Below are 57,671 nucleotides of genomic sequence, written 5' to 3'. Positions count from 1 at the left end.
CACGGGGCAGCAATTCGCCGATGTGCCGCTGGCCGAAGGGCTGGCGTTCTTCGCGGCCGTGATGGCGCTGAACCTTGCGCCCAAGGCGATGGGACTGGCGCAGGTGCTGGTCAGCCGTGCCGAAGCGGCGCGCTATGGCGGCCGGGGCCGGGTCGTTCTGGGTGCGGCGGCAGAAACCGTGTTCTCGATGCTGATCGCACCCGCGGTGGCCTTTGCCATCACGCTTGGCGTGGTACGGCTGGCCATGGGGCGGCGCATGGCGTGGGACGCACAGTCGCGCGACCGCGACCGGCTGCGCTGGTCCGAGGCTGCGCGTTCGCTCTGGCCGCAGACCGTTGCCGGGGTGTCGCTGACCGTTTGGCTGGTCGCCACCGCGCCATGGGCGATGTGGTTCGCCCTGCCCGTCCTGGCAGCGCTGGTGCTGGCGGTGCCGGTCGCGGTGCTGACAACATGGCCGCGGGCCGGGGCATGGACGGCACAGACCGGACTGTTCGCCATCCCGGAGGAACGCGACAGCCGGGACGGCGGTACCCGGCCGCGCACGGGGCGGCAATTGCGCCGCGCCGCATGAAACACTGACAGGAGGAAACACCATGACGTTCAAGACGACCCTCGGGCGGCCCCGGAACGCCGCCGCGCTCGTGCTGGTGCTGGGTGCGGCACCCATGGCCGCGCAGGCCGAGATGACGCGCTATGAACTGGACCCCCAACACACCGTGGTCGCGTTCATGGTCGACCATGTCGGCTATGCCAAGGTGCTGGGCCAGTTCACCGAGGTGAGCGGACATTTCATGTACGATGCCGAAACGCAGGAGCTAGGCGAGGTTCGTGTCAGCGTGCCCATCGCCAGCGTGGAAACCTTCATCGATGCGCGCGACCAGCACATCATGAGTGAGGATTTCCTTTGGGCCGACGAGCAGCCCGAGATGGTGTTCACCGCCGAGGGCGGCGAGCCGGAGACCGACACGACCGGCACGGTAACCGGCACATTGGGGCTGCGCGGGGCCGAGGCGCCGCTGACCCTAGACGTCACGTTGAACAAGGTCGCCGAATACCCGTTCGGGCATGGCAAGGAGACCGTGGGCATCTCGGCGCGCGGCAGCGTACTGCGCAGCGATTTCGGCAGCACCTATGCGTTGGGGGGCGGTATCGTCGGCGACCAGGTCGACATCATCATCGAGGCGGAGGCGCTCGCCGCCGAATGACCGTCCGCGCCCGCGCCGCCGCGTTCACGGCATCGGCGCGGGCGCCTGCCCCTGCACGGACGGCGCGGCCCCGTCCGTGACGCGGGCCAGCAGGTCGACGCCCTGCCCTGCCCAGAAATGCAGCAGGTCGATGAAGACCCAGTTTTCGGCCAGCCTGTCGCCATTGCGGCGATAGATGTCGATGACCCGGAATTCCCCGGACCGCCCCGTGCCGGGCATGCCCATGAAGCCGCCCGTGGGCCGCGCGGTGAAGTTGGGCCAGCCGAAGAAGCCACCGAAAAGGCCCTCCGCCACGCGCGCGACATGGGACGTGGACGAGCGGTCGGCAAAGCTCGACCGGAACGGGCGGGCATGCTGTGCCGCGTAACGCGCGATCGTGTAGGTCGCGCCGATGCCTTCGGGCCCCCACCACAGCATGTCGGGCGCCCAGGTGCGGGCCAGTTCGTCCTCCAGCGGCAGGCCGGACCGCCACTGCCCCAGATCGGCGATCATCCGGGCTATGAGGTCCATGGTCGCGTCGCCCTCTGCCGGCGGTTGGGGGTCCAGCAACCGCCCGTCATGGCCCGCCGGACCCGGCTGCACCAGGTGCGCGCCCGTCTGCGCCGCGAATGCGGGCTGGCCCGCCTGCGCCATCATATGCGGCAGATCGAAGAACATGGCGGTGTCCGTCACGATGCCGTCCGCGACGCGGTCGAAACTCGCGTAGCGCAGGAAGGTCAGCTTTCCCGTCGGGCGTAGCCCCAGCCATGGTGCGTCGAACAGGCCCATCAGGTGGCCCATCGACACGACCCAGACCCCGTCGTCGCCCGCGAGTCGATTCGTGCCCGCGAAGAAGATGTCCTCGCGCCGCCGCATGTGCCGCAGGGCGTCGTGCAGCGGCAGCCAGAACCGCGCGGCGACGGTTTCTGCCCCATGCAACTCGCCGAACGGATGGTAGCCGCGCCAGAGATATGCGGGGCCGGTGCGCGCCGCGAGTTCCCGAGCGAGATCAATGCCCCGGCATGTGTCCAGCGCTTCGTGAAGAGCGCGCACGATCTGCTTGGCATATTGAAGGTCGGTCATGGGCCGCGAAACCTTTTTGCATGCGTATGCAAAAATAGCTTGCCCCGTGCCGCGAACCGCGTCTAGCGTCTTTTTCATCCCGGGGTTGCGGGTGTCGCGAGGCGGAAAGGAATGGCCCATGGCCGAGATCCAGTTGCGCAATGTCTCCAAGCGCTGGGGCGGTTTCGTGGGCGTCCAGAAATTCGACCTGACCATTCCAGACCGCGAATTCCTTGTGCTGCTTGGGCCGTCGGGCTGCGGCAAGACGACGACGATGCGGATGATCGCCGGGCTGGAAGACCCGACCGAAGGCGAGATCTCCATCGGCGGGCGCGTGGTCAACGATCTGGAACCCAAGGACCGGGATGTCGCCATGGTGTTCCAGAGCTACGCACTTTACCCCAACATGAACGTCTATGAAAACATCCGCTTCCCGCTACGGGTGCGCGGGATCGACCCGTCGGGCCATGACGAAAAGGTGCGCCGCGCCTCCGCCATGGTGGAACTGGACGATTTCCTGCACCGCAAGCCTGCGGAGCTGTCGGGCGGGCAGCGGCAACGGGTGGCGCTGGCCCGCGCCATCGTGCGCGAACCCAACGTGTTCCTGATGGACGAACCGCTGTCGAACCTCGACGCCAAGCTGCGCGTGTCCACCCGCGCGCAGATCAAGAACCTCAGCCACGAGTTATCGGTCACGACGATCTACGTCACCCATGACCAGATCGAGGCGATGACGCTGGCCGACAGGGTCGTGGTCATGAACAAGGGCGTCGTGCAACAGGTCGGCACGCCCACCGACATCTACGACCGCCCCGCCAACGCCTTCGTCGCCAGCTTCATCGGCAACCCGGCCATGAACCTGATCGAAGGGCAGATGGCGGGCGGCGTGTTCACCGCGCAGAACACCCGGATCGCCGGGCTGTCCGGGCCGGACGGGCCGGTGACGCTGGGCTTCCGGGCCGAGGACGCCACGGTCGGCGCGGGCGGCGACGGCGATGGCGCTGGCGGCGCGATCACCGGGCCGATCTACACGCTGGAACTGCTGGGCGATGCCACCATGGTCGCCCTGCGCATCGGCGGCGCGCTCGTGAGCGCCAAGACCGACAAGACCTATCGCGCCGAGATCGGCGACCCGGTGTCGATCCGCATCACGCCCGATCACTGCCACCTGTTCGACACCGCCACCGGGGCGCGGGTCGGCGACTGACGCAACAACCGAAAGACCGGGCCACGCCCGCTGGGCTGCCCAGACAGATAACAGGGAGAGACCGACATGAAGCTGGGACCGATCCTTCTCGCCGCGGGGTTCGCGGCCACCGCCCAGGGTGCCGCCGCTTGCGAGATCACCGCGCGCGTCAGCATCATCGGCAACGAGTTTCCCGCGATCCAGACCGTGGGCGCGGGTGCGCAGGCCTGCACCGGGGCGGAGGTGCGCACGAACCTGACCGCTGATCACCAGCAGATCAACCTGCCCGGCATGCAGGGCAACCCGGCCGAATACACATCGGCCGTGATCGCCAACTCGTCCATCGTGGCGCTGATGAACGCGGACGTGATCCGCCCGCTCGACGATCTGGTGGAAAAGCACGGCGCGGGACTCCTGCGTAACCAGCTTATCACCATCGACGGGCAGGTCATGGCCGTGGCCTTCATGGCCAACGCCCAGCACCTTGTCTATCGCGCGGATGTGCTCGAACATGTCGGTCTGGAACCGCCGTCAAGCTATGAAGAGATGCTCGAAGCGGCGGAGGCGATCCGTTCCGCCGGTATCATGGACCACCCGATCGGCGGCGCCTATGCCGCGGGCTGGAACCTCGCACAGGAATTCGTCAACATGCATCTCGGCTTTGGCGGGCAGTTCTTCGTGCCCGGCAGCGCCGAGCCGTCGGTGAATTCCGAGGCGGGCGTGAACGCGCTGGAGATGATGAAGGCGCTGTCGGAATACATGAACCCCGATTTCCTGACCCATGACAGCAACGCCACCAACGCGGAATTCCGCGCGGGCAACGTGGCGCTGATGAACATGTGGGGCTCGCGCGCCGCCACCCTGCCCACGGCCGAGGGCGTGCCCCCCGAGGTCGCCGCCGGGTTCGCCATCGGCGGCCCCCTGACCGTGGGCGGCGGGGACATTCCAGCTTCGACGCTGTGGTGGGATGGCTGGACCGTGGCGAAGAACATCCCGGACGCAGAGGCCGAGTCGACATTCATCGCGCTGATGCACGGCATCCGCCCCGAGATCCTCGACGATCAGGAGGTCGCCACGCAGGCTGTCTGGCTGATCGAAGGATATGAACCCACCCCCGCCGCCGAAGGCGTTTTTGATGCCGCGCAAGCGGGCACCGCGCCCTACCCGATGCTGCCCTACATGGGACTGATGCACACGGCACTGGGGGCGGAGCTGGACGATTTCATGCAGGGCCGCGAAAGCGCCGAACAGGCGCTGGCGGACGTGGAGGCGGCCTATCGCGCCGCAGCCCGCGAAGCAGGCTACCTGCAGTAGATCCCGCTGCGGGGCGCCCTGCGCCCCGTCCGTCCCGCCCGATGGCGGCCCAGGCCGCCGGACCGCCCGCCCCGGAGCGCGCCATGAAACACCGCACGTTCTTCTGGTTCTTCCTGCCCACCGGTTTGGCGATGCTGCTGTTCATCGCCGCCCCGATCGTGTCCGTGGTGCTGCAATCGGTGCACACCCCGCACGAGGCCGTGCTGATCGAGGTTGAAAACTGCGGGCCCTTCGGGTGCACCACGGAAACCATCATCGACCAGGAAGCCACGGCGGAGATCCGGGCCGAGCGTCCGCTGGGCCGCTTCGTGGGCTGGGACATCTATCTCGACCGCGGGCATCTCGCGGTGGCCGAAGTGGGCGCGCTCTGGTCGGAAACCGACAGCATCAGCGCGTTCGTCTCGGGGCTGGGCAACCTGCCCTTCTACCGGGCGATGGCCTTCACGCTGACCTACACCTTCGCCTGCACGCCGCTTCTGATCGCGCTGGGGCTGGTGATCGCGCTGGCGGTCAACGCGCTCAATCGGCGGCTCAAGGGGCTGGTGATCTTCTTCTCGCTCCTGCCGATGATCGTCACGCCGCTGGTCGGCTCGCTCATCCTGTTCTGGATGGTGGACAGCCGCGGCATCATCGGCAACTTCCTGCAATGGCTGGCGAACGATCCCGACCTGTCGCTCAAGGCGTCCACGCCGCTGACATGGGTCATGCTGATCGTCTATGGCGTGTGGCATTCGGCGCCCTTCGCCTTCGTCGTGTTTTACGCCGGGCTGCAGACCCTGCCGAAGGACCAGATCGAGGCCGCGCAGATCGACGGTGCCTCGCGCTGGGATCAGGTGCGGTTTGTCGTGATCCCGCATCTCATGCCGCTCGTGACCTTCGTGGCGTTGATCCAGCTGATGGACAATTTCCGGATGTTCGAACCCATCGTCGGGTTCAACGCCGCGGCGCACGCCACGTCGCTGTCCTGGATCATCTTCAACGATCTTGGCGGCGAAACGCGGCAACTCTCGGCCGCCGCCGCCACCTCGGTCATCACCATCGTGGGTGTGGCGATCCTGCTGTCGCCGGTGCTCGTGCGCACGTGGCGCGATTTCCGGAGCAAGACCTGATGGCATCCAAGGCACAGACCCCGCCCCTTGCGCTGCGCGCCGCGACCTACGGCTTCGTGGCGGTGTGGCTGACGCTCGCGGCGTTTCCCTTCCTCTGGACGCTTTGGGGGTCGTTCAAGGTCGAGCTGGATTTCTTCTCGATCACCAACTGGACCGACGCGCTGACCGGCCCGCGCACGCAGGAGACCCATGGCAGCGCCTTCACCGGCGCGGGATACGAAGGCGCATGGGTGCAGGAGGAATTCTGGCGCGCGGCCATCAACACCTTCATCGTGTGTTTCTTCGTGGTGTGCACGTCTTTGACCATCGGCACGCTAGGCGGCTACGCGCTGTCGCGGTCGGGCTTTCGCTACACATTCTGGCTGCTGATCACGGCACTGATCTTTCGCGCGATGCCCCCGATCACGCTGGTCGCGGGCTACATGCTGCCCTTCTTCGAATGGAACGTCTGGGGCATATTGCCCACGACCATCATCGTGCTGGTCGCGATCAACCAGCCCTTCACGCTGTGGATGCTGCACAGTTTCTTCCAGAACATCCCCAAGGAACTGGACGAAAGCGCCAAGGTGGACGGCTGCACCCAGTTCCAGGCGTTCCGGCACGTGATCGTGCCGGTGATGTGGCCGGGGGTCATCACCACGGGGCTGTTCAGCTTCCTGCTGGCCTATAACGACTTCGCGGTGACCTCGATGCTGCTGTCGGAAAGCAACCGCACGATGGTGCCGGAAATCGCGGCGTTTCTCGGGACGACCTACACGGAGGGCAACGTGATGTTCGCCGTCGCCGCGGTGGTGTCGGCCACGGCACCGCTGTTCGTGCTCGTGATGGTGTTCCAGCGCCAGATCGTCAGCGGCCTGACCGCGGGCGCGGTCAAAGGCTGATCGCAGACGACATCTTCAGACTCAAGGGGCCGGGATCATGGCAATCGAACATCTCAAGCGCGGCAAACCCGATGCGGAGCGGGCGGAGGATGATGCGAAGGTCCGCGCGACGGTCGAGGCCACGCTGGCGGATATCGAGGCGCGCGGCGACGCTGCCGTGCGGGATCTCAGCGCGAAGTTCGACGGCTACACCCCCGAACGGTTCCGCCTGAGCCCGTCCGAGATCGAGGCCGCGATGCAGAAGGTGTCGGCCCGCGACATGGCCGATATCCGCTTCGCGCAGGACCAGATCCGCCGCTTCGCGCAGGCGCAGCGCGCCTCCATGACCGATATCGAGGTCGAAACGCTTCCCGGCGTCATCCTCGGGCATCGCAACATCCCCGTGCAATCCGTGGGCTGCTACGTGCCGGGCGGCAAGTTTCCCATGGTCGCCTCGGCGCATATGTCGGTGCTGACGGCGTCGGTGGCGGGGGTGCCGCGGATCGTCGCCTCGGCCCCGCCGGTGAAGGGCGAACCGCATCCGGCCATCGTCGCCGCCATGCACATGGGCGGCGCGCATGAAATCCTGTGTCTCGGCGGTATACAGGCGGTGGGGGCCATGGCCATCGGGACGGAAACCATCGACCCGGTGCACATGCTCGTGGGCCCCGGCAACGCCTTCGTGGCCGAGGCCAAGCGCCAGTTGTTCGGGCGTGTCGGGATCGACCTGTTCGCCGGGCCGACCGAAACCATGGTGATCGCGGACGACACCGTGGATGCGGAAATCTGCGCCACCGACCTCTTGGGTCAGGCCGAGCATGGCTACAACTCCCCCGCGTGTCTCATCACCAACTCGCGCAAACTGGCCGAGGGCACGCTGGCCGAGATCGACCGGCTGCTCGCCATCCTGCCCACAGCCGACACGGCGTCGGTGTCCTGGCGCGATTATGGCGACGTGATCCTGTGCGACAGCCACGACGAGATGCTGCGTGTCGCCAACGACATGGCCTATGAACACGTGCAGGTCATGACGGACCGGGACGACTGGTATCTCGACCACATGCACAGCTACGGCGCGCTGTTCCTCGGGCCGCGCACCAACGTGGCCAACGGCGACAAGGTGATCGGCACGAACCACACGCTGCCCACGAAAAAGGCCGGGCGCTACACCGGCGGGCTGTGGGTGGGCAAGTTCCTCAAGACCCATTCCTATCAGAAGGTGCTGACCGATGCGGCGGCGGCGGAGATCGGTGCCTATGGCTCGCGGCTCTGCATGCTCGAAGGGTTCGTCGGCCATGCCGAGCAGTGTAATGTCCGCGTGCGCCGCTATGGCGGCCGAAACGTGGCCTATGGTGCGGCGGCGCAGCCGGTGGAGGCCGCGGAGTGACCATCGACGCGGCCATCGCCCCGGCGGACCTGAAACGCAGCCTCGTTCCGTTCCGCGCAGCCCTTGCTTCGGGGCAGCCCGCCGCCGCGCGTGACGCGGTGATCGCGGCCGTCGCCCCCGATGCGGTGCTGCACCTGTGCCACCCGTTCGGCCACGTGACCGGGGGCGCGGGGTTCTGGGACGCGGCTCTCGGGCCGCTCGCGGACGCCATGCCCGACCTGGAACGGCGCGACATGATCGTTATGGCGGGGCGCACGCCCGAAGGCGCCGACTGGGTCGGGTGTATGGGCAATTACATGGGCACCTTCGCCGGGCCGTTCCTCGGCATCCCGCCGACGGGGCACCTCGCACATATGCGCTACCACGAGTTCTACCGGATCGAGGACGACCGCATCGCCGAGGCGCAGATCATCTGGGACATTCCCGAACTGATGATGCAGGCGGGCGCATGGCCCATGGTGCCGCAACTGGGCGCGTTCCTGTGCACGCCCGCGCCGATGTCGGGCGACGGGCTGGCCGTTTCGGGCGACGGGGCGGCGGCGCTGGCCCACGTGCAGGCGATGCTGACCGACCTCTGCCGCCATCCCGCCGACCCGGACCCCGCCGTGATGCGGCTCGACCGCTACTGGCACCCGGCCTGCCTGTGGTATGGACCCGCCGGCATCGGCACCGCGCGGGGCATCGCGGGCTTCCGCAACTGGCACCAGATCCCCTTCCTGCGCGCCATGCCCGACCGGCGGCTCGACAGCGGTGCTGATCTTGGGTCGCATTGGGTGGCCGCGGGGGATTACGTCTGCGAAACCGGCTGGCCCAACATGCGGCTCACGCTCAGCCATGACGGCTGGCTCGGCATCGCCCCGGCCGGGCGGGAGATCACGCTCCGCAGCCTCGATTTCTGGCGGCTGGAGGGCGGGCTGATTCGCGAAAACTGGGTTCTGGTGGACCTGCTGGACGCGCATCGGCAGACGGGCGTCGACGTGCTGGCGCGGATGCGCGAGATGACCAAGGCGCGGGTGCCCGTTCGCGCGCCTTTCCCCGTGGGAGAGCGCTGACATGACGACCGACACCCTGCCCAGCACCCCGTCCTTCCGGCTGGATGGCAAGCGCGCGCTGGTGGCGGGCGCGTCGTCAGGCATCGGGCTCGCGTGCGCCACGGCACTGGCCGAAGCGGGGGCGGCGGTGACCCTGTCCGCCCGGCGGGCCGAGGCGCTGACGGAACTGGCGGACCAGATGACCGCGCGGGGCTGGGACGCGAACGCGCTGCCGCTCGACATCGCGGATGCGGACGCGACGGCGGCGGCAGTGGCCGATGCCGGGCCGTTCGACATCCTCCTGAACGCCGCGGGGCTTGCGCGGCATGGCCCGGCGCGGGAAACGACTCCGGCGGATTTCGACGCCGTCATGGGCATCAACCTGCGCGGCGCGTATTTCCTGGCACAAGCCGTGGCGCGCGGTCTGTTGGCGGCGGGACGGCCCGGGTCGCTCATCACCATCTCGTCGCAGATGGGCCATGTAGGCGGCGTCGACCGGGCCACATATTGCGCGTCGAAGCACGCCGTCGAGGGCATGACCAAGGCCATGGCGATCGAATGGGGCCCTTCGCAGATCCGCGTGAACACGATCTGCCCGACCTTCGTGCTGACCGATCTGACGCGCCCCACTTTCGACGACCCGGACAAGCGCAAATGGATCGAAAGCAAGATCAAGCTCGGACGCGCGGGCGAGGTCGAGGACATCATGGGTGCCGCGGTCTGGCTCGCTTCGGACGCGGCGGCTCTGGTGACGGGCACGGCGCTGATGATCGACGGGGGCTGGACGGCGGGCTGATGGGCGGGGTCAAGGTCACATCGGCCGAGGTCGCGGCCCGCGCAGGCGTCAGCCAGTCGGCGGTCAGCCGTGTCTTCACGCCCGGCGCATCGGCATCGCGCAAGACCATCGAAAAGGTGCGCCGCGCGGCGGAGGAGCTGGGCTACCGCCCCAACGTGCTCGCGCGCGCCATGGTATCGGGGCGCAGCCGGATCATCGGGCTGGTGGTCGCCTATCTCGAGAACCAGTTCTACCCGGTGGCCCTGGAACGGCTGTCGCTGGCGCTGCAGGATCGTGGTTACCGGATCCTCATCTTCACCACGCCAAACTCCACCGACGGCGTGGATGCGGTGATGGAGGACCTGATGGATTACCAGGTGGACGGGATCGTCGCGGCGTCCGTGTCGCTCGGCTCGGACCTCGCGGCGCGGGCGCAGGCGGCGGGCGTGCCCGTGGTGCTGTTCAACCGCGGGCAGGATCTGCCGTCCTGTTCTGCCGTCACCTCGGCCAACCGCGCCGGGGGGCGCAAGGTCGCCGAGTTCCTGATTGCGGGCGGACACCGGCGCATCGCCCATATCGCGGGCTGGCAGGGCAGCTCCACCGGCCAGGACCGGCAAGCCGGGTTCCTGGATGCGATGGATGCGGCAGGGCTTGCGCCGCTCGCGGTGATGGACGGCATGTACAGCCGCGAGGCGGCGATGGGCTGTGCCCGCGAGCTTCTGGATGCAAATGTTTGTCCTGACGCGATTTTCGTCGGAAACGACCATATGGCCTTCGCCGTGATCGACGCGCTGCGCGCTGCCGGGCTGGTGCCGGGGCGGGACATATCCGTTGTCGGTTACGACGATGTGCCGCTGGCAGCGTGGGGCGCCTATGACCTGACCACCCTGCGCCAGCCGCTAAACCGGATGATCGCCGCGACGGTCGACACGCTTCTGGACCAGATCGACGACCCCGACCGCGCGCCGCAGCGGATCGAGATCGACGGCCCGCTGATCCTGCGCGGCTCCGCCCGCGTGCCTGAAGGATGGACATCATGAAAGGTTTCGACCCGAAATTCGCCGATTTCTCCGACTACATCCTGCGCGTGACCCGCGAGATCTGGGAGGATCGGGGGATCGCCACCCTGCACGATTACTATGCGCCCGACATCGTCGTGCGGACGCCCGGCGGGATCACCCATGGCAATGGCGGGGTGATCGCGGCGACCATGGCGACGCTGGCCGAGTTTCCCGACCGGACGCTGCTGGGGGAGGACGTGATCTGGTCGGGCACGCCCGAGGACGGGATGCTGTCGTCGCACCGCATCCTGTCCACCGCGACCCATACCGGCGAAGGCGTTTACGGTCCCGCGACGGGGCGGCGGCTGACCTATCGCATCCTCGCGGACTGTCACGCGAAGGACAACCGCATCGACGACGAATGGCTGATCCGCGACCAGGGCGCCATCGTGCGCCAGATGGGATGGACGCCGCAGGACTACGCCCGTGACCTGATCACACGCGAGGGCGGACCCGGCGCCTGCACGCCGACCTTCGCCCCGGCCATCGACCAGCCCGGCCCATATGCCGGCGGCGGCAACGACAACGCATGGGGCGGGCGGCTGGCGGATCTTCTGACACGCATCATGAGGGCCGACATGGCCGCGATCCCGACAGTCTACGACCGCGCGGCGCATCTGGAATATCCCGGCGGGGTCACCGGGCACGGGCACGATGCGGCGGACCGGTTCTGGATGGGGCTGCGCGCCGCCTTCCCGTCGGCGGCGTTCGCGATCCATCACCGTATCGGGCGCGACGACCCCTACATGCCGCCGCGCGCCGCCATCCGCTGGAGCCTGACCGGCACCCATGACGGCTGGGGCCGTTTCGGTGCGCCCACGGGCGCGCCGGTGCACGTGATGGGCATCACGCATGGGGAATTCGGGCGGCTGGGGAGCGGCCCAGTCCTTCTACGGCGCGAATGGACGTTGTTCGATGAAACAGCGATCTGGAAGCAGATCCTCATGCATACGGGCGCCGTGTGATGGCCCGCCGTCTGACGCACAGCGAAGTCGCGCGGCGGTTCCACGCCCACCGCGCGAGCCTGCGTGCGCAGCGGCTGAACCTGCGACCGCCAGGGGCGGCGCTGGCCTCAGCTTCGCCCTTCAACTGCATGACAATAATGGTAATCCAATGACATCCCACGATCTGACAGATCGCATCGTCCGCTACGGTGAGCTGCGGCCCTGCAAGACCGCGTTCATCGACGCCCACACGCCCGGCAGCGACAAGAAGGAGAATTTCACCATCATCGGCGGCGGCGTCTCAGAAAGCCCCGACCAGCATGTCCACATCGCGATCCCCCATGGGTTCAACATCGGCGCGGCGGGCCAGCCGCCCCATTGCCGCAACAGCCTGCACAGCCACCGCACGGCCGAGGTATTCTTCGTGCTGTCCGGCCGCTGGCGGTTCTTCTGGGGCCGCTGGGGCGATGCCGGGTCGGTCGTGCTGGAGGAAGGCGACATCTTCAACATCCCGACCGGCATCTTTCGTGGGTTCGAGAATATCGGCACCGACTACGGGATGATCATGGCGATCCTCGGCGGCGACGACGCGGGCGGCGGCGTGATCTGGGCGCCGCAGGTGATCGAGGACGCGCGCGACCATGGTCTCGTGCTGTCCGAACAGGGGCGGCTTTATGACACGAAGAAGGGCCAGCAACTCCCTGACGGTGTTGGCCCCATGCCGGTCCCGAGCGATGCCGAACTGGCCGCGTTCCCCGAACCCGTGGCGGCGGAGGTGATCCCGAACCATGTCGCGCGCTACTGGGACATGGCGGCAATGGCCGACCCCGACCCGGTGAAGGTCATCGGCGCCGACGGGCTGCTGCCGGACCGCCCCGGCTTCGAGGTGCATCTGGTCACGCGGGCGTCCGCCAGCGATGCACCGCACCGCCACGACCGGCCTTCGGTCCTGATGCCGGTGCGCGGGCATTGGCGCGTGACGTGGGATGGCGGCACGACGATCCTCGCGCCCGGCGACACGATGAGCGTGCCCGAGGGGGTCGAACACGCGGCCGTTCCGTCGATGTCGGGCGAGGCGGCACTTTACCATGTGGTTGGCACCGCCGATCCTGCCGGACCCACGTGGCGCGGCTGATCCCAGCGACGAAGGAGAAGACATGCCCGTTCTGACGACCCATGTGGGCAGCCTGCCCCGCAGCCAGCCGGTGGTCGATTTCCTTTTCGCGCGCGAGCGCGGAGAGGATTACGACCCCGCCGCCTTCGCCGCATGCATGGCCGAGGCCGTGTCCGATACCGTCGCCCGACAGAAGGCGGCGGGCATCCATATCGTGTCGGACGGCGAGACGTCCAAGATAAGCTATGCCACCTATGTCAAGGATCGGTATGAAGGATTCGGCGGCGACAGCCCGCGCAACGCGCCCGCCGACCTGAAGCTTTTTCCCGGTTTCCTCAAGCGGCTGGCAGAAAGCGGCGGAACCCCGAAATACGCCCGTCCACAATGCGTGGGCGACGTGCGCCCCAAGGGCGGCGGCGAGCTGGAGGCGGATATCGCCAACCTGAAGGTCGCCATGCAAGACCATGGAATCCCGCACGGTTTCATGAACGCGGCCTCGCCCGGCGTGATCGCGCTTTTTCTGCCCAACGCCCATTACAAGACCCGGGAGGCGTATCTCGCGGCGCTCGCCAACGCGATGAAGGCGGAATACGCGGCCATCGTTGCGGCGGGGCTGGATCTGCAACTCGACTGCCCGGATCTGGCGCTGTCGCGGCACATGCTGTTCTCGGATCTGTCAGATGCCGAATTCGTCCGCATCGCCGCGTCCCATGTGGAGGCACTGAACCACGCGCTGGAGGGCATCCCTGCGGAGCGCGTGCGCATCCATATCTGCTGGGGCAACTACGAAGGTCCGCATGTCTGCGACATTCCGATGGCGACCATGTTCGACACGCTTATGCAGGCGCGGGCGCGGTATGTGCTGTTCGAGACCTCGAACCCCCGGCACGGCCACGAATGGGCCGTGTTCCGCGACCGAAAAGCCGACATTCCCGACGATAAGGTGCTGGTGCCCGGCGTCGTGGACACCACGACGAATTTCGTGGAGCATCCGGATCTCGTGGCGCAGCGCTTGCAGCGTTTCGTCGATATCGTCGGCGCGGATCGGGTGATCGCGGGCAGCGATTGCGGCTTCGGCACCTTCGCGGGCTTCGGCGCAGTCGACCCGGACATCGCCTACGCCAAGCTTGCCGCCATGGCCGAGGGCGCGGCGCGGGTGGGATGACCCTGCCGCTTGTCCTTCTGCCGGGCATGATGTGCGATGCGCGCCTGTTCACGCCGCAACTTGCGGTGCTGTCACGCAACCGCGCCGTGATCGTGGCGCCGGTGACAGGGTCCGACACCATGGCCGCGCTGGCGCGGGACGTGCTGGCAATGGCGCCCCCGCGTTTCGCCATGGCGGGCCTGTCCATGGGCGGGATCGTGGCGATGGAGGTCGCGCGACAGGCGCCGGAACGGGTTGCCGGACTGGCGCTGATGGACACCAACCCACAGGCCGAGGCCCCGGAGGTCCGCGCACGTCGCGGGCCGCAGATCGACCGGGTGCGCGCTGGCGGGCTGGAAACGGTCATGCGCGACGAGATGAAACCGAACTACCTCGCGGACGGCCCCGGGCGGGCGGCGATTCTCGATCTGTGCATGGACATGGCGCTGGGTTTGGGGCCGGAGGTGTTCGTGCGCCAGTCCGTTGCCCTGCGCGACCGGCCCGACCAGACCGGCACGCTGCGCGGGCTGGACATCCCGGCGCTCGTGCTGTGCGGGCGCGACGACGCGCTCTGCCCTTTGGCGCGCCACGAACTGATGCACGACCTCATGCCGCGGTCCCGGCTCGTGGTGATCGACGACGCGGGACACCTGCCCACATTAGAACAACCCGACGCGACCGGCGCAGCCCTCGCGCGCTGGCTGGAGGAGACCGACCATGGCACCGCTTGACGACGACCTGCTCGCGCTCTTGCGAAAGGTGGACACGCCGACCGTGTGCAACGCCATCGAGGTGGTGGAGGGCAAGCGCGGTTTCGACGCCTTCACCCGCGGCACCGTGCTGTGCAGCGATCCGGCGGCAGGGGCCATCGTCGGCTTCGCGCGCACCGCCCGCATAGCCGCCGCCGCGCCGCCAACCGAACCGCCCGAAGTGATCCGCGCGCGGCGCATGGACTATTACCGCCACATGGCGACCGGCCCGCGGCCCGCCCTTGCCGTGGTCGAGGACGTGGACGGCACGGCGGCCATCGGGGCCTTCTGGGGCGAGATCAACACGACCGTGCACAAGGGCTTGGGCCTGTTGGGCGCGCTGACCAACGGGGTGATGCGCGACCTGGGCGACCTGCCCGACGGGTTCCCGGTCATCGCCGGATCGATCGGCCCCAGCCACGGATTCGTGCATGTGCGTGACGTGGGCGCTGGCGCGACGGTCTTCGGGCTCTCGGTGGCCGACGGCGATCTGGTCCACGCCGACCGGCACGGGGCGCTGGTGATACCGCTCGCCTGCCTGGATCGATTGGCAGACGCGATCCACAAGCTGCTGGCGACGGAACGGCTGATCCTCGACCCGGCCCGTGCGCCCGGTTTCGATTTCGCACGCTTCGAAGCGGCATGGAACGCGTTCGAGGCCGCCCGCACCTGAACGCACGGCAACAGTGCGCCCATGTCGGCTTTGCGATGGGTCGCATCGATGCTACGGTCTTCTTTTCAAGGAGAGGTTGAAGATGCCGCAGCTCGGGACACGCACCACATCGGGGCGCGCGCTTGCGCCGACCTGCCTCGTGTCCATGCCGCTGTTCGCGGGGGTCGACCCGGACACGCTGAGCCGGATCGCCGCGGACTGTACCGAACAGTCCTTCGACGAAGGGCGGATCGTGGTCGAACAGGGCGAAAGCTCCCGCGATGTCTACATGATGCTGTCGGGCCGTGCGATCGGCATGATGCTGACCGAGGCCGGACGCCAGGTGTCCTTCATGGAATTCGGGCCGCTTGCCTATTTCGGAGAGCTTGCCGCGCTGGACGGCAGCCCCCGGTCGATCACCGTGTCGGTCACGGAACCGAGCCGTGTGGCCCGCCTGCCCCACGCGGCCTTCACGAGCTGGATGGACCGCGAACCGCAGATCCTCCGCAACATCGCCATCGAACTTTCGGCTCGCAATCGCGCGTTGAACGAACGGGTCGTCGGGCTGATCGTGCATGATGTGGAAACCCGCGTGCGGATGCTGCTGATGCGGCTGGCGCAGGAACGCGAACAGCTCAAGCCTGGCGGCGAAATTCAGCCCGCCCCGACGCACGAAGCGATGGCCGCCTTCGTCGGCGCCAACAGGGAAGCCGTCAGCCGCGTCATCGCGCGCCTCGGCAAGAGCGGCGTGATCAGCGCTCGCCGCCAGAAGGTCACCATAGAAAACGTGGCGGGGCTTCTGGAAGGAATCTGACCGCCCGGTGCGGCAGCGCCACCGAGGTGCCACGCCCGTTTCGACGGCATGCACCGCCCGGGCGTCATCAAGACACTGATTTGTGCTTTCATACTGACGCGTTTGCTCTATCTGCCCTGACAGTTTACGCGGAGGCATCGGCTTGCGACATCTCATTCTTTCCGCCGTATTTCTGTACGCCGCGACTGCGATCGGCGCGCACGCGCAGGATGGCCCGGCGGCCGTGACCATCGATACCGTCGAACGGCGATCCGTATCCGAAACCGTGTCGATCTTCGGACAGGTCGTCGCGACACACGAAAGCGACGTTGCAATGCGCGTGGCCGGGGTCGTGTCCGAGATCGGCGTCTATGTCGGCACGCAGCTTGACGAAGGCGACATGCTGGCGGTGCTCGACCGCGAGTTGCTTGAACTGGAACTGCGCAGCAAGCGCGCGGCACTGGCCGAGGCGGAAGCGGGGGTCGAGGTCGCGCAGGCCGGACTGACCCTTGCAGAGCGCGGTTTTGCGCGGGTCGAAGGGTTGCGCGGCACCTCCGCATTTTCCCAGGGCCAGTACGACGACCGCGAAAGCGCCGTGGCGCAGGCCCGCGGCAGTCTCGCCCAGGCGCAGGCGCGGCTGATGAACGCGCAGGTGGCCGCCGACCGCGCGGCCTATGACCTGGAACGTTCCGTGCTGCGCGCGCCGTTTTCCGGCACTGTGCTGCAGGTCATGGTGGACCCGGGCGAATACGTGCAGGTCGGCGCACCCGTGGCCCGCGTGGTGAACATAGACGATCTGGAGATCGAAGCGAACGTTCCCGCCGAATACATCCAGGCACTGGCACCGGGGATGGAACTGCGCGGCGTGCGCGCCGATGGCGCCCCCCTGCCGCTGACCGTGCGCGCCGTGCTGCCGACCGAGTTCAGCGCAACCCGGACCCGGCCCGTGCGCCTGACCGGCGACATGGGCGCGCTCGACGGGCGGGTGGCGGTGGGCCAGACCCTGACGCTGGAAGTGCCCCGCGACGTGCCGCGCGACGTGCTGCTGGTGCCGAAGGACGCAGTGATGCAGGCCCGCGGCGCGTGGTCGGTCTTCGTCCACGAAGACGGCAAGGCCGTCCCGCGGGAGATCACGCTCGGCGACAGTTTCGGCGACCGGTTCGAGGTGCTGTCGGGCCTTGCCGCGGGCGACGAGGTCGTGGTGCGTGGCAACGAACGGCTGCGCCCGATGCAGGAGATTGCCCCGCAGCCCATCAGCGCCAACGGCGGCCCGCAGGACACCCCGGACGCGCAGGAACGGCTGGGGACCAACTGACCCGTCGGCCGACACAACCAGCCTCACCCCGGAGCGCATCATGAACCCGATCCGCCTGTCCATCGAACGCCCCGTCGCCATCATGGCGGTCGTGGTCATGGCCGTGATGTTCGGCGCGCTCGCATTGAGCCGCATTCCGGTGCAGCTTGCGCCCGACGTGCGCAAACCGGTGGTCGTGGTCAAGACCGCATGGCCCGGCGCCGCGCCCATCGAGGTGGAGCGCGAAATCGTCAACCCGCAGGAAGAGGCGCTGCGCGGGATCGGCGGGCTCGACATCATGACGTCGCGCGCGCAGACGGGCGAGGCGGAGGTCACGCTTGAATTCGCGGTCGGCACGGACATGACCGAAACGCTGCTGCTGGTCTCCAACCGGCTCGATCGCGTGGGCGGCTATCCCGAGGAAGCGGGCGAACCGACGCTGGAAACCTCGGGCGCGGATGACAGCGCCATCGCGTGGATTACCGTGACCCGCGAACCGGGTGTGACCACGCCGATGCCGCAATTCGGCGATTTCATGGAGGACGTGGTCAAGGAACGGCTGGAGCGGGTGCCCGGCGTGTCCGCCGTCAACGTGTTCGGCGGCGTCAGCCGCGAATTGCAGATCGTGGTGCGGCCCGACGACATGGCGCGCTATGGCCTGACCATCCCCGAAATCGTCAGCCTGTTGCGCAGCGAGAACATCACCCTGTCGGCGGGCGATGTGGACGAGGGCAAGCGTCGCTACGTCGTGCGCGCGGAAGGCAGTCTGAACACTGTCGACGCGGTGCGTAACGTGGTGCTGCGCTCCGAGGGCGGCGAGACCCTGACCGGCCCGCGCGGACGGCTGCGGCTGGGCGACGTGGCCGATGTGCGCTTCGGCTACAAGGAACCCTCGGCGCGCATCCGGTTCAAGGGCGAGCCCGCCATGGCGGTGAACGTCGTTCGCGAAACCGGCGCCAACGTGATCGAAACCATGGCCGAGATCCGCGTCGTGCTGGCGGAGCTTGCCGATGGGCCCGTCGCGGCCGAGGGCTTGCGCATGCAGCAGGTCTATGACGAAACGGTCTATATCGAAGGCGCCATTGACCTCGTGGTGCAGAACATCTGGATCGGCGGGCTGCTCGCGGCCTGTGTTCTGCTGCTGTTCCTGCGCAGCCCGGCGGCGACGCTCGTGGTCAGCCTGGCGATCCCGGTGTCCATCGTGGCGACCTTCGTGGCCATGGCCGCGACGGGGCGCACGCTGAACGTGATCTCGCTGGCGGGCATCGCCTTTGCCGTGGGCATGATCGTGGACGCGGCCATCGTCGTGCTGGAAAACATCTACCGCCTGCGCGAGACCGGCATGAACCGCCGCGAGGCCGCGTATCACGGCGCGCGGCAGGTCTGGGGCGCGATCCTCGTGTCCGCACTGACCACGGTGATGGTATTCATCCCGATCCTCGTGATGGAGCTTGAGGCCGGGCAGTTGTTCCGCGACATCGCCGTGGCGATTTCCGTGTCGGTGCTGTTGTCGCTGGCGGTGGCGGTAACGGTGATCCCCGCGCTCGCCTCGCGGCTGCTGCGCGGGGGCGAGGCGGGGCAGAAACCCCTGCGCCTGCCGGTGATCGACCACTTCGGCGCCGCGTTCAAGGCGGCCGTGATGGCCTATACGCGCATGACGGTGCGGTACCGCGCCGTGGGTCTTGCGATGGTGGCGGTCATCGCGGGCGGGGCAGGCACGGCAGCCTGGATGGCCCTGCCCAAGCTGGAATACCTGCCCGAGGGCAACCGAAACCTCGTGTTCGGGCTGATGATCCCGCCGCCGGGTTACAATCTCGACACGACGGAAACCATCGCGCAACGGATCGAGGACACGGCCCGCCCCTTGTGGGAAGCCGCGCCCGAACCGGCCACGGCGGATGGCCAACCCAGCATCGACAGCTTCTTCTTCGTGGCCCTGCCCGGCAACAGTTTCGTCGGCGCCGCGGCGGTGGATGGCGAGCGGGTGGGAGAGCTGATCCCGCTCCTGTCCCGGCCGATCTTCGCCGAGCCGGGCACCTTCGGCTTCATGACACAGCCGTCGCTGTTCGGGCGCGGCGTCGGCGGGGGGCGCACGATCGAACTGAACGTGTCAGGACAGAACCTTGACGAGATCCTTGGCGTGGCCGGCCAGGCCGCGGGCATGATCGCGGGGCTGATGCCCCGGTCCGAGGGTCACCAGTTCCGCCCCATTCCGGGACTGGAACTGGGTGCGCCGGAGGTGCGGGTCATCCCGGACCGGGTGCGGCTGTCCGATGCCGGTGTCGGCACGGCGGATATCGCCGCGACGGTGGACGCGTTCAACGACGGGCTGCGCGTGGCGGAAATCACCATCGGCGCGCAACGGCGGGACCTGACGCTGATGGGCGCGGACCAGCCGGGACGGCGCACGCAGGACGTGGCGAGCTTTCCCATCGTCACGCCATCGGGCCAGATCGTGCCTCTGGGCGCGCTGGCCGAGGTACGTGTGACCGCGGGTCCGACCGAGATCCGCCACCGCGACCGGCTGCGCACGATCACGCTGGAGGTGCGGCCCTCGCCCGCCCTGCCGCTGGAATCGGCGGTCGAACTGCTTCAGGCCGAGGTGATCTCGCCGCTGGAGGCGCAGGGCCTGCCCAACGGCGTGCGCCTGACGGTATCGGGCACCGCCGACCAGCTCAGCCAGACTTGGGACGCGATCCAGATCAACCTCGCGGTGGCGATGGTGATCGTCTTCCTCGTCATGGCGGTGCTGTTCGAGTCGTTCATCCTTCCGCTGGTCATCATGATCTCGGTGCCCGTGGCGGCGGCGGGCGGCGTGGGGGGGCTTGCGCTGCTGAACACATTCCAGACCCAGCCGCTGGACATGCTGACGCTTCTGGGCTTCGTGATCCTCGTGGGGATCGTGGTCAACAATGCGATCCTGATCGTGCACCAGTCGCTCTATCACCTGCGCGAAGACGGCATGACCCCCGTGGACGCGATCGAGGAGGCGACGCGCAACCGCATTCGCCCGATCTTCATGTCGACGCTCACCAGCGTCTGCGGAATGCTGCCGCTGGTGGTGTTCCCCGGCGCGGGGTCGGAGCTGTACCGCGGGTTGGGGGCTGTCGTCGTGGGCGGTCTGTCCATGTCGGCCTTCCTGACCCTGCTGACCGTCCCCCCGCTGCTGCGTCTGTGCCTCGTCGCGCCGGTGACGGAGGACGCGGCACAGGGCGCCGGAACGGTGGCGGCGCCAGCGGAATAGGCGCGCCCACCCTCTGAAACCGCCGGGTGCGATCCGGTTGGAGAGCGGATCGGGGCGATCAGGGCAGCCCGCGCTTCACGGGCGACCGGGGCGAATGGGTCCCGTGACCCCGGTAAGCCAGTCGCATCGGCCCGCGGCCTGCGGATCCGGTTGGCGCGTTCTTACATGCCCGGACCTAGTCGGCACGATGCACGGCCAGCCCGTCGATCCGCGCATCGATGTCCCCCAGCATGGCGGCATAGGCCGGGCTGTCCACCCCGCCGAACTGCGCGCGGAACTGCGCTTCGGTCAGGCCCGACGGCAGTCCATGGATCGGCGGCGCGATCGCCGACTCGTCCGTGATCCGCCCGGCCAGCGCCGCAAGCCCCTCTGGCGCGACTGCCACCGCCCGGTCGAACAGCCTTATCCCCGCCCGGTCGAAGGCAAGATCATCGAAGGAGTAACCGCTTCCGCCGTCGCGTCCGGCATCCAGCAGCTCTTTCGCCTCGCCGATGCCGAAGGAAACGCCGCCACTGCCCAGTGCGGCAAGCGCGGCCGACAGCGTGAAATGCTGCCGCAGATCGCGGCGCCCGTCGAGGGTCGTGCCGGTGCAGGCGGAGCCCCCGCCGCCGTCGCTGATCGGGCCGGTGATGGCTTCCACGATCCGCAGGTCCCCGCAATGGGCACCCAGTGCCACGAAGGCCGCGCGAAGATCGGTGGCGGCATCCTGCGGCGTGGCATGGTCCGCGGCCGCGACCTGCGCCACGACGAAACGCACCCATGGCAGTGCCGATCCTTCGGCGGGCAGCGTCCCGGCGGCGGCGGCCGCGCGCAGGGCCGCGAAATGCCGCCGCGTGGCTTCCATGTCGCCCGTGCCGACCATGCCCCGCACGGCGCCGCTCAACCGTTCCAGCATGGAGGGGCCGCCGCCGGGTCCGGCAGCGAGGATCAGTTCCGCCCGCCCCGGCGCGGTGTCGAGACCGGCAATGGCATCAAGCATCATGCTGCCGATGCTGTCGCCGCTCATCACGTCCAGAAACCTCCGCACCGCCGACACGGCCAGCCCCGGCGGCAGATCCATCCGTCCCAGCCGAAGGGCGACGATGTCGAGCCCGGACGCGGACGGCGCCGCATGGGCCGTCACGTTGATCCAGCCCAGGTCCGGCAGGCCCGGAACCTGCCCGGACACGGCGACCTTCACCCCCGTCGCGTCGATCCGGGTCTGCCCGCGGAGCGGGCGCGCGACATGGGCCACGGCGGCGAGGGCGCTGTTCAATTCCGCCTCGGTCGCCGCAAAGCGCAGCTTGCCATCCGCACCGGCCGGACCGGCGAGCGTGGCGCGCGCCCGCGATGCAAGCCCCTTGGCCTGCGCCGCCATCCGGGGATCGAGCGTGGCGGTCGCGGGCAACACGGGCGCGCGTTCCAGTGCAGCGGCGGCGAAAAGAACGGGTGCTGCGATCAGCAACAGGATCACGACACGAAAGAGAATGCGGCGCATCACGGGGTCCCCAAGGCTCTTGCCGCTCAAATCAACTGCGCGGCGCCAAGGCAAGGCCGAAAGGTCTGCTTTACCCTGCCACGAGAATACGCGCGGCAAGGCGGGGCGCCTGCGGTATACCCGCTTGGCGTGCATGTCCGGGCAAGGGCGGCAAGCGGTTCGCGTCACCAGTGGGAACGGAGTATTTCCGATGCAGGGTCTTGTCAGGAATGCGGTGCTGTACGTGGCATTGGTACTGGGCAGCGGTGCCGCGACGGCGGCGACCATGCCCGCCGTGACGGCCAGCGCGTATGACCGCCCAGCGTTCGACGCGCATGTGAGCGGGCTGCACAATGCCGTGGTCGAGGATTTCGAATCCTTCGCCATGGGCGAAGTGTTCGGCGGGCTGGCCACCGCCGTCGGGGTCTTCGACACGCTGGGGGCCACGGGCAGCGGCGGCACGGTCAAGGGCACCGCCGGGAACACGGGCAACGGTGTGTTCCTGCGCGACCGCAATGTCTATGGCCGTTCCAACACCACGGCGGGCGGCGACAGCTACCTGGACAGCAACGACACCTACGGGTTGAGCTGGACGATCGCGGGCCTTGGCATGTTCGACCGTCTGTTCTTCACCGTCTCGGACATCGCCGACAGCGGCGCGAGCTTCACGATCCTGGCCGATGGGCAGCAGGTCGGGTCCACGATCAGCAGGCAGCGCAATGGCGCCGTGGACATGGTGATGCTCAGTTTCGGGACGGCCGTGGACACGCTGACGCTGCACTTGCGCCACAGCAAGCTCAATGACGGGTTTTCCATCGACGATGCCGGGATCGGGCTGAGCAGGGGTGCGGCACAGACACCGTCGTCAGTGCCGCTGCCACCCGCCGTGGCGCTGCTTGCGGGTGGTATCGCAGCACTGGCGCTGTTCCGGCGGCGCCGCGCCTGACGGCGCAGCGCGGAGGGCGAGGCGCCGGGTCAGGCCCGGCGCGTCGAGGAGTGGAATGTTCTGTGGCGCCGCGTGACCGGCACTCTTTCGGGTGCCAATCCCGCAGCCCGGCACTTCCACGGACGCGTTGGAACGCGTCAGTCCCGCCGGGGCGCGCGGACGGCCTGTCCGATCTCGGTTCGCGGGGTAAGGGCCTGCTCGGCCAGAACATCCTCGTCCGGCTGGCGGGTGAAACCTTCCAGCGGGCCGATGGCCGCGCTGTCGCGGGGGATCTCGACCTCGGACAGCCCATAGCAGGTCAGCAGTTCCGCCAGCGACCGCAGCGCGTGCATGTGGATGCGTTCATAGCCGTGGCTCGCATCCACCCCGAAGGTCGCCAGCGCCGTGCGCACATCCGCCCCCGCCTCTACCGCCGACGCGCTGTCGGATCGATAATACCGGAAAACGTCCTTCTGCACGCGAATATCGTTCTCGCGGCACAGCTGCACGAGCTTTCGGGTCAGGTGATAATCGAAAGGACCGGTCTGGTCGGCCATGGCCACGGTGACGCCGAATTCGGCCGAGTTCTGGCCGGGAGCCGAGGTGCCGTTGTCCACCGCCACCATCGACGCGATGTCGGGCAACACGACGGACGCGGCCCCGTGACCCACCTCCTCGGCGATGGTGAAGAGCCAGAAGATGTCCACGGGCGGTTCGGATGCGGCCTTCATCGCCTTCAGCGCGGCCAGCATCACCGCCACGCCCGCCTTGTTGTCGAGATGCCGGGACACGATGAACCCGTTGTCGAGGAATTCGGGCTGCGGATCGACGGCGACGATATCGCCAACCTCGATTCCCAGCCGGTCGGTCATCGCGGCGTGGGTCGTGTATGCGTCCACCCGCAGCTCCACATGGTCCCAACCCACCGGCAGGTCATCCACCCCGTCGCCATAGGTATGGCCCGACGCGCGCATCGGCAGGATCGTGCCGCGATAGGTGCCACGGTCGGTGAAGATCGTCGTGCGCGCACCTTCGGCGAAGCGCGCGGACCATGTGCCCACGGGCACCAGTTCCAGCCGCCCGTTGGACTTGACCGATTTCACCTGCGCGCCGAGCGTGTCCACATGGCTCACGATGGCCCGCGCCCCGGCCTTCTGCGTCCCGGGCAGCAGCGCGCGGATCGCCCCGCGCCGGGTCAGGTCGTAGTCGAGGCCCAGATGGTCCAGTTCGGCGCAGACATGGCGCACGATCGTGTCAGTGAAGCCCGTGGGGCTGGGAATGGCGAGCAGCGCGCGCAACTGGTCCAGCAGGTAGTCGATATCGATATCAAGGCGGTTCATCGCGGTCCTTTTGCGGGGCTGCGGGATTGGGCCTTGCGCACGGCGGCGGGCAGGCTGAGCGGAAACAGCAGATCGACGAAGCGTTCCGCCGTCGGCTGCGGTTCGTGATTGGCGAGGCCGGGGCGTTCGTTCGCTTCGATGAAGATGTAATCCGGCTCGCGCGGCGTTTTAACCATCAGGTCGATGCCGGTCACCGGGATCTCGATGGCCTTCGCGGCGGCGATGGCGGCATCGATCAGCACCGGGTGAGTTTCGCCGGTCACGTCGTGGATCGTGCCGCCCGTGTGCAGGTTCGCGGTCTTGCGCACCGGGATCAGCGCGCCTTCGGGGGCGATGTCGTCCAGCCCGTACCCCTGCGCGGACAGGCAGCGTTCGGTTTCCGCGTCCATGGGGATGCGGCTTTCCCCCCCGGTCGCCGCTGCGCGCCGGCGGCTCTGGGCGGCAATGAGGTCGCGGATGGGCGTCTGCCCGTCGCCGATGATGCTGGCCGGGCGGCGCAGGGCGGCGGCGACCACGATATAGTCGATCACGACCAGCCGCAGATCCTCACCCTCGAAATACGTCTCCAGCAGCACATCGTTGCACACCGCGCGGGCGGCGGTCACCGCGGTCTCCACGTCCTCGGGCGTGCGCAGGTCCACGGCGATGCCCTGCCCCTGTTCGCCGCGCGCGGGCTTGACCACGACGCTGCCCTGCTCGGACAGGAACGCGGCGCGCTCCTCCGCCGTGCCATTGGTCATCTGCGCCGGCACCTTGACGCCGGCCTGTTCGACAATGCGCCGGGTCAGCCGCTTGTCGTCGCAGATCGACATTGCGACGGCAGAGGTGAATTCCGACAGGCTTTCCCGACAGACCACCGACCGGCCGCCATAGGTCAGCCGGAACAGCCCGGCTTCGGCATCGGTCACGTCCACGGCGATGCCGCGGCGGCGCGCCTCGTCCACGATGATCTTCGCATAGGGATTCAGCTGCGCGTCGTCGCCCCGCCCGCCGGTGAAGAGCGGTTCGTTGATCGGGTTCTTGCGCTTGACCGAGAACACGGGCACGCGGCGGAAGCCCAGCTTTTCATACAGCCGGATCGCCTGATCGTTGTCGTGCATCACCGACAGGTCCATGTAGGCCAGCCCGCGGCCCTTGAACTGCTCCGCCAGACGGCGCACCAGCGATTGCCCCACGCCGGGCTGCACCGCGTCGGGCGCCACCGCCAGCGCCCAGAGCGACGAGCCCTTCTCCTGGTCATCGAAGATCAGCGCGTGGTCGAGCCCCATGACGGATCCGAGGATCTTGCCGGTCTCCGAGCATTCCGCGACATAGACGGTCAGCTTGCGCGCATCGCGGGAGGACCAGAAGAATTCGGGCGGCACCGGTACCATGTGGCGCGCCGCATAGATCGTGTTCACCGCCTCGGCATCGGCGCGATTGGTCAGGCGCCGTATGAAGAACGACTTGCGCCGCGACGCCGCCGGGCGATAAGTCGCGAGGTCAAGCCGATAGGTGTTGGACGGATCGAGGAACAACTCCTGCGGGGCAGTCGCCAGCACAAGATGAGGGTCGCGCACGTAGAAGGCCACATCGCGCCGGTCGGGACCTTCGGCGCGGATCGCATCGGCCAGCGCCGCGGGGCTGTCGAAGGTCTGGCCGAAAAGCACCCGGCCCCAGCCGCAATCCGCCACGGCCTCGGACCCGGACGCTGCGTCATGGCCGGGCGCGCCTTGCACGCTGCCCTCGCGCAGCTTCTTCAGGCGGTATTCGTTGGCCCCGCGCGGGCGGCGTTCCGACATGGCTCAGCCCCCTTCGATGCCATGTGCCTGCAACCACATCTCCAGCACCGCAATCTGCCAGAGTTCGGACCCGCGCAGGGGGGTGATGTGGTCCGCCGGGCGCGCGAACAGCGTGTCGAGATAGTCCTGCCGGAAGAGCCCCCGGTCGCGGGCCGCGTCGTTGGTCAGCGCGTCCTTCACCATCTCCAGGTACGGGCCGTCGATGTATTTCAGCGCGGGCACCGGGAAGTAGCCTTTCTTGCGGTCGATGACCTCGTGCGGGATGACCTTGCGCGCGGCGTCCTTCAGCACGCCCTTGCCGCCCTGCGCCAACTTGTGTTCGGCGGGGATGCGCCCGGCGAGTTCCACAAGTTCGTGGTCGAGGAACGGCACCCGCGCCTCAAGGCCCCAGGCCATGGTCATGTTGTCCACCCGCTTGACCGGGTCGTCCACCAGCATGACATTGGTGTCGAGCCGCAGCGCCTTGTCCACAGGATCGCTTGCCCCGGGCAGGTCGAAATGGGCACGCACGAAATCGAGGCTCTCGTCCCGGTCGGCGTGATACGCCGGGTTCAGGTGGTCGGCCAGCCGCGCATGGGTGCGGTCGAAGAAGCCGGCGGCATAGTCGGACACGGGGTCGTTGCTGGCCTGCATCTTGGGATACCAGTGATAGCCGCCGAAGACCTCGTCCGCACCCTGCCCCGACTGCACGACCTTGATCGTCTTGGAGACCTCGCGCGACAGCAGGAAGAACCCGATATTGTCATAGCTGACCATGGGTTCGGATTGCGCCGCGATGGCGTGCGGCAGGTTCGTGCGCATCTCGTCGCTGGGAATGAAGATCTTGTGGTGCTTCGTGCCGTAGTGATCCGCGATCATGTCGGAAAAGCTGAACTCGTCCCCCGACTCGCCATTCGCGGCCTCGAAGCCGATGGAATAGGTGGCAAGGTCCTTCTGCCCCTCCTCCGCCAGCAGCCCGACGATGAGCGAACTGTCCACCCCGCCCGACAGCAGCACGCCCACCGGCACGTCGGCGACCATGCGGCGGCGCACGGACACGCGCAAGCTTTCCAGCACCATGTCGGCCCAGTCGGCGGCGGAGCGGTTCGCATCCTCGGGCGAGCGGGTGAAATCGGGCTGCCAATAGGTCGTGTCGTGGTGGCGCCCGTCGGGCTCGATCATGCGGATCGTGGCGGCGGGCAGCTTGCGCACACCATTCAGGATCGTGCGCGGTGCGGGCACCACGGCGTGCCACGTCATGTAATGGTGCAGCGCCACCCGGTCGATGGACGTGTCCACGCCGCCCGCCTTCAGCAGCGCGGGCAAGCTGGACGCGAAGGCGAGCCGCCCCGGCGTTTCGGTCAGGTAGAGTGGCTTGATCCCGAACCGGTCGCGGACCAGCGCCACGCGCCCCGTGTCGCGGTCGTGAATGGCAAAAGCGAACATGCCGTGCAGTTTCGGCACGGCGTCCGGCCCCCATTCCTTCCACGCCTTGAGGATCACCTCAGTATCGCCGGTAGAGGCGAAGCTATGGCCCTTTTCCTCGAGGACCTTGCGCAGTTCCGGATAGTTGTAGATGCAGCCGTTGAACGCGATGGTCAGCCCCAGCGCGGTATCGGTGAAGGGCTGGGCCGCGGCGTCGCTGAGGTCGATGATCTTGAGCCGGCGGTGGCCCATGCCCACGCGCCCGCGCAGGATCAGCCCGGCGCCGTCCGGGCCGCGCGGGGCCATGCAATCGGCCATCGCCTCGATCCGGGCGGCGCGCGCCGGGCTGCCGTCAAAGGTGATCTCTCCGCAAATGCCGCACATGCGCCGGGCGCTCCTGTTTTCGAACGTATTAGGCGCAGCCTAGACCCGTGCCATCCGTGCCACAACCGGATAGCCGGGCACGGCGCCTGTGGCCGTGATGCGGCAGGCCCGGTAGTGGCATCGCGCCGCTCTCGACAAACCTCTGCGCAGGTGGGAAACACGCGGCCATGACAGACGAGGTCCAGACCAATCCTACGTCGCCGGGCAAGCCGGAGAAGCCGAGGCGGATTCCGTTCTTCAGCGACGTCGATCTCGCCAACATCCGGTGGTTCTGGAACAACTACCTGATGAAGCGCACGCCGTGGTTGCTGGCGGTGCTGGGCCTGATCCTCGTGCAGGGTTTCGCTTACCAGCAGTTCCTGTCCCTCACGGAAAGCGGGCTGCGGGTGATCTTCGACGAAGGGCAGGTCGCCGACCTCGTCCGGGTCTGCGCGCTGGTCTTCGGGCTTTTCGCCATTCGCGGGCTGACGTCGTATATCGTGCCGCGCCTGTCCACGTGGCTGGCAGCAAGCGCGGTGATGGAACTGCGCCGTGACCTGATCCGGCGGATCATGACCTTCGATCTGGCCTATTTCGATCGCACCAGCCCGGGCGAGACTATCCTGCGACTGGTCAGCCAGGCCGAGGGCCTCAGCCAGTTCGTCGGGCAGGCCACGGTGAACGCCGTACGGGATTTCACGACCGTGGTGATCGTGTCGGGCTACCTGATCTACAAGGCGCCGGTGCTGTTCGCCGCCGCCATCGTCGTGGCGCCGGTCATTATCCTGATCCTCCAGTACGTGTCCCACAATATCAAGATGGTGCAGCGGCAGGCGGAAAACGTTCTTGCCGCGTACATGAATTCGCTCGAAGAGACCGTGAACGGCATGCGTACGGTCAAGATCTCCAACCAGGAACGGTTCGAGGAAAAGCGGCTCCTGGAAACCACGCGCGGCATCCGTGAATTGCAGATCAAGCTGCAGGCCGCACAGGCCACCGTCATGCCCGCCATCGACATCGCGTCCGCCTTTGCCTATGCGCTCGTGATCGGGTTCGGCGGCTACATGGCGATCAGTCCCGCCTATGACATCGACGGCGCGGCGATCATCACTTTCCTGATCGGGCTGGTAATGGTGTTCGACCCGATGCGGAACCTCGCCAAGTTCTTTACCCAGTTGCAGGCCAGCCTGATCCTGCTGGACGGGGTCAACAGCCTCAACCGTATCGACCCGCAGATCCGTAACCGCGAAGGCGCCACCGATACCTTCGACACGGGGGGCGAGATCGCCCTGCGCGACGTGACCTTCTCCTATGCGCCCGACTCCCCGCTGTTCGACGGGCTGGACATGTTGTTTCAGGCGCAGAAACGCACGGCCATCGTGGGCGCCACGGGATCGGGCAAGACCACGATCCTCAGCCTCATCAGCCGCCTTTACGAAATCCAGGGCGGCGCCATCACGATCAGCGGGACCGATATTCGCGATATCCGCATCGAAAGCCTGCGCGCTGCGTTCTCGGTCGTGGCGCAGGACATCGTGATCTTCAACGCATCCCTGTGGGAAAACATCCGCTATGTCCGCCCCGAAGCGACGGAGGCCGAGATCTGGCAGGCCGCCGAGGATGCCGAGATCGCGGATCTGATCCGCGCGCGGGGCGATACGCCGCTCGGTCCCAAGGGCGCGCAACTGTCGGGCGGGCAGAAGCAGCGGATCGCCATCGCGCGCGCCTTCCTGCGCAACGCACCGATCCTGCTGCTGGACGAGGCGACATCGGCGCTCGACCAGCGGACGGAGGAAAAGGTCAAGCGCGCCCTCGCCCGGCTGTCCGAGGGCAAGACCACGATCATCGTTGCGCACCGGCTGTCCGCCATTTCCGACGCCGACCGGATCTATGTGCTCGACCAGGGCAAGGTGGTGGAAACCGGCACCCACGCGGAACTCGTGGCGCTCGGCGGTCTGTACCACGGGATGTACACGACCCAGAAGGGCGCCTACGTCTAGCGCGACAGGTCGCGCAGCCACACCTGCATCGGTTTGTCCGTCTCCTCCGTGTCGCCGACGTCGCGCCATGCGAAGCGGGCCTCGGCCCCCGGCAGGGGCGCATAGCCGCGCTTGCGCCAGAACGGGTCAAGCGGACGGTAGTCGGCGGGGCGCATCGGGTGATCGTCGGGCCGCATGACCCCGCAGAAACAGGCATGACGCCGTCCCAGCTTGCGTGCATTCGCCTCCCGCGCGTCAAAGAACGCGTGACCGATCCCCTGCCCCCGATACTCTGCCAGCAGTACGGACTCGCCGAAGTAATAAACGTCGCGCGGGGCGATCCCCGCCGCCTTGAGCGGTGCCGCGAAGGCGTCCGCGTGGTCCTCCATCGGCGTGGCCGTGGCCGCGCCCACCAGCCGGTCCCCGTCCCACGCGCCGACGACCAGCGCCGCCGCGCTGTCGGCATATGGCGCGAGGTAGCGTTCCTCGTATTCCGTCGATCCTTCGTAGAGATACGGCCAGTCGCGGAACACGGTGATCCGCAGCACGGCAAGGTCTTGGAGATGCTTGCGTATCTGGGCGCGATCGAGCGGGGCAACGGTCACGGTCATCGGGCGGCTCCCTTCGGTTGACCGTCCGCATGTGCCATTGTGCAGGGCCGGAACTCAAGCCGCGCACCATGGAAATGAACCGTTCGGTTCAGACAAGCGTTGACCGGGCGCTGCACCGCCGCATATCAAGCGCTAACATGTAATTGCACCCCCGAGGCCCGAATGACATTTCCCAAGCTCCGCCGCGCTGCCGGCCGCCCCCTCCCGCGTGCCATCGCGATTCTCTCCGTGGCGGGCGGCATGGCCGCCGCGGCGCTGGTCGCACAGGAACCCGCACCTGATGGCAGCGCCGGCAGTGCGCTGCGCCCGGTGCGACTGATGACCGTCACGGAACCCGACACGGCGGTGACGCGTCAGTTCTACGGGCAGATCGTGGCGCGGCAGACGGTTGACCTGGCTTTCCAGGTCGGCGGGCAACTGGCAGAGCTTCCGGTGCGCAACGGGCAGTCGGTGGCCGAGGGCGATCTGCTGGCAAGGCTTGATCCCGTGCCGTTCGCGCGCGCGGTCGAGCGGGCAGAGCTGAACCTGCAACAGGCACAGCGCGAATTCGACCGGGTGCAGCGGCTGGCCGAATCCAACGTGGCGTCCGAAGCGCGCTTCGACGAGGCGCAGACGGCGCTCGATCTCGCCAAGGTGTCGCTTCGAGAGGCCCGCGACGCGCAGGACGACGCCACCCTGACCGCCGCCTTCGACGGGCTCGTGGCGCAGCGGCTGGTGGCGAATTTCACGACCGTGGCACAGGGTACGCCGGTTCTGCGGCTGCACGACATGTCGGAGCCGCGGGTGGAAATCGACGTGCCGGAACGGTTGTTCCAGCGCGGACAGGACGCGGACGGCCTGCATATCACAGCCGATTTCGGCCCGGAAAACCCGGAAGTGCCGCTGCGGCTGGCCGAGTTCACCGCCGAAACTCAGGGCGTTGCGCAAAGCTATACCGTCGATCTCGCGCTGCCGGCCGATGCGGGCTTCACGCCCCTTCCAGGCCGCACCACGACCGTCACCGTGAACCTGCCGTCGGGCGCGGACGCCACGCTGCGCGTGCCGATGACGGCACTGATTCACGATGCGGACCGGCGCACGCAGGTCATGGTGTTCGAACCCACCGGCGCCGATGACGGCACCGTCCGCCCGTTGACCGTGGAGATCGTCAGCCGCGAAGGGTCCGAGGTGGGCATCGCCCCCGGCGGCGATCTCGAACCGGGCATGGAAATCGTCGCTACCGGCGCGCATCTTCTGACCGAAGGGCAGCAGGTCCGCCGCTTCACCGGCTTCCGCGAGGTGCGTTGACATGGGCCGCATCGCCAGTTTTTCCATCGCAAGACCCATCTATACGTGGCTTCTGATCCTGTTCTGCATCCTCGGCGGGCTTTGGGGGTTCAATTCCGTGGGGCGGCTCGAAGACCCGGCCTTCACGATCAAGACGGCACTTGTGGTCACCGCCTATCCCGGCGCCACCGCCGACACCGTCGCCACGGAAATCAGCGAACCGCTGGAATCCGCGATACAGCAGATGGGCCAGATCGACACCATCTCGTCGCGCAACCGCGCGGGCGTGTCGGAAATCACTGTCGAGATCAAGACGACCTATGACGGCGATCAGTTGCCCCAGATCTGGGACGAGTTGCGCAACCGCGTGAACGACGCGGCGGGCGATCTGCCGAACGGCGCGCAGCCACCGATCGTGAACGACGATTTTGGCGACGTCTACGGGATCATCTATGCCGTGGCGGCCCCCGGCTTCAGCGACGCCGAGCGCCACGACATCGCCACTTTCCTGCGGCGCGAATTGCTCACCGTGCCCGGGGTCGCCGCCGTCCAGGTGGCGGGTCTGCCGGAAGAGGCGATTTTCGTCGAACCGCTGCGGCGGCAACTTCAGAATTCCGGCATCCCGCCCGGCGCGATCCTAGAAGCGATCCAGAACACGGACAGCCTGTCGAACGCGGGCACCGTGCGGGTGGGACCCCGCGCGGCGCAGATCGAGGCGCCACAGGGCTATGACACGGTGGACCGCATTGCCGGCCTGACCATCGGCGTGGGCGGCGAGATCCTCAACCTGTCCGATTTCGCCAGCGTCCGGCGGGCACGGGTCGAAGACCCCGGCCAGATCCTGCGTCACGACGGCGAGGAGGCCTTCACGCTGGGTATATCGGGCCTGAGTTCCGAGAACATCGTCGATGTGGGCCGGCGCGTCGATACCAAGCTGGCCGAGCTTGAAGACCAGATCCCGCTCGGGGTCACGCTGTCGCCCATCTATGAACAGCATGTCGTCGTGGACGAGGCGTCGAACGATTTTCTCGTTTCGCTCGCCATGTCGGTGGGCATCGTGATCGCGGTGCTGGCTCTTGCCATGGGCTGGCGCGCGTCCATCGTGGTGGGCGTGACGCTGCTGCTGACCGTGATCGCCACGTTCTTCTTCATGGCCGTCTTCGGGATCGAGATGGAGCGGATCAGCCTTGGCGCGCTCATCATCGCCATGGGGATGCTGGTGGACAATGCCATCGTGGTCGCCGAAGGCATGCAGGTGGAAATGCAGGGCGGCCAGAGCGCCACGGACGCCGCCGACGATGTGGCGGGCAAGACGCAGGTGCCGCTGCTGGGGGCGACGATCATCGGGATCATGGCCTTCGCGGGGATCGGGCTGTCGCCGGACGCGACGGGGGAATTCCTGTTCTCTCTCTTTGCCGTGATCGGGCTGTCGCTGCTGCTGTCGTGGCTGCTGGCGGTCACGGTCACGCCGCTGCTGGCTAGTTACCTGTTCCGGGTGGGCAGCGGCACGGACGGGCACGATGCCTATGGCGGCATCCTGTTCCGCGCCTATGCGGGCACCCTGCGCGCGGCGCTGCGGCTGCGCTGGCTGGTGGTGATCGGCCTGATCGGGATCACCGTCGCCTGCTTCGCGGCCTTCGGCAACGTCAAGCAGCAATTTTTCCCGAACTCGAACACGCCGATCTTCTATCTCGAATACCGCGCGGCACAGGGCACGACCATCGCGGCGACCGCCGAAGGGATGACCCCGATCGAGGACTGGCTTCTGGCGCGCGACGACGTGGCGGCGGTGACGACCACGGTTGGTCAAGGCATTTCGCGCTACATGCTGCCCTACAACCCCGAACAGCCGAACCCGGCCTACGGGCAGTTCATCATCCGTACCGACACCCGAGAGGCGATCCCGCCCCTGCGCGCCGATCTCGAACGGTTTCTCGCAGATAGCGTGACGGATGCCGAGGTGCGGGTGTCGCGCATCGTGTTCGGCCCCGGCGGCGGCGCGGATGTGGAGGCACGGTTCAACGGGCGCGACGCCGACGTTCTGCGCGCGCTGGCGGACGAGGCGGCGGCGATCTTCCGCACGGAACTCGACGCGCTCACCCATGTGCGCACCAACTGGCGCGAGCGGGAAATCACCGTGCAGCCGCGCTATGCCAGCGACCGGGCGCAGGCGCTTGGCGTCGCGCGCGAGGACCTGGCCGCAAGCCTGCTGCTGGCGACCGACGGGCTGCGGGCGGGCACCTACCAGGAGGGCGAGCGGCAGTTGCCGATCTTCATCCGCGCGCCCGAGATCGAACGCCGCCAGCCCGGCGCGCTTCTGGACCAGATCGTCTGGTCCGAGGCGGCGGGCGCTTATGTCCCCGTCAGCCAGGTGATCGACGGATTCGACGTGGCCGTGCGCGACACGCTGGTGCACCGCCGCGACCGGGCGCCGACCATCACCGTGCAGGCCAACGCCGCGAACGGCGTGACGCCCGCCGATGCGCTGGCCACGGTGCGGGCGCGGATCGAGGCGATGGACCTGCCCGTGGGCTACAGTCTTGAATGGGGCGGCGAGTACGAGAACTCCACCGAGGCACAGGCGAGCCTTGGCCAGCAATTGCCGCTGTCGCTGATCGTAATGGTGGTGATCTCGGTGCTGCTGTTCGGCAAGGTCCGCCAGCCGCTGGTGATCTGGCTGCTGGTGCCGATGTCGGTCAACGGCGTGGCACTGGGGCTTCTGGGCACCGGTCTGCCGTTTTCCTTTACGGCACTGCTCGGGCTTCTCAGCCTGTCGGGGATGCTCATCAAGAACGGCATCGTTCTGGTAGAGGAAATCGACCTGCGCCGCGCGGAAGGGGGCGATCCGGATGCGGCCATCGTCACCGCGTCGGTATCGCGCCTGCGGCCCGTGGTGCTGGCGGCGGCCACGACGATCCTTGGCATGATCCCGCTGCTGGGGGATGCGTTCTTCGCGTCCATGGCGGTGACGATCATGGGTGGCCTTGCCTTCGCCTCGGTGCTGACGCTGATCGCGGCGCCCGTGTTCTACCGGATATTCATTCCGGGCAAGGCACGGGCGCCGGCTGGTGCAATGACAGCCACGGCGCAGGCTGCCGCATGAGGGCATCCGCGAGACCATCTTGGGGCCTTTGCGGTAGATCAAGGCGGGGCGCGGCGGCCAGTCGATAGGCTGGCCGCGATCCGCTATATTGCAGCCGAAGGAGGCATCATGACCCGCACCGCCCTGACCACCGCGATCCTGACCACGCTAATGGCCGGACCGGCGCTTGCACAAGCCGATCTGCGCGAGGACGCGCTGTTCTACTTCAAGCCGCTCCCCTCGACCGTGCCGGCGGTCAGCGACAACCCGATCACGCCGGAAAAGATCGACCTGGGCCGCGCGCTGTTCTTCGATCCGCGTATGTCCGCGTCGGGCGTGTTCTCGTGCAATTCCTGCCACAACCTTGCCACCGGCGGCGACGACAACATGCCGACCTCGGTCGGGCATGGCTGGCAGACCGGCCCGCGCAATTCCCCCACGGTGCTGAATGCCGTGTTCAACAGCGCGCAGTTCTGGGACGGCCGCGCCGAGGATCTTGCCGAACAGGCCAAGGGCCCGGTGCAGGCCGGGGTCGAGATGGCCAACACGCCCGACAACGTGATCGCCACGCTCAATTCCATGCCCCAGTATCAGGAATGGTTCCGGGCGTCCTTTCCGGATGCGGCCGATCCCGTCACATTCGACAACTTCGCCAAGGCGATCGAGGCGTTCGAGGCGACGCTGATCACGCCGGCCCCGTTCGACGCGTGGCTCAACGGAAACGACACCGCGCTCACCGACCTTCAGAAGACGGGGCTGACGGCGTTCATCGACCAAGGCTGCGTGGCCTGTCATGCGGGCGTCAACCTTGGCGGCGAGGGGTATTTCCCCTTCGGCCTCGTGGAACGCCCGGGCGCGGACATCCTGCCGCCCGACGACAAGGGCCGGTTCATGGTCACGGAAACGGCGGACGATTCCTACGTGTTCCGCGCCGCCCCGCTGCGCAACGTGGAAATCACGGCGCCCTATTTCCATTCGGGCGTGGTCTGGTCACTGGAACAGGCGGTGGCGATCATGGGGGTGTCGCAGCTTGGTGCGGATCTGTCCGATGACGACGTGGTGGCCATCGCGGCCTTCCTGCGGTCGCTGACCGGCACAGTGCCCGAAGTCAGCTATCCGATCCTGCCGCCGGAAACCGCCACGACCCCGCGCCCGACCAGCGAGATCATGCGCCGCGACGGCTAATCCGCGCAACAGACCGCCGGGAAAACGGCCACCCGGGCCGCGCCAAGCAACAGGCGCGGCCCTTTTTCATCCCTGCCCTTGGAGATCACGCATTTTTTTGCCGACTTCCGCGAACGGGTGCTACTTTGTCGCGTGCGGTAACAGGAACGGATTTTCATCCATGATGCGTGTCTGGCAGAATTCATGAACGTTTTGCGGCAACTGGTGCTTGGTCTTCTGGCGCTTGGCGGCGCGATCGTGATCTGGGCGATCTACGTGCCATCCGCCGCGCCGCTGCTGGAGCGGGCCGGCGTCTATGCCGTGCTCGGGATCGATCCACCGGCGGAAGACGCGGGCGTATCCACGCGGCGCGGCGGCGGCGGTGCGACCCGTGTCGTCGCGGAAGAGACCGTGACCGGGCGCATCAATTCTCAGGTCGAAGCCATCGGGGATGCCCGCGCGATCCGGTCCGTGACCGTGCGCCCCGAAGAGACGGGGACGATCCGCACGCTCGCGGTGGCATCCGGAAGCTACGTGACCGAGGGCGCGCTGATCGCGCAACTCGATGACGAGGCGGAACGGATCGCGCTGGAGCGTGCGCAACTGATGGTGGACGAAGCCACGTCAGACCTGGCCCGCCTGCGGCAGCTCGAAGCTTCGGGCGCGGTGACGGCGGTGCAGTTGCGCGAGACCGAACTGGAGCGCCGCGCCGCAGCACTCGCGCTGCGGCAGGCGGAACTGGACGTGGAGCGCCGCCGCGTAACCGCCCCCATCGACGGCTGGGTTGGGCTGATCTCGGTGGAACAGGGCGACCGGATCACAGCGCAGGACGCCATCGCGGTCATCACCGACCGCGCCCAGATCCAGATCGAATTCCGGGTGCCCGAACGCCATGTCGCCCAGCTGGAGATCGGCACGCCGATCGACGTGGCGCCGCTGGCCGACCGCGACCGGGTGCTGCGCGGCGAGATCGTGGCGCTGGACAACCAGATCGACCGCGCCAGCCGCACCCTGCGCGTACAGGGCCGGATCGACAATTCCGAAGACCGGCTGCGGGACGGGCAAGCCTTCGCCGTCACGCTGACCTTTGAGGGCGACACGCTGCCGGGCGTGAACCCGCTGTCGGTGCAATGGTCGAGCGAGGGATCCTTCGTCTGGGCTGTGCGCGACGATGCCGCCGTCCGGGTTCCGGTCACAATCCGCCAGCGCAGCCGCGATCTCGTGCTGGTGGAGGGCGATCTGGCTGCGGGCGACCTCGTGGTGACCGAAGGCGTGCAGGCACTGCGCGACGGCGCGACCGTCGACGTGGTCCCCGACGCTGGCGACGAAACAGACACGACCGCCGCCGCCGATCACGGCCGCGCCATCTGACAGCCGCAAGGAGCCGGGCGATGAAACATGCCACCGCGGAACAGGTCGGCCAGAGCGGCGTGGCGCTGTTCGTGCGCCGTCCGATCCTCGCCTTCGTGCTCAGTGCGCTGATCGTGATCGCTGGGCTGGCCAGCCTGTCTGGCGTGGAGATCCGCGAACTGCCGAACGTGGATCGTCCGGTCATCACCGTGAACACGGACTTTCCCGGCGCCTCGCCGGAAACCGTGGACCAGGAAGTGACCGCCCGGATCGAGGGCGCGGTGGGCCGCGTCGCCGGCATCCAGACGATTTCGTCGACATCGCGCTTCGGCCGCAGCCGGGTGACGCTCGGATTTTCCGAGAGCGCGGATATCGACGTGGCCGCCACCGACACGCGCGACGCGGTGGCGCGCATCTCCAACAACCTGCCTGACGACGCGGAACAGCCGCGCATCGTCAAGGCGGATGCCGATGCGCAGGCGATCCTGCGCATCGCCGTGACCTCGCCAAGCCGCAGCCCGCAGGATCTGACGCAACTGGTGGAGGACCGCATATCGGACCGGCTGATTTCCATCGAAGGCGTGGCCGACCTGCAGATCTACGGCGACCGGCTGCCGATCTTCCGCGTCGATATCGACCTGATGGAACTGGCGAGCCGCGGGCTGACGCTCGCCGACCTGCGCACCGCCCTGCGCGACGTGGCGTTCGACGCGCCCGCAGGCGATCTCGAAGGCCAGCAATCCGCGATCAACGTCCGGACCACCGCCGCCGTCCGGACCCCCGCCGCGATCGAGGACCTGGTGGTGCGCGACAACGTGCGGCTGGGCGATGTGGCATCCGTCACGCTGGGGCCCGCGCCGAACGAAACGCTGTTGCGCGCCGACGGGGATACCGGTCTCGGGCTCGGGATCATCCGGCAAGCCACCAGCAACACGCTGGCGATCTCCACCGGTGTACGCGCCGCGGTGGAGGAACTGCGCGAAACCCTGCCCGCAGACGTGAACATCTTCGTCACGTCCGACGACGCGGTGTTCATCCGCGGCTCCATCGCCGAGGTGCTCAAGACACTCGGGCTGGCGGTCGCGATCGTGGTCGCGGTGATCTACGTCTTCCTGCGCGACGTGCGCGCCACGCTGATCCCCGCGCTGACCATGCCCGTGGCGCTGATCGGGACGCTGGCGGCGATCTACCTTGTCGGGTTCTCGGTCAACATCCTGACCCTGCTGGCGCTGGTGCTTGCCACAGGCATGGTCGTGGACGACGCAATCGTCGTACTGGAAAACATCGTGCGCCGCCGTTCGGAGGGCATGGGACCGCGCGCCGCCGCCGTGTTGGGCGCGCAGCAGGTGTTCTTCGCAGTCGTCACCACCACGGCGACCCTCGCCGCGGTCTTCGTGCCGCTGTCCTTCCTGCCCGGACAGGCGGGCGGGCTGTTCCGGGAATTCGGGTTCACGTTGGCGATGGCCGTCGCGCTGTCTTCGGTCGTCGCACTCACGCTCTGCCCGGTGCTGGCCGCAAAGATGCTGACCGCCGAAGGCACGGCGGACAAGGGCGGGCTGCTGGGCTGGATCGGTGCGCGGCTTGCGGCGCTCTACGCCGCCACCCTGCGCGTCGCCCTGAACAATGCCGCCGTGGTCGTGCTGGTCGCGGTGCTGTTCGCGGCCACGGCGGTCTTCATGGCCGGTGGGCTGCGCCAGGAACTGACCCCGCCTGAAGACCGCGCCATCGCGCTCATGCGCATCTCGGCCCCGGCGGGGGTCACGCTGGACCACACCGCCGCGAAGATGCGCGAGATCGAAACCGGCCTTCAGCCCCTGCGCGACAGCGGCGAGATCACGAGCCTGTTTTCCATCGCGGGCACCGGCGGATCGAATTCCAGCGGCTTCATGGTGATGCGGCTCGCCGACTGGGAAGACCGCGACCGCAGCCAGCAGGAGATCGTGGCCGATATCAACGCCGTCGCGCGCAGCACGGTCGGCGTGCGGGCCTTTGCCATCCAGCCCAATTCGCTGGGTATCCGCGGCGCGGGCCGCGGTCTGAGCTTCGCGATCACCGGCAACGACTACGGACAGCTTGCCGAGGTCGCCGAACAGATGGTCGCGCGGATGGAGGACAATCCCGGCTTCGGGCAGGTCCGGCTGGACTATGAAACCACCCAGCCGCAATTGTTCATCGAGATCGACCGCACCCGCGCGTCGGATCTCGGGATCGACATCACCGGCCTGTCCGACGCCCTGCGCGCGGTGCTGGACGGGCGGTCGGTGGGCACGCTGTTCATCGACGACACGAGCTATGACATCCAGATGCTGTCGACCACGAACCCGGTCAACGATCCCGGCGACCTCGAAAGCGTGTTCGTGCAGGCCAGCGACGGGCAGATGGTGCCGCTGTCCAGCTTCGTGCGGCTGGAGGAACGCGCCGTCGCCGCCGAACTGTCCCGCGAGGGGCAGAACCGCGCGGTAGAGATCACCGCCGGGCTGACGCCCGAGATGTCGCTGGGCGCTGCCCTGTCCGAGGCACGCGCGCTGGCCGATGACGTTCTGGCGCCCGAGAACCGCATCGTCCCGCTGGCCGAGGCCGCGACGCTGGACGAAACGGCATCGGGGCTGCTCCTGACCTTCGGTTTCGCCCTTCTGGTCGTGTTCCTCGTGCTGTCGGCGCAGTTCGAAAGCTTCATCTCGGCCATCGTGGTGATGGCGACCGTGCCGCTCGGGGTGGCCTGCGCGATCTTCGCGCTGGTGCTGACGGGGCTCAGCCTCAACATCTACAGCCAGATCGGGCTGGTGATGCTGATCGGGATCATGGCCAAGAACGGCATCCTGATCGTTGAATTCGCCAACCAGTTGCGCGACCGCGGCGCACCTGTCCGCGAGGCGATCGAGACTGCCAGCACCGTGCGCCTGCGCCCGGTGATGATGACCATGGTGTCCACCGTGCTGGGGGGCGTGCCGCTGATCCTGTCCTCGGGCGCGGGGGCCGAGGCGCGGGAGGCGCTGGGATGGGTCGTTGTGGGCGGCCTTGGCCTTGCGACGCTTTCCACGCTCTACCTGACGCCCGTGGCCTATCTTGCGCTCGCCGGCCTGTCCGCGCCCCGCGCCGCCGAGGAGGAGCGGCTTCGCCACGAACTGGACGCCGCCATCGGTGCAGGCAATGCGTGACGGTACGCGACCCGGTACGGCCGGGGCGCGCAGCGCTTGACCGGCGCACGCCCTTGGGGAACGCTGGTCGGCATGCGCGTCCTGCTTCCCCCCCTTCTTGCGCTCGTCACGGGTGCCGCGCTGCCCGCGCAGGCCAGTTGCCGGCTCGCGCTGGTTCTGGCGCTCGACGTATCGTCCTCGGTCGATCCCTACGAGGACCGGCTGCAACGCCGCGGTCTGGCCGCCGCCCTGATGGCAGAAGACGTGCAGGCTGCAATCCTCGCCGATCCGGATTTTCACGTGGCTTTGCATGTGTTCGAATGGTCGGGGCGCTACCAGCAGACCACGCTGCTCGAGTGGCGGCTTCTGCGCGGGCCTGCGGATATCGCCGACGCGGCGGCGGCGCTGGCCGAAAGCAACCGCGGCTACGCGAATTTTCCCACGGCACTGGGCTACGCGCTGGGGCATGCCGCGACCCAGCTTGACCGCGCACCCGCCTGCGAACGCCAGACCGTGGACGTGTCGGGCGATGGACGCAACAACGCGGGCTTCGGGCCGCAGACCGCCTATCGCCATTTCGATTTCGCCGATGTCACCGTGAACGGACTTGCCATCGGCGGGTCCGAGGATCACCTGCCCCATTACTACCAGACCGAGGTGATCCGGGGCCCCGGCGCCTTCGTCGAGATCGCTGCCGATTTCTTGGGGTTCCAGCGCGCGATGGAACGCAAGCTGATCCGCGAAACCTCCAGCCCACAGATCGGCGCACGCGACATCGCACCGACCCGGCGGGGCGGCTGATCCGGTCAGACCTGCAGCGGCTCGGCGCCGTAATCGTCCAGCCGGTCACGCAGGAAGGAATAGGTCTTCCGCGCCTCGACCAGTGTCGCGTGGTCGAGCGTCAGCAGCCGAAATTCCTCGGCGTGGGCGTCGAACACCGTGGGGTGCGTGTCGGCATCCACCCAAGGCGGGCAGAAGATGGAGTTGCCGTATTCCGCGCCCGCCCGGTTGAGCGAGACGACGAAGCACTGGTTTTCCAGCGCGCGGGTGAGGACGAACGGATGCCATGTGTGAAAGCTCGGGTCGCGGAAATAGGCCCCGCAATGGAGGATCACGTCAGCCCCGCGACCCAGCACCAGCCTGCGCGCCAGTTCCGGGATCCGGATATCGTAGCAGATGATCGGGGCCAGCCGGAATCCTGCCACGTCGAAGGTCAGCAGGTGATCGCCCCGGTGGAAATATTCCTTTTCCATCGACGCGCCATATTGCGCTAGATGCACCTTGTCATAGTGGCCCAGCAGCCCGCCATCGGGGCCGATCACCGCTTGGCAGATGCGCGGGCCGTCCGGCGCGGCGCGCGGAAAGCCGTGCACCACGTGGACCCCGTGCGTGCGGGCCAGCGCCGACCATGTGGCATGGGACGGGCCGTCCAGCGGTTCGGCCAGCGCGCCAAGCCGGTCGAAACTGGCGCGGCTGTAATCGATGCTCGACAGTTCGGGCAGCACGACGATATCCGCCCCGCCCGCGGCGCGCAGCGCGCGGTCCACCCGTGCCGCAGCGTCCGCCAGATGGGCGTCCCGTTCGACCACGGTCGTCATGGGCGGCACGGCGATCTGGCAGGCCAGCAGCCGCAACGCGGCGGTCATGTGTCCGTGCCCACCGGGATCGCCGCGGCCAGCACATCGGCCCCGAAGCGCACCGGGTCGGTGACCGGCAGGCCCGTCTCCACCGCCGCCACGTCGATGGCCGCGCGCGCGTCGGCATCGGACAGCCGCGCGGTGTTGAGCGCAATGCCCACCACGCGCGCCGGCGTCAGCGCGCCTGCGGCCACCGCCACGGCCTCGTTCAGCGCGATCACGTCGCGCAGGGGCGGCACGCGCACATGGTCGAGCGTGTCGAGCGTTCCCATCCCCGCGCGGTGGCACAGCACCATCGCATTGCAGCAGCTGCCGCGCATCAGCGGCAGGGTCGCCGTGCTGCCCGGATGCAGGAGCGACCCCTGCCCTTCGATCACCGCGACCGGGTGCGCCGCGGCCTCCAGCACCATGCGTTCGACGTAGCCCGCCGCGTGGTCCACCCGTATAGCATCCAGCGGGATACCGTCCCCGGTGATGGCGATGCCGGTCTGCCCGGTGGCGAGGAACGCGGCATCCACGCCACGCGCGCGGAGGCTGCGGTGCAGTTCCAGTCCCGCGGTCATCTTGCCCACCGCCATGTCCGTGCCGACCATCAGCACGCGCGTGTTGGGCAGCGCAGCGGCGCGGGCCATGGCGATGGGCGGGGCATCGGCCTGGGGCACGCGGATGTCCCAGACAAACTGCCCCGGCGCCAGAGCACCGCCAAGGACCGGTTCCAGCCGATCATGCATCCCGTTCACGACGCTCAGCCCCGCCGCGATGGCCGCGCGCAGCATGTCCATCCATTCGGGCGGCACACGCCCGCCCGATGGCGCGGTGCCCAGCACCAAGACCTGCGCCCCGCGCGCGATGGCATCGTCGAGACCGCCAAGGATCGGCACGTCGCTGTCAAGCGGGCAAAGATCGCGCACCGTCTTCCCGGATTGCGTGCTGTCGATGACGCCCACAACGGGGTTGCGCCCGTACCGCAGGATACCCTCGGCCATCTTGGCGTTGATCAGGCCCATGGTCGCTTCGGCATAAAGGGCGATGGGCAGGGTTGGGTCAAGCATCGTTGAGCACGCCTCCGTGGCCGGGCAGGTCGGCGGGCAGGGTCACGCCATCCGCGAAGGGGGCGCCCGTCGCGGGGTCCGGGTCGAGATTGAGATGGCTGTCAAGGTCGATGTAATCGAAGAGCGCGCCCAGCGACGCGCCAGCCGCGATGGACACCGAACTTTCGCCCATGCAGCCGATCATGGTCTTCAGCCCGTGGGCGCGGGCGGTGGCCACGATCCGCAGCGCCTCGGTCACGCCGCCGCATTTCATCAGCTTCAGGTTCACGCCATCGACGCAAGTTGCAAGTCGCGGCACATCCGCCGCCATCCGGCAGCTTTCATCGGCGAAGATCGGCAGGGCCCGGTCGCGGAACAGCCCGGGCAGCTGGTCCTCGGCCCCCATCACCAGCGGCTGTTCGATGTATTCGACACTGCGCGCGGCGAGCCAGCCCATCATGTGGCGCGCGTCCGCAAGCGACCAGCCGCCATTGGCATCGACCCGCAGGACCGCGCCGGATCCTGTCGCCGCCTCCAGCACCGCGGCGAACATCGCCTTGTCGGCCTCGATGCCGTCCGTGCTGCCCAGCTTGATCTTGAGCGCCCGCGCGCCGCGCGCCAGAAGCAACAGCACCCGGTCGCGCACCACGTCCGGCGGGTTGATCCCCACGGTCACCGAACTGACCACCCCGCGCCGGGCAAGGCCCAGGAGCCGGTAGAGCGGCATGCCCGCCTTCTTCGCCGTCAGGTCCCACAGCGCCATGTCGAGCGCCGCCAGCGCGCAAGGCGCCACGTCTGCCGCGCGCGCCCGCGCCCAGATGTCGTGGATAGACCCGGTCAGGGCGTCGCCACAGAAACCCGCCAGCATCGCCTGCCCTTCGGCCACCGTGGCAGCCCCTTCGGTGGCACCCGGTGCCATCTCGCCCCAGCCGGTCGTGCCGTCCTCGGTCACCGACACGAACAGGTTGTCGCCGCCCGCGATCTCACCGCGCGAGATGCGCAGGGGGAAGCGTTTCTTCAGATAGATCGTGCGAAAATCGACCTTCATGCCGCGCCCTCCTCCACACCCGACAGGAACGCGGTCAGGTTGTCCCCCAGCGCGTCGGAGACATACCCGCCCTCCTGCACCATCAGAAGCGGGCGGCCCAGCCCCGCGATGGCGGCGGCCATGGAGCGAAAGCCGTCGGTGGTGACCGCCAGCCCCTGGAACGGGTCGTCCACATGGGCGTCGAGCCCGAGCGCTACTACGACCACATCCGCCCCGAAGGCGTCGATCCGGTCGAGCGCCACCGAAAGCGCCGCCATGAACCTCGCGTCGTCCGTGCCGCGCGCCAGCGGCAGGTTCAGGTTCGCCCCCAGCCCCGGGCCTTCGCCCCGTTCCTGCGCGTGCCCCCAGAAAAACGGGTAGAAGCGCGCGGGATCGGCATGGATCGACACGGTGAGCACGTCGGCGCGGGCGTAGAATATCCCCTGCGTGCCGTTGCCGTGGTGCACGTCGACGTCGAGGATCGCGGGGCGCAGACCGCGGGCGCGCAGCGCCTCCGCCGCGATGGCGGAATTGTTCAGAAAACAGAACCCCCCCGCCAGATCGGCGAAGGCATGGTGCCCCGGCGGGCGGCACAGCGCATAGACCGCGCGCGCCCCATCCGCCACATCCGCCGCGCCCGACAGCGCCGTCTGCGCGGACCAGTAGGCCGACCCCCACGTTTGCGCACCGATGGGGCACGCCGTGTCCGCCTGGTGCCAGCCCGCCTGCCCCACCGCGGATTTCGGGTAGCCGTCGGTGCGGCGCGCGGGGTGCACGTTCGGGATCACCTCTTCCCCCGCGCCGTCCATCCGCTGCCAGCGGGCGTGGATACTGCGCAGGAAGGCGATGTATTCCGCCGTGTGGATCGCCGCGACGGGGCCGAGCCCATGGTCGCGCGGGTCGGCGAAGGTTACCCCCGCGGCCTTTGCCCCCGCGCGCAGGATACCGATGCGGGCGGGCACCTCCCGGTTGGGGATCTGCGCGCCGTTGGCCATGGCGTAGTGCGGGTCGTGCGCGCCCTGCCGGGCGTCGAGATAGGCTTTCATCATGTCTCCGTCATCAGCGCCATGAAGGACGCGGCATCGAGTGTGGCGGCGGGTTCGCCCGGATGCAGGTCGAACCCCAGCGCGCGATAGAATTCCTGCGCGGCGGCATTGTCGGCATAGACCGTCAGCCGCAGCATCCGTGCGCCCCAGGCCTCCATCCCGTCGCGGGCGGCGCGTTCCAGCAAACTCCGGCCCAGCCCCTGCCCGCGCGCGCCGCGCGACACCCACAGGTCGGACACATGGGTGACGGCCCCGCCCATCACCGTGCTGAATTGCGGGTTGGCCATCACGATGCCCAGCGGCGCGCCATCGGCGGCGCTGGCCAGATGCGCCCGCGCAAACCGGGCCGGGCCGAACAGCGCCGCCGCCAGCGTGCCCGGCGTGGCGCGGAACGGATCGCCCAGATCCGCCGCCAGTGCCCGCAGCGCGGCCAGCACCGCAGCACCATCGGTCGCCTGCGCGCGGCGGATCGTGACGTCAGAACCCGACATGCGCCGCCCCCTTCAGGCCGAGCATGCGCCGCACCTCTGCGGGCGTGGCGATGGGACGCCCCAGCCCTTCGACGATCTCGCGGATGCGGGCGACCTGTTCAGCGTTGGACCGCGACAGCACTCCGCGCGCGGCGTACAGGTTGTCCTCCAGCCCCACGCGGACATGGCCGCCCATCGCCGCCGCCATCGTCGCCATGGGGATCTGGTGCCGCCCCGCCGCCAGGACCGAAAACCTGTAGTCATCGCCGAAATAGCGATCCGCCAGCCGCACCATGTGCGTGAGGTTCTCGGGCAGCGCGGCCATCCCGCCCAGCACACCGAACACGAACTGGATGAAGAGCGGCGCCGCCACCAGCCCACGGTCCATGAGATGCCGCAGCATGGTCAGATGCCCCGAGTCGTAACATTCGAACTCGAAGCGCGCGCCGCGTTGTGACCCCATCCGGTCCAGCACGGCGGCGATATCTCGGGGGGTATTCTTGAACACCAGATCGTCGGAGTTTTCGAGAAACGGCTTTTCCCAGTCGAACCGCCATGGCCCGTCGCGCGCAGCCATGGGATAGAGCGCGAAATTCATCGTGCCGAGGTTCAGGGAACACATTTCCGGCGATGCGGCCTCCGGCCCCTCCAGCCGCTGGTCGAGGGTCATGACCGCACTGCCCCCGGTGGACAGGTTCACCACCGCGTCGCAGCCCGCCCGGATCTGCGGCAGGAAGCCCATGAAATCCGCCGCGCGCGCCGATGGCCGCCCGTCATCGGGATTTCGCGCGTGCAGGTGCAGGATCGCCGCCCCGGCCTGCGCCGCATCGATCGCCTGTGCCGCGATGTCGGCGGGCCGCCACGGCAGCGCGTCGGACATGGACGGCGTGTGGATCGACCCGGTGATCGCGCAGGTGATGATGACCGGGTCGCTCATAACCCGGCCTCGGCAACGAAAGCGTCGAGCGCGCCGGTCAGCTTCTCCATGATCTCGTCGATCTGCGCTTCGGTCACGATCATCGGTGGCGCGACGAGGAAATGATCCCCCGCATGCCCGCCCCGCGACCGGCGTGCATAGATGATCAGCCCCGCGTCATAGGCGATCTCCACCAGCCGGTCGTAGGCATTGAGACCCGGGGGCAGCGGCGCGCGGGTGGCGCGGTCCGACACCAGCTCGAACGCCTGCAACAGCCCCATGCCGCGCACGTCGCCGATGATGGGGTGGCGCTGCATCAGCCCGCGCAGGCCTGCGGCCAGCCGGTCGCCCATGGCCACGGCATTTTCCATCATCCCCTGCCGCTCGATCTCGTCCAGCACGGCCAGCCCCGCGGCGCAGGCCAGCGGGTTGCCGGCATAGGTGAAACCGTGCAGGTAGCTGCCGTGGTCCAGCACCGTGTCCACGATGGCGTCAGAGGCGATCAGCGCGCCGAGCGGCATGTAGCCCGACCCGAACCCCTTGGAGATCGTGACCATGTCAGGCACCACGCCCCAGTGATCGGCGGCGAGGAACCGCCCCGTGCGCCCGCCGCCGGAGATAACCTCATCATGGATCAGCAGAACCCCGTAGCGGTCGCAGATCTCGCGGATGCGCGGCATGTAGCCCGCGGGCGGCACCAGCGCGCCGGTGGACGCCCCGCCGACGGGTTCGACGATGAAGGCGAGCACCGTTTCCGGCCCTTCCTCGAGGATCTTCGCCTCCAGCCTGTCGGCATAGTGGTGGCCCGTGGCGGGATCGTCCGGGTCCAGCCCGTCGAGCCACGCGCGCGGCGCGGGCACCTTCGGCATCTGCGCCATCATCGGCGCGTAGGGCGCGGTCATGGTTGCATAGCCCGTCACCGACAGCGCGCCCAGCGTGCAGCCGTGATAGGCCGGGAAGCGGGAAATCACCTTCCACCGCTGCGCCTGCCCGATGGCAAGCGTATGGCTGCGCGCCAGCTTCATGGCGCTTTCCACCGCCTCGGACCCGCCCGACACGAAGAACACCCGGTTGAGGTCTCCCGGCGCGATCACGGCCAACCGGGCGGCCAGCCGTTCCGAGGGTTCGGTTTCAAAATGCAGCCGGTAGCCGAAGGTCGCCACGTCCATCTGCGCGCGCATCGCGGCGAGCACGGCGGGGTTGGAATGGCCGATATTGCACACCATCGCCCCGGAGGACCCGTCGAGATAGCGCTTGCCCGACACGTCCCAGATATACACGCCCTCGGCGCGCGCGAGTTGCGGGCGGCGCCGCCGCGTGCCGGTGAACAGATGCGTCGGTTCCTGTTCTTCCGGCATCACGCCACCCAGAACGCCTTTTCCAGATCGGTGAAGTCGCGCGCCGGGCCTTCGAACTTGTTGCGGCCCAGCTCGAGCACATAGACATGGTCGGCGATCTTCAGCGCCTGCCGGATTTCCTGGTCCACCAGAAGGATCGTCAGCCCGTCGTCGCGCAGGTCGGTGAGCATCTCGTAGACTTCTTCGGCCAGCATCTTGGACAATCCGGCCGTCGGTTCGTCTACCAGCAGCATTTTTGGGTCGGACATCAGCGTGCGGCCGATTTCCACCATGCGCTGCTGGCCGCCCGAAAGCTCACCCGTGGCCTGGCGGCGCTTGTCACGCAGCGCGGGGAAACGGGCGTAATTCGCCTCGATCTTGCGGCGGATCTGGGCGCGGTCGCGGCGGAAGGTCCATGCGCCAAGCTCGAGGTTCTCCTCCACCGTCATGTCCTTGAAAACGCCCGGCTGCTGCGGGATATAGGCCAGCCCGACGTCGATCTTGCGGTGCGGCGGCAGGTCGATGATGCTACGCCCGTTCAGCACCACGTCGCCCTTGTTGGGGGCGAGGAAACCGAACGCGGCCTTGAGGGCAGTGGACTTGCCCACCCCGTTCGCACCAAGGATCGTGGTGATCTGTCCCCGCCGCGCGGTGATGTGCAGGTCCGACAGGATGTTGAGATCGCGGTAATAGCCCACGGACAGGTCGCGCAGTTCCAGAACGGGTTCGCTCATGCCTCCACCCCTTCTTCGCGGCCCAGATAAGCCTCGATCACCGCGGGGTCGTTCTTTACGTCCTCGGGCCGTCCGTCCGCGATGAGGTCGCCGAAATTCAGCACCAGAAGCCGCTCCGACAGCGCGAATATCGCATCCATCTGGTGGGAGATCAGGATGATCGCCTTCCCTTCGGCCTTCATGCGGCGGATCGTGGCGTAGATCACCTCCATCAACTTGGGATGCACGCCCGCGAAGGGCTCGTCGAGGATGATGACATCCGGGTCCAGCATCAGGAGCCGCCCCAGTTCCAGCAGTTTCTGCTGCCCGCCCGACAGCGCCTGCGCGTATTCGTTGCGCAGATGGTCGATGGTGAGGAATTCGAGCACCTCGGTCGCGCGACGGGTCAGCGCCTTTCCCTGCCCCATGTGCCCCAGCGCCAGCGCGGGCACGTAAAGGTTTTCCAGCACGGTCATGCGCCGGAACGACCGCGTGACCTGGAAGGTGCGGCCAAGCCCCGCGCGCGCCACCATGTAGGGGTCCAACTGGTCGATGCGTTTGCCGTTCAGGTAAACCGTGCCGCTGGATGGCTTGATCGCGCCGTCGAGAATGTTGGTCATCGTGGTCTTGCCCGCGCCGTTCGGCCCCAGCACGCCGATCAGTTCCGGCCCGTCGATGGCGAAGTTGACGCCTTTCAGCACGTGATGCCCGCCGAAGAACTTGTGCAGGTTCGTGACTTTCAACTGGATCATGCCGTGCCCCCCGCCTTGCGCTTGGCCACGGTTTCCTCGGCCACGCCGATGCGGCCGAACCACACGATGACGGGTGCGATCAGCCCGTTGCGGAAGAACCGCAGGGTGACCATCAGAAGCACCCCGAAGAACACGAGCCGCCAGACGGTCATATCCACCTCGATCCCGCCGATGGTGAAGGACGTGCGCAGGGTTTCCAGCAGCACCTGCAGGAAGATCGCACCGATGGCGGCGGCCACGAAGTTTTCCACCCCGCCGATCACGGCCATGGCGACCACGAGCGACATCTGCAACAGGAACAGCAGGTTCGGCGTGACGATCTGGACGTAATGGGCCTGCACCGCACCCGCCGCCGCCGCCATCGCCGTGGTGATCGTGAAGACGAATACCTTGTAGCGGGTCGTGTTGACGCCAAGCGCGGCCGCGGCCTCCTGATCCTCGCGCAGCGCCCGCACGAACAGGCCGAAGCGCGAGCGCGCAAGCCATGTCAGGATGCCAAGGCACAGCAAGAGCAGCCCGAACATGACGTAATAGGGCGGGATCTTGTCGGTGCGCGAGAAATCCGTGCCGAGGATCGTCACGCCGCTGTCGAAGAGCGCGGGCAGTTCCAACCCCGCCTGTCCGCGCGTGATGTCGATCTCGGCCGAGATCACCGCCTTGACGATTTCCGAGAACCCCAGCGTGAAGAGCGCAAGATACGCCGCCCGCAGCCGCAGCACCAGCAGCCCCACCAGCAGCCCGGCGACCCCGCCCGCGATCGTGCCCAGCACGATCCCGAGCCAGACCGGCATCGGGGTCACGCGCACGCTGCCCTCCCACGCGTCCATCGCCTGTTGCAAACAGTCCTGTTCCAGCGTGGAGGACGTGACGCCGATGGCGTTCTTGATCACGAGCCAGTTGTCGAAGAACGGGAATTCGGTGCAGATCCCCGTGGGCTCAGTGGCGATCACGAAGTAATGGCAGAAGAGCGCCGTGCCATAGGCGCCGATCCCCATGAAGGCCATGTGCCCGAAGCTGAACTGCCCCGCATAGCCCGCCAGCATCGACCAGCTCGACGCGAGGATCGCGTAGAAGAAGCCGGTGATGAGCACATGCATGACATAGTCGTAATTGGCCCCCGTGTAGACCAGCGGGAAGGCCGCGAAGAACGCCACGAGCATCAGGCCAAGAAGGGCGGGAACCTGTTTCATGTCAGCCCCCCTGCCCGTGCGCGCCGGATGCGAAGCGCCGCCCGCACAGCCCCGAGGGCCGCAGCAGCAACGTCAGCGTCAGCACGATCATGCCATAGGCCGGGATGTAGGAAGCCGCCTTTTGCGCATCGGGCAAGCAGCCGGTGCCAGCGGCCTCCACCAGCCCCACGAGGATACCGCCCACGAAGGCGCCGGGCAGCGAGCCGAGCCCGCCCAGCACCACGATCACGAAGGACCGCATCGCCGGTATCGCGCCCACCTGCGGCAGCCACGAGAACGCCTGCACCAGCAGCGCGCCGGCCAGCGCCGCGATCATGCCCCCCAGCGCGAAGGCCAGCATGTTCATGCGGTTCGGGTCGATCCCCGCGATGGCTGCCGCGTCCCGGTCCTGGCTGACCGCGCGCAGCGCCTTGCCGGTCCATGTCCGGTGCAGCAGGTACAGAAGCGCCAGCAGCACCACGATGCAGGTGATCGCGGCGGTGAAGCGGGGGTTGGAGATGGAGATCGTGTCGAACAGCGTCAGGTTCCCGCGGCTGGCGGATATCCAGTGCGGATCCGCGTTCTCGGGCCAGCGGATGCGCGGGAAATCGACATAGCGCTGCACCTTGACCGGCGACGCGCCATGCATCGCCTGCACGAAATACTGCAGCGTGAACGCCAGCCCGAAGGTCGCGAGGATGCCGTATTCAACGGGCCGGTCCACCTTGCCGCGATACATCGGTGTCAACATCAGCCGTTCGAACACAGCACCCACGACAAAGGCGATGGCGCAGGCGCCGAGCACGCCGAGCATGGGGTTAAGCCCCGGCACCCAGATGACGGTAATGTAATAGACCAGCATCCCGCCGATCATGTAGAATTCGCCATGCGCGAAGCTGACCACGCCGAGGATGGAAAAGATCAGCGTCAGCCCCAGCGCCATGAAGCCGTAGATGATCCCGATGATGAGCCCGTTGCTGATCTGGCTGGCGACGAAACGGCCATTGGCGACGCAGTTGTTCTGCGGGTCGGCAAAGGCGAAGGCGGCGGCGATCAGCACCACGGCGAGAATGCCCAGAACGGTCGTCAGCCGCGGTGTCAGCGCGGGCGTGCGCAGCCACAGGTAGCCGACGCCGACGGGCCCCAGCGCCGCGCCGGACATGGCCCCCGCGAAACTGACATTCGAGGTGTCGAGATCGCGGGCCATGTAGCGGCGGTTCAGCGCCACGCTGCCAAGCACGCCCCAGGCGATCATCCATAGAATGACGCCCCAGAAATAGATCGGTGTTTCCAATGGTCGGCTTCCCTGCGGCGGCGTGCGTGGTGGCGCGGCGTGCGGCGGGCCGGGGCGCGGACGGCCCCGGCCTTGCCGTTCATTCGTTCACGAGGACCGGTTCGGCCGTCTTGTAGGCGTCGGGAAACACGATCGCCGCGTCGGTCGAGGATTGCCCCTCTTCCTGGTACTGGATCATCGTCAGCGCCGGGTCGGGCCACTGGTGCCACCATTCGTCGCCGCGCCCGTCCTCGGACGGGTCCTTCGCGCTGCCATAGGGGAAGTAGATCGTGCCCAGCGTGCCCTCGTGCTCGATGTTCTCGAGTGCTGCCACGATGGCGTCGCCATCGGTGGACCCGGCTTCGGCGATGGCCTGCACGAGAATGGCAATGGAATCATACGCCTCCATCGCGTAGCTTTCCACGTCGGACTTGCCGGTCATTTCCTTGTATGCGGCGGCGAAGGCCCGGCCCTTGTCGGTGAACTCGCTCTCCGGCACGCCGATGCGCTGCACGAAGGCGTATTGCCCGTCCGGCACGTTGGTCCAGTAAGCGCCGGATTCCAGCGCGTCCTGACCGGTCACGAAGGGGATGTCGAGCGGCCCGATGCCGGCATCCGCCGCCTGCTGGGTAAAGTTGTAGGCCGCTTCCCCGGTCACCAGCGTGATGATCATGTCGGGGTCTTCCGCGATGATCCTCTGCACGATGCCCGCATAATCCTGCGTGCCGATATCGACGGAAAAGATCACGCTTTCGACGTCGCCGGTGGCCAGCCCGCGCGCCGTTTCCTCGGATGCGGGGATGCCGTAATCGGTGTTCTCGGTCAGGATCGCGACCTTCTCGATCCCCGGCAGGGTCAGCGCGAACTGCCAGATCGTGGCCGACGCCCAGGACGACAGGGGCGCGATGCGGAAGATGTATTTCTGCTTGTCGCCGGTGATCGTGTCGTTCCACGTCTCGGCGAAGACGACCGGAATGCCCCGCGCATCGGCCACGTCCTTGGACGCCACGCCGACCGAGCTGTGATAACCGCCGCCGACCGCGACAACACCGTCCTGCGTGATGAGCCGTTCCATGACGGCCACGGCGCGTTCCGGCAGCCCTTCGCTGTCACCGATCACCACCTCGATGTCGCAGCCCAGCACGCCGCCGGCAGCGTTGATGTCGGCCTCGGCGATCATCATGGCGTCGCGCATCGCCTCGCCGCCAACGACCGTGCCCGGCGCCGACAGGGGCGCCAGCGCGCCGATCTTGATGGGGCAGTCCTGCGCCAGTGCCGCGCCTGCCATCAGCCCGAGCGCACCTGCCGATCCCAGCAGCACGCGCCATGCATGTCCTTGCGTCATTCCCGTGTCTCTCCTTGTTGGTGTTCCGGCCGGTGCCGGGGGGTTCCGCCGGGGCGTGCGGGACCGGTGCAACCGGTGGGGCCGGGCGGCCACGCACCTGCTTGCCAAACCTCGACATGTCCCTGTGCCCCCTTGCGGCCTGTTTTCCTTGTCGCCTCTTGCCGGGTCAGCCTGCGGTGCGACGCGAAACCTGTCTTTCGCCCATCGGCCATAATCGTCATAAATCGGACATAACCGCCGCCCGAATTGGAGTATCCCATGCCGCTGCCGTCCGATGCGTCCGGTCCCGGTTCCGAAGTCGCACAGGATTTCGCCAAAGCGCCGCTTGCAGTGGCGATCCTGCTCTGGCCGTCCTTTCCGCTGATGTCGCTGGCGGGGCTGGTGGAAAGCCTGCGCCACGCGGCGGATCACGGCGACGCGTCGCAGCCGCGCTATGCCCGCTGGGACATCCTCGGGGCGCATCCGGCGCGCATCGTGTCAAGCTGCGGGATCGCCGTGGACACGACCGCGCCCTATGGCCATCCGCGCGGTTATGACCATCTCTTCGTGATCGGCGGGCTTCTGCGCGACATGGACCGCGCGCCGCGCGCCCATCGCGACTGGTTGCGCGCCGCGGATCGGGCGGGGCTTCCCGTCACGGGCGTCTGCACGGGCAGCTTCGTGCTGGCCGCCGAAGGGCTGCTCGACGGGCGTGCCGCCTGCGTGCATCCCTATCACGAGAAGGATTTCGCCACAGCCTTTCCCCGGCACCGCATGGTGTTGAACCGCGATTTCGACAGCGACGGGCGGATCACCACGGTGATCGGTGGCGTGTCGATCCTGCCGCTCATGACCCGGATCATCAGCGCGCATCTGGGGCCTGACCGGGCGGCGAAGACGGTTCACCAGATGACCCATCCCGGTGCCGACCCGTCGGGCCCGCCGCAGCCCGTGCCGCTGTCGCGGGAGGTCGAGATCACGGACGCCCGCATCCAGAAGGCGCTCGTGATGCTGGAGGCGGAGGCGACGCGCAATCCCGGCATCGCGGACCTCGCCCGGTCGCTGGGGCTGAGCGAGCGGCATTTCCTGCGGCTTTTCAAGGCACAGGTCGGACGCGCGCCCAAGGATTACCTGATCGACATGAAGCTGCGCGCGGCGGTCTGGATGCTGCGCAACACCACGCGGTCGGTGACCGCCGTCGCCTATGCGGCGGGGTTTTCCAGCGGCGCGAATCTTGCCGATCATTGCCGGAAACGGCTGCACGCGGCACCGTCGCAGATCCGCCGGGCACGGGCGATGCAGGGCGCGTGATCCGCTGCAGGGCGCGACGCGCGTGCTCCGGCATGCCCCGATCCGAATACAAGGGCTTCCTGCCGCTGGCCTGTCAGGTCTTCATGCGGGAAAGCGGTCCCGCGTGCGGTTGGCGAACCAGACCAGCGACAGCATGACCGGTACTTCCACCAGCACCCCCACGACCGTGACCAGTGCCGCACCCGAATTCAGGCCGAACAGGCCGATCGCGACCGCCACCGCCAGTTCGAAGAAGTTCGACGTGCCGATCAGCGCGCAGGGGGCGGCCACGTTGTGGGGCACGCCCCATTTCCACGCCGCGCCATAGGCGAGCGCGAAGATCCCGTAGGACTGGATCAGGATCGGCGTCGCCAGCAGCAGGATCAGCACGGGGTTGGCGAGGATCACGCCGCCCTGGAACCCGAACAGCAGCACCACCGTCAGCAGCAGCCCCAGCACCGACGCGGGCTTGATCCGCGCGGTGAAGGCGTCGACCGCTGCGGCGCCGCCCCGTGACATCAGGCGCGCACGGGTGGCGACCCCTGCGGCCAGCGGCAGCACGACGTAAAGCACGACCGACAGCACCAGCGTTTCCCACGGCACCGCGAGGTCGGTGACACCCAGCAAAAGCGCAACGATGGGCGCGAAAGCGAAGACCATGATGATATCGTTCAGGGAAACCTGCACCAACGTGTAGTTCGGATCGCCCTTGGTCAGTTGCGACCAGACGAACACCATCGCCGTGCAGGGCGCGGCCCCCAGCAGTATCAGCCCCGCGATGTATTGCCCGGCATCGGCGGGGTCGATCAGCCCGGCGAACACATGCTCGAAGAACAGAACGCCAAGGGCGGCCATGGTGAAGGGCTTGATCAGCCAGTTCACGACCACGGTGATGACCAATCCCTTGGGCCGCGCGCCTACGCCTTTCAGCGCACCCAGATCCACGGCCACCATCATCGGATAGACCATGGCCCAGATCAGCACCGCGACGACGAGGTTGACGGACGCGTATTCGAGGTCCGCCAGCACTCCGAACAGCCCCGGCAGAAGCGCCGCCAGCACGATGCCGGTGATGATGCACAGAAGAACCCAGAGCGAAAGATAACGTTCGAAAAGCGACATGGGCGATCCCGTATCCGCGGTGGTTGGCACGACCCCGGTTTCGGCCGGTCGCACGGTGGCTGTCCTCGGTCCCGCTACAGGCATCACGCGCCGGTCGCAACATGGGCGCGACCACCTGCGGTCGCGCGGTATCGTTCCGAGTTGCCAACGAGCGCCATGGCCCGGACACAGCCATTGCCAAAAATGTCCGAACGGACCTGTCCGATCTTCAAGGCTTTTCGAAAGACCGCATGCGCGCAATGCTGGGGCGACATACCTCTTGCAGGAGCCCACATGCCCGCTTCGTATTACGCCCCCCGTGGCGGCCATCCCGGCCAGGACCAGTTGCTGACCGACCGCGCGGTCTTCACGGATGCCTATGCCGTCATCCCCCGCGGCACGATGCGCGACATCGTCACCAGTTTCCTGCCCGGCTGGACCGACACGCGGCTCTGGGTGCTGGCGCGCCCCCTGTCGGGTTTCGCCGAGACGTTCTCGCAATACATCATGGAGGTCGCGCCCGGCGGCGGGTCGGACCATCCGGAGACCGATCCGGGGGCACAGGGCGTGCTCTTCGTGGTCGAAGGGTCGGCGGACCTGACCGTCGCGGGCACGGACCACCGGCTGACACCCGGCGGCTATGCCTACCTGCCGCCCGGCTGCGACTGGCGGCTGCGCAACCCCGGCCCGGACACGCTGCGCTTCCACTGGATCCGCAAGGCGTACCAGCCCGCACCGGGGCTGGACGCGCCGGAACCGCTGGTGCTCAACGAACAGGACATCGCACCCACGCCGATGCCGGGCACCGACGGCAAATGGGCCACGACACGTTTCATCGATCCGGCGGACATGCGCCACGACATGCATGTGACCGTCGTCACGTTTGAACCGGGTGCGGTGATCCCGTTCCTTGAAACCCATGTCATGGAACACGGGCTCTACGTGCTCGAAGGCAAGGCCGTCTACCGGCTGAATGCCGACTGGGTGGAGGTCGAGGCGGGCGATTTCATGTGGCTGCGCGCCTTTTGCCCCCAGGCCTGTTACGCTGGCGGGCCGGGACGGTTCCGCTACCTTCTCTACAAGGATGTGAACCGCCACATGCCCTTGCCGCGCGGCTTCGGGCAGGTCTGACACGGCGCGCCGCCGCGGCAATCCGGCGGGGCGCAGGGCGTGGCCGAAGCGGGCGCCGCCGGCATGAAGCTGTGAGGTCCGGGCGACACATCGCACCCCGTCTGCGCAGGCCGGGCTGACACCGCCGCGTAACGTGATAGAGCGTCCGGGCAGCTTCACGGGACACCGACATGACAGACACCACCGGCATCGCCCCCGCCCGCGCGGGAGCGGCGACCGCCACGCGGCTTTCCTTCTTCGCCGCGGGCTTCGTGATGGCGGCCTGGGCGCCGCTGATTCCCTTCGCCAAGCAGCGCGTCGGCGCGGATGCGGCGGACCTGGGGCTCGTGCTGCTGTGCCTCGGGCTGGGGTCGATCATCGCCATGCCGGTCACCGGCTTTGTCAGCGCGGCGCGCGGCGCGCGCGGGATGGTCCTGCTGGGCGGCGTCGGGATGCTGGTGCTGCTGCCGGTCCTGATCGCATCGGGCACGCTCGTCGCGCTGGGTGCGGCGCTGTTCGTCTTCGGCGCGGCCATGGGCACCATCGATGTCGCCATGAATGTCCACGCCGCCGAGGTGGAGCGCCGCGCCGCGCGCCCGATGATGTCGGGCTTCCACGCGATGTGGAGCGTGGGCGGCATCGCCGGGGCGGGCGGGGCCACGGCGCTCCTGGCCGCGGGAGCCGCACCCTTGCAGGCCGCGCTGGCGGCGGCCG

Annotated in this window: 48 protein-coding genes (1 of these 48 running past the window's edge); 29 read left to right on the top strand and 19 right to left on the bottom strand. The window is 67.8% G+C overall.

Annotated features, from left to right (window positions below):
• Nucleotides 1-571, top strand: partial view of a glucans biosynthesis glucosyltransferase MdoH gene (gene mdoH / locus DDE13_RS09375; protein WP_111403739.1) — the 3' portion only. Its footprint begins 1,223 nt before the window's first position; only the last 571 of its 1,794 coding nucleotides appear in the window; the start codon falls outside the window, past its left edge; its stop codon occupies nt 569-571.
• Between the two features lie 22 nt (nt 572-593).
• Nucleotides 594-1,205, top strand: a complete 612-nt coding sequence (locus DDE13_RS09370) for a YceI family protein (protein ID WP_235868651.1) — start codon at nt 594-596, stop codon at nt 1,203-1,205.
• A 24-nt stretch (nt 1,206-1,229) separates the two neighbouring features.
• Here DDE13_RS09370 and DDE13_RS09365 read toward each other — a convergent pair whose 3' ends face one another.
• Nucleotides 1,230-2,267, bottom strand: coding sequence for an ester cyclase (locus DDE13_RS09365; protein WP_111403738.1), 1,038 nt, complete (start codon nt 2,265-2,267; stop codon nt 1,230-1,232).
• 118 nt (nt 2,268-2,385) lie between these two features.
• Here DDE13_RS09365 and DDE13_RS09360 point away from each other — a divergent pair, with 118 nt between their 5' ends.
• From DDE13_RS09360 to DDE13_RS09285, 16 genes are all read left to right on the top strand, one after another.
• Nucleotides 2,386-3,453: an ABC transporter ATP-binding protein gene (locus DDE13_RS09360; protein WP_111403737.1), complete on the top strand. Its 1,068-nt coding sequence runs from the start codon at nt 2,386-2,388 to the stop codon at nt 3,451-3,453.
• 66 nt (nt 3,454-3,519) lie between these two features.
• Nucleotides 3,520-4,746: an ABC transporter substrate-binding protein gene (locus DDE13_RS09355; protein ID WP_111403736.1), complete on the top strand. Its 1,227-nt coding sequence runs from the start codon at nt 3,520-3,522 to the stop codon at nt 4,744-4,746.
• Nucleotides 4,747-4,829: 83 nt separating this feature from the next.
• Nucleotides 4,830-5,855 carry a carbohydrate ABC transporter permease gene (locus DDE13_RS09350; protein WP_111403734.1) on the top strand — a complete coding sequence of 342 codons (1,026 nt, stop codon included), beginning with the start codon at nt 4,830-4,832 and terminating at the stop codon, nt 5,853-5,855.
• Nucleotides 5,855-6,736, top strand: coding sequence for a carbohydrate ABC transporter permease (locus DDE13_RS09345; protein WP_111403733.1), 882 nt, complete (start codon nt 5,855-5,857; stop codon nt 6,734-6,736). Before DDE13_RS09350 ends, DDE13_RS09345 begins: the two co-directional genes overlap by 1 nt.
• Before the next feature lie 37 nt (nt 6,737-6,773).
• Nucleotides 6,774-8,102: a histidinol dehydrogenase gene (gene hisD / locus DDE13_RS09340; RefSeq protein WP_111403731.1), complete on the top strand. Its 1,329-nt coding sequence runs from the start codon at nt 6,774-6,776 to the stop codon at nt 8,100-8,102.
• On the top strand, nt 8,099-9,154 hold the full coding sequence (locus DDE13_RS09335) for an ester cyclase (RefSeq protein WP_235868650.1): 1,056 nt from the start codon (nt 8,099-8,101) through the stop codon (nt 9,152-9,154). The genes hisD and DDE13_RS09335 overlap by 4 nt, the downstream gene beginning before the upstream one ends.
• 1 nt (nt 9,155) lies before the next feature.
• Nucleotides 9,156-9,929 (top strand): SDR family NAD(P)-dependent oxidoreductase, encoded by a 774-nt coding sequence (locus tag DDE13_RS09330; RefSeq protein ID WP_111403729.1) that lies wholly within the window; start codon nt 9,156-9,158, stop codon nt 9,927-9,929.
• Nucleotides 9,929-10,948 carry a LacI family DNA-binding transcriptional regulator gene (locus DDE13_RS09325; RefSeq protein WP_111403727.1) on the top strand — a complete coding sequence of 340 codons (1,020 nt, stop codon included), beginning with the start codon at nt 9,929-9,931 and terminating at the stop codon, nt 10,946-10,948. Before DDE13_RS09330 ends, DDE13_RS09325 begins: the two co-directional genes overlap by 1 nt.
• Nucleotides 10,945-11,934, top strand: a complete 990-nt coding sequence (locus tag DDE13_RS09320; protein WP_111403741.1) for an ester cyclase — start codon at nt 10,945-10,947, stop codon at nt 11,932-11,934. The genes DDE13_RS09325 and DDE13_RS09320 overlap by 4 nt, the downstream gene beginning before the upstream one ends.
• Nucleotides 11,935-12,082: 148 nt before the next feature.
• Nucleotides 12,083-13,048, top strand: a complete 966-nt coding sequence (locus DDE13_RS09315) for a cupin domain-containing protein (protein ID WP_111403725.1) — start codon at nt 12,083-12,085, stop codon at nt 13,046-13,048.
• Nucleotides 13,049-13,070: 22 nt separating this feature from the next.
• Nucleotides 13,071-14,192, top strand: a complete 1,122-nt coding sequence (locus DDE13_RS09310; RefSeq protein ID WP_111403723.1) for a cobalamin-independent methionine synthase II family protein — start codon at nt 13,071-13,073, stop codon at nt 14,190-14,192.
• The gene (locus tag DDE13_RS09305; RefSeq protein WP_111403721.1) at nt 14,189-14,902 is read left to right on the top strand and encodes an alpha/beta fold hydrolase; all 714 of its coding nucleotides are present in this window, start codon (nt 14,189-14,191) and stop codon (nt 14,900-14,902) included. The genes DDE13_RS09310 and DDE13_RS09305 overlap by 4 nt, the downstream gene beginning before the upstream one ends.
• The gene (locus DDE13_RS09300; RefSeq protein WP_111403719.1) at nt 14,889-15,593 is read left to right on the top strand and encodes an RraA family protein; all 705 of its coding nucleotides are present in this window, start codon (nt 14,889-14,891) and stop codon (nt 15,591-15,593) included. Before DDE13_RS09305 ends, DDE13_RS09300 begins: the two co-directional genes overlap by 14 nt.
• 82 nt (nt 15,594-15,675) lie before the next feature.
• Nucleotides 15,676-16,386 carry a Crp/Fnr family transcriptional regulator gene (locus DDE13_RS09295; RefSeq protein ID WP_111403718.1) on the top strand — a complete coding sequence of 237 codons (711 nt, stop codon included), beginning with the start codon at nt 15,676-15,678 and terminating at the stop codon, nt 16,384-16,386.
• Nucleotides 16,387-16,609: 223 nt separating this feature from the next.
• Nucleotides 16,610-17,680 carry an efflux RND transporter periplasmic adaptor subunit gene (locus DDE13_RS09290; RefSeq protein WP_162630925.1) on the top strand — a complete coding sequence of 357 codons (1,071 nt, stop codon included), beginning with the start codon at nt 16,610-16,612 and terminating at the stop codon, nt 17,678-17,680.
• Between the two features lie 40 nt (nt 17,681-17,720).
• Nucleotides 17,721-20,903, top strand: coding sequence for an efflux RND transporter permease subunit (locus DDE13_RS09285; protein WP_111403715.1), 3,183 nt, complete (start codon nt 17,721-17,723; stop codon nt 20,901-20,903).
• Between the two features lie 175 nt (nt 20,904-21,078).
• On the opposite strand, the gene DDE13_RS09280 is transcribed toward DDE13_RS09285, so the two are convergent.
• Nucleotides 21,079-22,380 (bottom strand): hypothetical protein, encoded by a 1,302-nt coding sequence (locus tag DDE13_RS09280; RefSeq protein ID WP_111403713.1) that lies wholly within the window; start codon nt 22,378-22,380, stop codon nt 21,079-21,081.
• 190 nt (nt 22,381-22,570) lie between these two features.
• Here DDE13_RS09280 and DDE13_RS09275 point away from each other — a divergent pair, with 190 nt between their 5' ends.
• A complete protein-coding gene (locus DDE13_RS09275) occupies nt 22,571-23,305 on the top strand; it encodes a VPLPA-CTERM sorting domain-containing protein (RefSeq protein ID WP_111403711.1) in 735 nt (244 codons plus the stop codon).
• A 137-nt stretch (nt 23,306-23,442) separates the two neighbouring features.
• Here the strand turns inward: DDE13_RS09275 and DDE13_RS09270 are convergent, their stop codons facing one another.
• From DDE13_RS09270 to DDE13_RS09260, 3 genes are read right to left on the bottom strand one after another with little or no spacing between them, the layout of a single operon-like run.
• Complete coding sequence (locus tag DDE13_RS09270; protein WP_111403709.1) at nt 23,443-24,624, bottom strand: osmoprotectant NAGGN system M42 family peptidase; 1,182 nt, start codon at nt 24,622-24,624, stop codon at nt 23,443-23,445.
• On the bottom strand, nt 24,621-26,405 hold the full coding sequence (gene ngg / locus DDE13_RS09265) for an N-acetylglutaminylglutamine synthetase (protein ID WP_111403707.1): 1,785 nt from the start codon (nt 26,403-26,405) through the stop codon (nt 24,621-24,623). Before ngg ends, DDE13_RS09270 begins: the two co-directional genes overlap by 4 nt.
• A gap of 3 nt (nt 26,406-26,408) precedes the next feature.
• The gene (locus DDE13_RS09260) at nt 26,409-28,193 is read right to left on the bottom strand and encodes an N-acetylglutaminylglutamine amidotransferase (protein WP_111403705.1); all 1,785 of its coding nucleotides are present in this window, start codon (nt 28,191-28,193) and stop codon (nt 26,409-26,411) included.
• A 167-nt stretch (nt 28,194-28,360) separates the two neighbouring features.
• Here DDE13_RS09260 and DDE13_RS09255 point away from each other — a divergent pair, with 167 nt between their 5' ends.
• A complete protein-coding gene (locus DDE13_RS09255; RefSeq protein WP_111403703.1) occupies nt 28,361-30,172 on the top strand; it encodes an ABC transporter ATP-binding protein in 1,812 nt (603 codons plus the stop codon).
• On the opposite strand, the gene DDE13_RS09250 is transcribed toward DDE13_RS09255, so the two are convergent.
• Nucleotides 30,169-30,762: a GNAT family N-acetyltransferase gene (locus DDE13_RS09250; protein ID WP_111403701.1), complete on the bottom strand. Its 594-nt coding sequence runs from the start codon at nt 30,760-30,762 to the stop codon at nt 30,169-30,171. The two genes, DDE13_RS09255 and DDE13_RS09250, sit on opposite strands and share 4 nt — an antisense overlap.
• Before the next feature lie 162 nt (nt 30,763-30,924).
• On the opposite strand from DDE13_RS09250, the gene DDE13_RS09245 reads away from it, so the two are divergent.
• The 6 genes from DDE13_RS09245 (at nt 30,925) to DDE13_RS09220 (ending at nt 41,562) form a co-directional block, all read left to right on the top strand.
• Nucleotides 30,925-32,049 (top strand): efflux RND transporter periplasmic adaptor subunit, encoded by a 1,125-nt coding sequence (locus tag DDE13_RS09245; RefSeq protein WP_111403699.1) that lies wholly within the window; start codon nt 30,925-30,927, stop codon nt 32,047-32,049.
• Nucleotide 32,050: 1 nt separating this feature from the next.
• Nucleotides 32,051-35,131 carry an efflux RND transporter permease subunit gene (locus DDE13_RS09240; protein WP_111403697.1) on the top strand — a complete coding sequence of 1,027 codons (3,081 nt, stop codon included), beginning with the start codon at nt 32,051-32,053 and terminating at the stop codon, nt 35,129-35,131.
• Between the two features lie 108 nt (nt 35,132-35,239).
• Nucleotides 35,240-36,295, top strand: coding sequence for a cytochrome-c peroxidase (locus tag DDE13_RS09235; protein WP_111403695.1), 1,056 nt, complete (start codon nt 35,240-35,242; stop codon nt 36,293-36,295).
• Nucleotides 36,296-36,478: 183 nt separating this feature from the next.
• Nucleotides 36,479-37,645, top strand: a complete 1,167-nt coding sequence (locus DDE13_RS09230; protein ID WP_111403693.1) for an efflux RND transporter periplasmic adaptor subunit — start codon at nt 36,479-36,481, stop codon at nt 37,643-37,645.
• Nucleotides 37,646-37,665: 20 nt separating this feature from the next.
• Nucleotides 37,666-40,782: an efflux RND transporter permease subunit gene (locus tag DDE13_RS09225; protein WP_111403691.1), complete on the top strand. Its 3,117-nt coding sequence runs from the start codon at nt 37,666-37,668 to the stop codon at nt 40,780-40,782.
• Between the two features lie 72 nt (nt 40,783-40,854).
• Entirely contained in the window at nt 40,855-41,562 is a 708-nt protein-coding gene (locus DDE13_RS09220; RefSeq protein ID WP_111403689.1) for a DUF1194 domain-containing protein, read from the top strand.
• Nucleotides 41,563-41,567: 5 nt separating this feature from the next.
• Here the strand turns inward: DDE13_RS09220 and DDE13_RS09215 are convergent, their stop codons facing one another.
• The 12 genes from DDE13_RS09215 to DDE13_RS09160 all read right to left on the bottom strand — a co-directional run bounded on the left by DDE13_RS09215 (nt 41,568) and on the right by DDE13_RS09160 (nt 53,477).
• Nucleotides 41,568-42,407 carry a carbon-nitrogen hydrolase family protein gene (locus tag DDE13_RS09215; protein WP_111403687.1) on the bottom strand — a complete coding sequence of 280 codons (840 nt, stop codon included), beginning with the start codon at nt 42,405-42,407 and terminating at the stop codon, nt 41,568-41,570.
• Entirely contained in the window at nt 42,404-43,450 is a 1,047-nt protein-coding gene (locus tag DDE13_RS09210; RefSeq protein WP_111403685.1) for a DUF1611 domain-containing protein, read from the bottom strand. Before DDE13_RS09210 ends, DDE13_RS09215 begins: the two co-directional genes overlap by 4 nt.
• Nucleotides 43,443-44,477, bottom strand: a complete 1,035-nt coding sequence (locus tag DDE13_RS09205; RefSeq protein ID WP_111403683.1) for a mandelate racemase/muconate lactonizing enzyme family protein — start codon at nt 44,475-44,477, stop codon at nt 43,443-43,445. The genes DDE13_RS09210 and DDE13_RS09205 overlap by 8 nt, the downstream gene beginning before the upstream one ends.
• Nucleotides 44,474-45,502 carry a histone deacetylase family protein gene (locus tag DDE13_RS09200; RefSeq protein WP_111403681.1) on the bottom strand — a complete coding sequence of 343 codons (1,029 nt, stop codon included), beginning with the start codon at nt 45,500-45,502 and terminating at the stop codon, nt 44,474-44,476. Before DDE13_RS09200 ends, DDE13_RS09205 begins: the two co-directional genes overlap by 4 nt.
• Nucleotides 45,502-45,993 (bottom strand): GNAT family N-acetyltransferase, encoded by a 492-nt coding sequence (locus tag DDE13_RS09195; protein WP_111403679.1) that lies wholly within the window; start codon nt 45,991-45,993, stop codon nt 45,502-45,504. Before DDE13_RS09195 ends, DDE13_RS09200 begins: the two co-directional genes overlap by 1 nt.
• Entirely contained in the window at nt 45,980-46,909 is a 930-nt protein-coding gene (locus DDE13_RS09190; protein ID WP_111403677.1) for a BKACE family enzyme, read from the bottom strand. The genes DDE13_RS09195 and DDE13_RS09190 overlap by 14 nt, the downstream gene beginning before the upstream one ends.
• Entirely contained in the window at nt 46,906-48,246 is a 1,341-nt protein-coding gene (locus DDE13_RS09185; protein WP_111403675.1) for an aminotransferase family protein, read from the bottom strand. Before DDE13_RS09185 ends, DDE13_RS09190 begins: the two co-directional genes overlap by 4 nt.
• Entirely contained in the window at nt 48,246-48,959 is a 714-nt protein-coding gene (locus DDE13_RS09180) for an ABC transporter ATP-binding protein (protein WP_111403673.1), read from the bottom strand. The genes DDE13_RS09185 and DDE13_RS09180 overlap by 1 nt, the downstream gene beginning before the upstream one ends.
• A complete protein-coding gene (locus DDE13_RS09175; RefSeq protein ID WP_111403671.1) occupies nt 48,956-49,690 on the bottom strand; it encodes an ABC transporter ATP-binding protein in 735 nt (244 codons plus the stop codon). Before DDE13_RS09175 ends, DDE13_RS09180 begins: the two co-directional genes overlap by 4 nt.
• A complete protein-coding gene (locus DDE13_RS09170; RefSeq protein WP_111403669.1) occupies nt 49,687-50,880 on the bottom strand; it encodes a branched-chain amino acid ABC transporter permease in 1,194 nt (397 codons plus the stop codon). The genes DDE13_RS09175 and DDE13_RS09170 overlap by 4 nt, the downstream gene beginning before the upstream one ends.
• Nucleotide 50,881: 1 nt before the next feature.
• Nucleotides 50,882-52,153: a branched-chain amino acid ABC transporter permease gene (locus DDE13_RS09165; RefSeq protein ID WP_111403667.1), complete on the bottom strand. Its 1,272-nt coding sequence runs from the start codon at nt 52,151-52,153 to the stop codon at nt 50,882-50,884.
• Between the two features lie 79 nt (nt 52,154-52,232).
• The gene (locus DDE13_RS09160) at nt 52,233-53,477 is read right to left on the bottom strand and encodes an ABC transporter substrate-binding protein (RefSeq protein ID WP_111403665.1); all 1,245 of its coding nucleotides are present in this window, start codon (nt 53,475-53,477) and stop codon (nt 52,233-52,235) included.
• A 258-nt stretch (nt 53,478-53,735) separates the two neighbouring features.
• On the opposite strand from DDE13_RS09160, the gene DDE13_RS09155 reads away from it, so the two are divergent.
• The gene (locus DDE13_RS09155) at nt 53,736-54,767 is read left to right on the top strand and encodes a GlxA family transcriptional regulator (RefSeq protein ID WP_111403663.1); all 1,032 of its coding nucleotides are present in this window, start codon (nt 53,736-53,738) and stop codon (nt 54,765-54,767) included.
• A gap of 81 nt (nt 54,768-54,848) precedes the next feature.
• On the opposite strand, the gene arsB is transcribed toward DDE13_RS09155, so the two are convergent.
• Nucleotides 54,849-55,868: an ACR3 family arsenite efflux transporter gene (gene arsB, locus DDE13_RS09150; RefSeq protein WP_111403740.1), complete on the bottom strand. Its 1,020-nt coding sequence runs from the start codon at nt 55,866-55,868 to the stop codon at nt 54,849-54,851.
• A gap of 273 nt (nt 55,869-56,141) precedes the next feature.
• Here arsB and DDE13_RS09145 point away from each other — a divergent pair, with 273 nt between their 5' ends.
• Nucleotides 56,142-56,978: a bifunctional allantoicase/(S)-ureidoglycine aminohydrolase gene (locus DDE13_RS09145; protein ID WP_111403661.1), complete on the top strand. Its 837-nt coding sequence runs from the start codon at nt 56,142-56,144 to the stop codon at nt 56,976-56,978.
• Between the two features lie 170 nt (nt 56,979-57,148).
• Nucleotides 57,149-57,671: MFS transporter (locus tag DDE13_RS09140; protein WP_162630924.1), on the top strand; the 523-nt coding region annotated here is incomplete at its 3' end.

The sequence above is a fragment of the Meridianimarinicoccus zhengii genome (assembly GCF_003254465.1).
Lineage (GTDB): Bacteria > Pseudomonadota > Alphaproteobacteria > Rhodobacterales > Rhodobacteraceae > Meridianimarinicoccus > Meridianimarinicoccus zhengii.
The sequence above is the reverse complement of the archived record's forward strand: the minus strand, read 5'-3'. Positions and strand labels throughout refer to the sequence as shown.

Excerpts from the sequence above, each read along its gene's own strand:
- DDE13_RS09260 (WP_111403705.1), bottom strand. The coding sequence starts at position 28,193 with ATGTGCGGCATTTGCGGAGAGATCACCTTTGACGGCAGCCCGGCGCGC.
- DDE13_RS09215 (WP_111403687.1), bottom strand. The coding sequence starts at position 42,407 with ATGACCGCCGCGTTGCGGCTGCTGGCCTGCCAGATCGCCGTGCCGCCC.
- arsB (WP_111403740.1), bottom strand. The coding sequence starts at position 55,868 with ATGTCGCTTTTCGAACGTTATCTTTCGCTCTGGGTTCTTCTGTGCATC.
- DDE13_RS09300 (WP_111403719.1), top strand. The coding sequence starts at position 14,889 with ATGGCACCGCTTGACGACGACCTGCTCGCGCTCTTGCGAAAGGTGGAC.
- DDE13_RS09145 (WP_111403661.1), top strand. The coding sequence starts at position 56,142 with ATGCCCGCTTCGTATTACGCCCCCCGTGGCGGCCATCCCGGCCAGGAC.
- hisD (WP_111403731.1), top strand. The coding sequence starts at position 6,774 with ATGGCAATCGAACATCTCAAGCGCGGCAAACCCGATGCGGAGCGGGCG.
- DDE13_RS09240 (WP_111403697.1), top strand. The coding sequence starts at position 32,051 with ATGGGCCGCATCGCCAGTTTTTCCATCGCAAGACCCATCTATACGTGG.
- DDE13_RS09310 (WP_111403723.1), top strand. The coding sequence starts at position 13,071 with ATGCCCGTTCTGACGACCCATGTGGGCAGCCTGCCCCGCAGCCAGCCG.
- DDE13_RS09345 (WP_111403733.1), top strand. The coding sequence starts at position 5,855 with ATGGCATCCAAGGCACAGACCCCGCCCCTTGCGCTGCGCGCCGCGACC.
- DDE13_RS09170 (WP_111403669.1), bottom strand. The coding sequence starts at position 50,880 with ATGAAACAGGTTCCCGCCCTTCTTGGCCTGATGCTCGTGGCGTTCTTC.
- DDE13_RS09270 (WP_111403709.1), bottom strand. The coding sequence starts at position 24,624 with ATGAACCGCCTTGATATCGATATCGACTACCTGCTGGACCAGTTGCGC.
- DDE13_RS09205 (WP_111403683.1), bottom strand. The coding sequence starts at position 44,477 with ATGAAGGTCGATTTTCGCACGATCTATCTGAAGAAACGCTTCCCCCTG.
- DDE13_RS09245 (WP_111403699.1), top strand. The coding sequence starts at position 30,925 with ATGACATTTCCCAAGCTCCGCCGCGCTGCCGGCCGCCCCCTCCCGCGT.
- DDE13_RS09365 (WP_111403738.1), bottom strand. The coding sequence starts at position 2,267 with ATGACCGACCTTCAATATGCCAAGCAGATCGTGCGCGCTCTTCACGAA.
- DDE13_RS09275 (WP_111403711.1), top strand. The coding sequence starts at position 22,571 with ATGCAGGGTCTTGTCAGGAATGCGGTGCTGTACGTGGCATTGGTACTG.
- DDE13_RS09320 (WP_111403741.1), top strand. The coding sequence starts at position 10,945 with ATGAAAGGTTTCGACCCGAAATTCGCCGATTTCTCCGACTACATCCTG.
- DDE13_RS09315 (WP_111403725.1), top strand. The coding sequence starts at position 12,083 with ATGACATCCCACGATCTGACAGATCGCATCGTCCGCTACGGTGAGCTG.
- DDE13_RS09285 (WP_111403715.1), top strand. The coding sequence starts at position 17,721 with ATGAACCCGATCCGCCTGTCCATCGAACGCCCCGTCGCCATCATGGCG.
- DDE13_RS09190 (WP_111403677.1), bottom strand. The coding sequence starts at position 46,909 with ATGAGCGACCCGGTCATCATCACCTGCGCGATCACCGGGTCGATCCAC.
- DDE13_RS09225 (WP_111403691.1), top strand. The coding sequence starts at position 37,666 with ATGAAACATGCCACCGCGGAACAGGTCGGCCAGAGCGGCGTGGCGCTG.
- DDE13_RS09330 (WP_111403729.1), top strand. The coding sequence starts at position 9,156 with ATGACGACCGACACCCTGCCCAGCACCCCGTCCTTCCGGCTGGATGGC.
- DDE13_RS09325 (WP_111403727.1), top strand. The coding sequence starts at position 9,929 with ATGGGCGGGGTCAAGGTCACATCGGCCGAGGTCGCGGCCCGCGCAGGC.
- ngg (WP_111403707.1), bottom strand. The coding sequence starts at position 26,405 with ATGTCGGAACGCCGCCCGCGCGGGGCCAACGAATACCGCCTGAAGAAG.
- DDE13_RS09355 (WP_111403736.1), top strand. The coding sequence starts at position 3,520 with ATGAAGCTGGGACCGATCCTTCTCGCCGCGGGGTTCGCGGCCACCGCC.
- DDE13_RS09160 (WP_111403665.1), bottom strand. The coding sequence starts at position 53,477 with ATGACGCAAGGACATGCATGGCGCGTGCTGCTGGGATCGGCAGGTGCG.
- DDE13_RS09185 (WP_111403675.1), bottom strand. The coding sequence starts at position 48,246 with ATGCCGGAAGAACAGGAACCGACGCATCTGTTCACCGGCACGCGGCGG.
- DDE13_RS09235 (WP_111403695.1), top strand. The coding sequence starts at position 35,240 with ATGACCCGCACCGCCCTGACCACCGCGATCCTGACCACGCTAATGGCC.
- DDE13_RS09195 (WP_111403679.1), bottom strand. The coding sequence starts at position 45,993 with ATGTCGGGTTCTGACGTCACGATCCGCCGCGCGCAGGCGACCGATGGT.
- DDE13_RS09250 (WP_111403701.1), bottom strand. The coding sequence starts at position 30,762 with ATGACCGTGACCGTTGCCCCGCTCGATCGCGCCCAGATACGCAAGCAT.
- DDE13_RS09220 (WP_111403689.1), top strand. The coding sequence starts at position 40,855 with ATGCGCGTCCTGCTTCCCCCCCTTCTTGCGCTCGTCACGGGTGCCGCG.
- DDE13_RS09175 (WP_111403671.1), bottom strand. The coding sequence starts at position 49,690 with ATGATCCAGTTGAAAGTCACGAACCTGCACAAGTTCTTCGGCGGGCAT.
- DDE13_RS09255 (WP_111403703.1), top strand. The coding sequence starts at position 28,361 with ATGACAGACGAGGTCCAGACCAATCCTACGTCGCCGGGCAAGCCGGAG.
- DDE13_RS09370 (WP_235868651.1), top strand. The coding sequence starts at position 594 with ATGACGTTCAAGACGACCCTCGGGCGGCCCCGGAACGCCGCCGCGCTC.
- DDE13_RS09200 (WP_111403681.1), bottom strand. The coding sequence starts at position 45,502 with ATGAAAGCCTATCTCGACGCCCGGCAGGGCGCGCACGACCCGCACTAC.
- DDE13_RS09360 (WP_111403737.1), top strand. The coding sequence starts at position 2,386 with ATGGCCGAGATCCAGTTGCGCAATGTCTCCAAGCGCTGGGGCGGTTTC.
- DDE13_RS09210 (WP_111403685.1), bottom strand. The coding sequence starts at position 43,450 with ATGCTTGACCCAACCCTGCCCATCGCCCTTTATGCCGAAGCGACCATG.
- DDE13_RS09155 (WP_111403663.1), top strand. The coding sequence starts at position 53,736 with ATGCCGCTGCCGTCCGATGCGTCCGGTCCCGGTTCCGAAGTCGCACAG.
- DDE13_RS09295 (WP_111403718.1), top strand. The coding sequence starts at position 15,676 with ATGCCGCAGCTCGGGACACGCACCACATCGGGGCGCGCGCTTGCGCCG.
- DDE13_RS09230 (WP_111403693.1), top strand. The coding sequence starts at position 36,479 with ATGAACGTTTTGCGGCAACTGGTGCTTGGTCTTCTGGCGCTTGGCGGC.
- DDE13_RS09180 (WP_111403673.1), bottom strand. The coding sequence starts at position 48,959 with ATGAGCGAACCCGTTCTGGAACTGCGCGACCTGTCCGTGGGCTATTAC.
- DDE13_RS09305 (WP_111403721.1), top strand. The coding sequence starts at position 14,189 with ATGACCCTGCCGCTTGTCCTTCTGCCGGGCATGATGTGCGATGCGCGC.
- DDE13_RS09350 (WP_111403734.1), top strand. The coding sequence starts at position 4,830 with ATGAAACACCGCACGTTCTTCTGGTTCTTCCTGCCCACCGGTTTGGCG.
- DDE13_RS09280 (WP_111403713.1), bottom strand. The coding sequence starts at position 22,380 with ATGCGCCGCATTCTCTTTCGTGTCGTGATCCTGTTGCTGATCGCAGCA.